The 57,671-nt window shown below is 46.3% G+C and carries 48 protein-coding genes and 1 riboswitch (2 of these 49 cut by a window edge); of the genes, 6 read left to right on the top strand and 42 right to left on the bottom strand.

What is annotated here, in order from left to right:
* On the bottom strand, nt 1-524 hold the 5' portion of the coding sequence (locus BAZ21_RS08570; protein ID WP_068498972.1) for a serine/threonine protein kinase. It extends 157 nt beyond the left edge of the window; 524 of the gene's 681 nt are visible here — the first part of the coding sequence; it begins with the start codon at nt 522-524; its stop codon lies off the left edge, out of view.
* 93 nt (nt 525-617) lie between these two features.
* On the bottom strand, nt 618-1,367 hold the full coding sequence (locus BAZ21_RS08565) for an HAD family hydrolase (protein ID WP_068498970.1): 750 nt from the start codon (nt 1,365-1,367) through the stop codon (nt 618-620).
* Between the two features lie 277 nt (nt 1,368-1,644).
* Here BAZ21_RS08565 and BAZ21_RS08560 point away from each other — a divergent pair, with 277 nt between their 5' ends.
* From BAZ21_RS08560 to BAZ21_RS08550, 3 genes are all read left to right on the top strand, one after another.
* Nucleotides 1,645-2,502 (top strand): hypothetical protein, encoded by an 858-nt coding sequence (locus BAZ21_RS08560; protein WP_068498968.1) that lies wholly within the window; start codon nt 1,645-1,647, stop codon nt 2,500-2,502.
* A gap of 112 nt (nt 2,503-2,614) precedes the next feature.
* Nucleotides 2,615-3,370, top strand: coding sequence for a threonine/serine exporter family protein (locus BAZ21_RS08555; protein WP_068498966.1), 756 nt, complete (start codon nt 2,615-2,617; stop codon nt 3,368-3,370).
* Nucleotides 3,371-3,390: 20 nt separating this feature from the next.
* The gene (locus BAZ21_RS08550; protein ID WP_068498964.1) at nt 3,391-3,834 is read left to right on the top strand and encodes a threonine/serine exporter family protein; all 444 of its coding nucleotides are present in this window, start codon (nt 3,391-3,393) and stop codon (nt 3,832-3,834) included.
* A gap of 97 nt (nt 3,835-3,931) precedes the next feature.
* On the opposite strand, the gene BAZ21_RS08545 is transcribed toward BAZ21_RS08550, so the two are convergent.
* Nucleotides 3,932-4,453, bottom strand: a complete 522-nt coding sequence (locus tag BAZ21_RS08545; RefSeq protein WP_068498962.1) for a GNAT family N-acetyltransferase — start codon at nt 4,451-4,453, stop codon at nt 3,932-3,934.
* Nucleotides 4,454-4,655: 202 nt separating this feature from the next.
* Here BAZ21_RS08545 and BAZ21_RS08540 point away from each other — a divergent pair, with 202 nt between their 5' ends.
* Together BAZ21_RS08540 and BAZ21_RS08535 are read left to right on the top strand one after the other, a co-directional pair.
* A complete protein-coding gene (locus tag BAZ21_RS08540; RefSeq protein WP_068498960.1) occupies nt 4,656-5,384 on the top strand; it encodes an MBL fold metallo-hydrolase in 729 nt (242 codons plus the stop codon).
* Nucleotides 5,385-5,453: 69 nt separating this feature from the next.
* A complete protein-coding gene (locus tag BAZ21_RS08535; protein WP_068498957.1) occupies nt 5,454-6,542 on the top strand; it encodes a M24 family metallopeptidase in 1,089 nt (362 codons plus the stop codon).
* Between the two features lie 145 nt (nt 6,543-6,687).
* Here BAZ21_RS08535 and BAZ21_RS08530 read toward each other — a convergent pair whose 3' ends face one another.
* The 32 genes from BAZ21_RS08530 to BAZ21_RS08375 all read right to left on the bottom strand — a co-directional run bounded on the left by BAZ21_RS08530 (nt 6,688) and on the right by BAZ21_RS08375 (nt 47,838).
* Complete coding sequence (locus BAZ21_RS08530; RefSeq protein ID WP_256020146.1) at nt 6,688-7,647, bottom strand: sigma-70 family RNA polymerase sigma factor; 960 nt, start codon at nt 7,645-7,647, stop codon at nt 6,688-6,690.
* A 58-nt stretch (nt 7,648-7,705) separates the two neighbouring features.
* Nucleotides 7,706-8,053 carry a hypothetical protein gene (locus tag BAZ21_RS08525; RefSeq protein ID WP_068498953.1) on the bottom strand — a complete coding sequence of 116 codons (348 nt, stop codon included), beginning with the start codon at nt 8,051-8,053 and terminating at the stop codon, nt 7,706-7,708.
* A gap of 65 nt (nt 8,054-8,118) precedes the next feature.
* Nucleotides 8,119-8,454: a hypothetical protein gene (locus BAZ21_RS08520; protein ID WP_068498951.1), complete on the bottom strand. Its 336-nt coding sequence runs from the start codon at nt 8,452-8,454 to the stop codon at nt 8,119-8,121.
* A gap of 38 nt (nt 8,455-8,492) precedes the next feature.
* Complete coding sequence (locus tag BAZ21_RS08515) at nt 8,493-8,945, bottom strand: hypothetical protein (RefSeq protein ID WP_068498949.1); 453 nt, start codon at nt 8,943-8,945, stop codon at nt 8,493-8,495.
* Between the two features lie 168 nt (nt 8,946-9,113).
* The gene (locus BAZ21_RS08510; protein WP_068498947.1) at nt 9,114-9,650 is read right to left on the bottom strand and encodes a sigma-70 family RNA polymerase sigma factor; all 537 of its coding nucleotides are present in this window, start codon (nt 9,648-9,650) and stop codon (nt 9,114-9,116) included.
* 519 nt (nt 9,651-10,169) lie between these two features.
* Nucleotides 10,170-10,364: a hypothetical protein gene (locus BAZ21_RS08505; protein WP_068498945.1), complete on the bottom strand. Its 195-nt coding sequence runs from the start codon at nt 10,362-10,364 to the stop codon at nt 10,170-10,172.
* 93 nt (nt 10,365-10,457) lie between these two features.
* The gene (locus tag BAZ21_RS08500) at nt 10,458-14,462 is read right to left on the bottom strand and encodes a DNRLRE domain-containing protein (protein WP_068499047.1); all 4,005 of its coding nucleotides are present in this window, start codon (nt 14,460-14,462) and stop codon (nt 10,458-10,460) included.
* A gap of 36 nt (nt 14,463-14,498) precedes the next feature.
* A complete protein-coding gene (locus BAZ21_RS08495; protein ID WP_068498942.1) occupies nt 14,499-17,276 on the bottom strand; it encodes a filamentous hemagglutinin in 2,778 nt (925 codons plus the stop codon).
* Complete coding sequence (locus BAZ21_RS08490; RefSeq protein WP_068498941.1) at nt 17,261-17,878, bottom strand: hypothetical protein; 618 nt, start codon at nt 17,876-17,878, stop codon at nt 17,261-17,263. Before BAZ21_RS08490 ends, BAZ21_RS08495 begins: the two co-directional genes overlap by 16 nt.
* Before the next feature lie 36 nt (nt 17,879-17,914).
* Nucleotides 17,915-18,409 (bottom strand): hypothetical protein, encoded by a 495-nt coding sequence (locus BAZ21_RS08485; RefSeq protein ID WP_010349351.1) that lies wholly within the window; start codon nt 18,407-18,409, stop codon nt 17,915-17,917.
* A 253-nt stretch (nt 18,410-18,662) separates the two neighbouring features.
* Nucleotides 18,663-19,883 carry a hypothetical protein gene (locus BAZ21_RS08480; protein ID WP_068498939.1) on the bottom strand — a complete coding sequence of 407 codons (1,221 nt, stop codon included), beginning with the start codon at nt 19,881-19,883 and terminating at the stop codon, nt 18,663-18,665.
* A 107-nt stretch (nt 19,884-19,990) separates the two neighbouring features.
* Nucleotides 19,991-20,824: a hypothetical protein gene (locus BAZ21_RS08475; protein ID WP_068498937.1), complete on the bottom strand. Its 834-nt coding sequence runs from the start codon at nt 20,822-20,824 to the stop codon at nt 19,991-19,993.
* A gap of 14 nt (nt 20,825-20,838) precedes the next feature.
* Nucleotides 20,839-21,924: a cell adhesion protein gene (locus BAZ21_RS08470; protein WP_176718124.1), complete on the bottom strand. Its 1,086-nt coding sequence runs from the start codon at nt 21,922-21,924 to the stop codon at nt 20,839-20,841.
* 14 nt (nt 21,925-21,938) lie between these two features.
* Entirely contained in the window at nt 21,939-25,499 is a 3,561-nt protein-coding gene (locus BAZ21_RS08465) for a hypothetical protein (protein ID WP_068498934.1), read from the bottom strand.
* A gap of 30 nt (nt 25,500-25,529) precedes the next feature.
* A complete protein-coding gene (locus BAZ21_RS08460; RefSeq protein ID WP_068498932.1) occupies nt 25,530-27,365 on the bottom strand; it encodes a hypothetical protein in 1,836 nt (611 codons plus the stop codon).
* 87 nt (nt 27,366-27,452) lie between these two features.
* On the bottom strand, nt 27,453-29,186 hold the full coding sequence (locus BAZ21_RS08455) for a hypothetical protein (RefSeq protein ID WP_068498930.1): 1,734 nt from the start codon (nt 29,184-29,186) through the stop codon (nt 27,453-27,455).
* Between the two features lie 40 nt (nt 29,187-29,226).
* Nucleotides 29,227-31,545: a PKD domain-containing protein gene (locus BAZ21_RS08450; protein WP_068498928.1), complete on the bottom strand. Its 2,319-nt coding sequence runs from the start codon at nt 31,543-31,545 to the stop codon at nt 29,227-29,229.
* A 17-nt stretch (nt 31,546-31,562) separates the two neighbouring features.
* On the bottom strand, nt 31,563-31,949 hold the full coding sequence (locus tag BAZ21_RS08445; protein ID WP_068498927.1) for a Low copy number virion structural protein: 387 nt from the start codon (nt 31,947-31,949) through the stop codon (nt 31,563-31,565).
* A 3-nt stretch (nt 31,950-31,952) separates the two neighbouring features.
* Nucleotides 31,953-32,372, bottom strand: a complete 420-nt coding sequence (locus BAZ21_RS08440) for a hypothetical protein (protein ID WP_068498925.1) — start codon at nt 32,370-32,372, stop codon at nt 31,953-31,955.
* A 114-nt stretch (nt 32,373-32,486) separates the two neighbouring features.
* On the bottom strand, nt 32,487-35,972 hold the full coding sequence (locus BAZ21_RS08435) for a peptidoglycan DD-metalloendopeptidase family protein (RefSeq protein ID WP_068498923.1): 3,486 nt from the start codon (nt 35,970-35,972) through the stop codon (nt 32,487-32,489).
* Nucleotides 35,973-35,983: 11 nt separating this feature from the next.
* The gene (locus BAZ21_RS08430; protein ID WP_068498921.1) at nt 35,984-37,033 is read right to left on the bottom strand and encodes a hypothetical protein; all 1,050 of its coding nucleotides are present in this window, start codon (nt 37,031-37,033) and stop codon (nt 35,984-35,986) included.
* 1 nt (nt 37,034) lies between these two features.
* Nucleotides 37,035-37,652 carry an S-layer homology domain-containing protein gene (locus BAZ21_RS08425; protein WP_068498920.1) on the bottom strand — a complete coding sequence of 206 codons (618 nt, stop codon included), beginning with the start codon at nt 37,650-37,652 and terminating at the stop codon, nt 37,035-37,037.
* Between the two features lie 57 nt (nt 37,653-37,709).
* Nucleotides 37,710-38,504 carry a hypothetical protein gene (locus BAZ21_RS08420; protein WP_068498919.1) on the bottom strand — a complete coding sequence of 265 codons (795 nt, stop codon included), beginning with the start codon at nt 38,502-38,504 and terminating at the stop codon, nt 37,710-37,712.
* 65 nt (nt 38,505-38,569) lie between these two features.
* On the bottom strand, nt 38,570-38,788 hold the full coding sequence (locus BAZ21_RS08415) for a hypothetical protein (protein ID WP_007429417.1): 219 nt from the start codon (nt 38,786-38,788) through the stop codon (nt 38,570-38,572).
* 125 nt (nt 38,789-38,913) lie between these two features.
* Complete coding sequence (locus BAZ21_RS08410; RefSeq protein WP_068498917.1) at nt 38,914-39,348, bottom strand: DNA polymerase III subunit gamma/tau; 435 nt, start codon at nt 39,346-39,348, stop codon at nt 38,914-38,916.
* A 22-nt stretch (nt 39,349-39,370) separates the two neighbouring features.
* The gene (locus BAZ21_RS08405; RefSeq protein WP_068498915.1) at nt 39,371-40,423 is read right to left on the bottom strand and encodes a hypothetical protein; all 1,053 of its coding nucleotides are present in this window, start codon (nt 40,421-40,423) and stop codon (nt 39,371-39,373) included.
* Nucleotides 40,424-40,549: 126 nt separating this feature from the next.
* On the bottom strand, nt 40,550-40,807 hold the full coding sequence (locus BAZ21_RS08400; RefSeq protein ID WP_068498914.1) for a hypothetical protein: 258 nt from the start codon (nt 40,805-40,807) through the stop codon (nt 40,550-40,552).
* A gap of 139 nt (nt 40,808-40,946) precedes the next feature.
* A complete protein-coding gene (locus tag BAZ21_RS08395; protein ID WP_068498912.1) occupies nt 40,947-41,645 on the bottom strand; it encodes a queuosine precursor transporter in 699 nt (232 codons plus the stop codon).
* A gap of 197 nt (nt 41,646-41,842) precedes the next feature.
* Nucleotides 41,843-43,240: an L-cystine transporter gene (locus BAZ21_RS08390; RefSeq protein WP_068498910.1), complete on the bottom strand. Its 1,398-nt coding sequence runs from the start codon at nt 43,238-43,240 to the stop codon at nt 41,843-41,845.
* 236 nt (nt 43,241-43,476) lie between these two features.
* On the bottom strand, nt 43,477-45,381 hold the full coding sequence (locus tag BAZ21_RS08385; RefSeq protein WP_068498907.1) for a beta-glucoside-specific PTS transporter subunit IIABC: 1,905 nt from the start codon (nt 45,379-45,381) through the stop codon (nt 43,477-43,479).
* A 166-nt stretch (nt 45,382-45,547) separates the two neighbouring features.
* The gene (gene licT / locus BAZ21_RS08380; protein ID WP_068498905.1) at nt 45,548-46,381 is read right to left on the bottom strand and encodes a BglG family transcription antiterminator LicT; all 834 of its coding nucleotides are present in this window, start codon (nt 46,379-46,381) and stop codon (nt 45,548-45,550) included.
* Between the two features lie 221 nt (nt 46,382-46,602).
* The gene (locus BAZ21_RS08375; protein WP_068498903.1) at nt 46,603-47,838 is read right to left on the bottom strand and encodes a PTS transporter subunit EIIC; all 1,236 of its coding nucleotides are present in this window, start codon (nt 47,836-47,838) and stop codon (nt 46,603-46,605) included.
* Nucleotides 47,839-48,294: 456 nt separating this feature from the next.
* Between BAZ21_RS08375 and BAZ21_RS08370 the strand changes: the two genes are divergently transcribed.
* Nucleotides 48,295-49,995: a methyl-accepting chemotaxis protein gene (locus BAZ21_RS08370; RefSeq protein ID WP_068498900.1), complete on the top strand. Its 1,701-nt coding sequence runs from the start codon at nt 48,295-48,297 to the stop codon at nt 49,993-49,995.
* Nucleotides 49,996-50,093: 98 nt separating this feature from the next.
* On the opposite strand, the gene BAZ21_RS08365 is transcribed toward BAZ21_RS08370, so the two are convergent.
* The 7 genes from BAZ21_RS08365 to BAZ21_RS08335 are packed head-to-tail and all read right to left on the bottom strand — an operon-like array spanning nt 50,094 to nt 57,263.
* The gene (locus tag BAZ21_RS08365) at nt 50,094-51,713 is read right to left on the bottom strand and encodes a cobyric acid synthase (RefSeq protein ID WP_068498898.1); all 1,620 of its coding nucleotides are present in this window, start codon (nt 51,711-51,713) and stop codon (nt 50,094-50,096) included.
* Between the two features lie 39 nt (nt 51,714-51,752).
* Nucleotides 51,753-52,634 (bottom strand): adenosylcobinamide-GDP ribazoletransferase, encoded by an 882-nt coding sequence (gene cobS, locus BAZ21_RS08360; RefSeq protein ID WP_068498896.1) that lies wholly within the window; start codon nt 52,632-52,634, stop codon nt 51,753-51,755.
* Nucleotides 52,631-53,269, bottom strand: a complete 639-nt coding sequence (locus BAZ21_RS08355) for a bifunctional adenosylcobinamide kinase/adenosylcobinamide-phosphate guanylyltransferase (RefSeq protein ID WP_068498894.1) — start codon at nt 53,267-53,269, stop codon at nt 52,631-52,633. Before BAZ21_RS08355 ends, cobS begins: the two co-directional genes overlap by 4 nt.
* Nucleotides 53,266-54,336, bottom strand: coding sequence for a nicotinate-nucleotide--dimethylbenzimidazole phosphoribosyltransferase (cobT, locus tag BAZ21_RS08350; protein ID WP_068498892.1), 1,071 nt, complete (start codon nt 54,334-54,336; stop codon nt 53,266-53,268). The genes BAZ21_RS08355 and cobT overlap by 4 nt, the downstream gene beginning before the upstream one ends.
* Before the next feature lie 46 nt (nt 54,337-54,382).
* Entirely contained in the window at nt 54,383-55,216 is an 834-nt protein-coding gene (locus tag BAZ21_RS08345; RefSeq protein WP_068498890.1) for an ABC transporter ATP-binding protein, read from the bottom strand.
* The gene (locus BAZ21_RS08340; protein ID WP_068498888.1) at nt 55,213-56,259 is read right to left on the bottom strand and encodes a FecCD family ABC transporter permease; all 1,047 of its coding nucleotides are present in this window, start codon (nt 56,257-56,259) and stop codon (nt 55,213-55,215) included. Before BAZ21_RS08340 ends, BAZ21_RS08345 begins: the two co-directional genes overlap by 4 nt.
* The gene (locus BAZ21_RS08335; RefSeq protein ID WP_068498887.1) at nt 56,256-57,263 is read right to left on the bottom strand and encodes an ABC transporter substrate-binding protein; all 1,008 of its coding nucleotides are present in this window, start codon (nt 57,261-57,263) and stop codon (nt 56,256-56,258) included. The genes BAZ21_RS08340 and BAZ21_RS08335 overlap by 4 nt, the downstream gene beginning before the upstream one ends.
* Before the next feature lie 203 nt (nt 57,264-57,466).
* A riboswitch (cobalamin riboswitch) is annotated at nt 57,467-57,671 on the bottom strand; it runs 6 nt beyond the window's last position.

The raw sequence follows: 57,671 nt of genomic DNA, 5'->3' as shown, positions 1-57,671 counted from the left end.
GCCCATACCAGATGCTCCCATCGTTTGTCATCGCCTTCCTTGACGTATTCGGATACATCCAATACCTTGGCACGTCCATCTTGCATCAGCACATTCTTGAGGTGAATATCACGCGGGTTTAATCCCTTGGATCGGACAAATTCCCTCGCCTCTTCCACATCCAGAATGACCTGTTCGGGCACCGGAATCCCTTGCAGCAGACAATCCAGCAGCGTAATGCCGGATTCATAGCTGATAACAATGTATTTATCGCCCTTCCCGTAATAACGAGGAAAAAAATCGGACCCCTGCAAAAGCTCATATACATGGGCCTCCGCATCTTTTTTCTCGATCGCCATGTCTGAGTACACCTTGAACGCGTAGCCGGGTAATGAATCAAGTGTAAATACGGCCGCATCTGTCCCGATGCCAATACAGCGGACGTCCTGAGTGACTGTTTTAATGGTAACCGGGTCATTATCCTCCGTACTGTAAACGGTCACTTGACGTATGATATCGTCTGCTTGTCTCCATTGTTCAACCATGTGCGACCCCTTCCTTCTCTGTTCTATACCACTTCAAATGAAGTTAGACATATGCCGGATAAGTTGTATTACGGGTCATCTTCAGAAACGGATTCACAATGATGCAGGATTGGTTTTGGAACATGGCAGCAGTAATTTCTTCAACTCCGCATAGCTGGACGCTGTTTCATAGGCTCCCAGCACGTCAGATTCCGGGGAAGCGTTCCTGTGATTGAACCAGATCGTCCGCCAATTCGCGGCTGTAGCTCCCGCCACGTCATTCCGCCAGGAATCCCCAATATAGCAGCAATGCTCTGCCAAAGTTCCTGTCCGCTCGTTCACCACTTCAAAAATGCGTGGATCGGGCTTGGCATAGCCAACAGTTCCAGAGACAAAGATATGCTCTGGTGCAACATGATTTTCCAGCGCCATCGCTTTGATTTTGCTCATCTGGTGCTCTTCAAGACCGTTCGTAATCAAGCCGACCAAATATCCAGCCGAGCTCAATGCATCCATTAAGGAAGTTGCTCCTTCAAAAGGCTCTATCCGATACTGACGATCCAGGTATACTTTTTGAACATGTACTGCTTGCTCACGAGTGATATTTACCCCGAATTCCTGTAAAGCCAAGACGAAACGCCCCTCCCTCATATCGTCCAATTCATCCGGTCCTGCCTTCCCCTCCAATAGTCCTCCTTGGGCCGACAATAGATCACTATAATAGCGAATACGATGATAGGCTTCCTCATAAGGAAAACGCTCACTTAATCCTAATACTGCACGCAGCGCGTCGCGTGTAGGGTGCAAATGATCATACATGGTATCATCTACATCAAAAAAGACTGCCTTCTTTTGCAAATCCATATGCCCACTTCTTTCTGTAAAATCTTTGGATGACGCTCATCTTCACCTTGTCCTGATATTATACCCGCCCACCTGTTGCGTTGCACCCTGCCCTTTCACACCCCGTCTATCGCATTCACGCTTCACAGCTGCCAACATACACTGAAAAGACCACACACAGGTAAAAGGTCACATTTTTGTTAAAGTTCCATTATACAGGTTTACATTCCGTGTAAAATCACGTACCTTTTAGGGATGAACGCTTTACGGATGTACTTGGAAAAGGGAGGCATACATGATGAATTCCGGTTCTAACTTAGCCTATGGATCAGCTACACCTTTGATTGAGGCACTTATCGAATTTGAACAGGAGCTTGAAGCGAACCGGCATTCTCTGGGTTATGATTTGGGACTGATTATGGAGCAGGGCCCGGCACCCCGATATATGGCTACACCGCCAGATGTCATTCCTTTTGCCCATGCAGGTGTAGACGGAATACATTATGGCTTTTTAACCGATTTTGGACTTGAAAAGGATCTTTTACAGGCTCCCATTGTGTGCGTATCCCCCGTTGATTGGACAGGTGTATGGGTGGTTGCCCGTCATTTGCAGGATTTTTTAAACGTGGTTTACACAGAAAATAGTTCATTAAAACGGTACTACGCCAATGGTGAGGACTATTCTGGATATATGAGTCAGCGAGTGCCTCAAGCTACAGATGAACGTACCCTGTTTGTACGCGAGTGCTTTCGAGAACGCTTCGGTATTCAGCCCATTCAGGATATGGCTGTCTACATCGACCGTTTGCGAACGGAACGGAAGCAAAATGAGGCGGCTCCTACGTTGAACGGCTTGGGCATTCGGAGATTTTCTACTGCAAAGCATCACTCTTTTAATGCAGAAGATGCCCTTTTGAGCGTGGCAGAGCCCTTCCATTGGGAGCAGCAAGGTGAAGCTGTGCGTGAGTTGTTTCGCAACGGATCATGCGAAGCCAGGCTGGCTTTTATTCGGAATGCCCAGACACGGCATCTGTTCACCCACTCCGCCCTTCGTGCTTTTGTAGCAGGACAGCTTAAATCTATGGGCCTGTCTGATGCCGCAGCATATTTGGAAGAGTCCTATTATACAGTTATTCCGGATACGGTGGAATCTTAAACGAATTCTTGAATTTCCCCAGCATCACCGCCTCTGAAAAGGCGGCTTTTTGTGCTACAATAAATGAAAATAATAGGGTCAAACGACCCGGTACGCATGAAAGAGAGCGAGCATGAATAATCATTCCTATCCTACTCCTGAGATCGTCGAGGTTTGTCTGTTGGCCGGCAAACTCATGATGCAAAATGGAGCTGAAACCTATCGCGTCGAAGACACAATGTCCCGCATTGCCTTGGCCTACGGTATACCCGAGTCCCATAGCTATGTAACACCGACCGGGATTTTTTTTGCCATTAACAACTCGGAGCCTGCCAAGCTCATCCGCATCGTAGAGCGGACCACCGATTTGCACAAGGTGACCGAGGTGAATTCCATTTCACGTAAAATCAGCACAGGTAACTTGTCTCCCCGCGATGCCGTAAAGGAGCTTTCGGAGATTGAAGGTGGTCCTCTCCGCTATTCCAATCGTGTACAGCTGGTAGCCGCGGCTCTGGCTAGCGGTTGTTTTATGATTATGTTTGGTGGAGTCTGGCGAGACTTCCCCGCAGCCGTGCTGTGCGGTGGTATTGGCTTCGCATCCGTGCAATATTTTCACAGACTCGTTAGGGTTAAATTTTTCTCAGAGTTTTCCGCATCTTTTTTGATCGGCTTGCTGGCGGCTTTGCTCACGATAGCAGGCTGGGGACAGATGATGGACAAAATCATTATTGGCTCTGTCATGCCACTGGTGCCAGGCTTGTTAATTACCAATGCCATCCGTGATTTAATGGCCGGACATCTCGTTTCGGGACTTTCCAAGGGTGCTGATGCATGCCTGACGTCTTTTGGCATCGGGGCTGGCGTTGCAGTTATCATTACGTATATGTGATTCGGAGGAGATCCAGGCTTATGCTTGCACAATTATTCACAAGCTTTATTGCCACCGCTGCTTTCGGCATTCTTTTCCACGCTCCCCGGCGCTCGCTGCTGCAATGCGGTTTTGTCGGTATGCTGGGCTGGCTCGTCTATTATTGGACCACGGGTAGTATGGGACCTGTGAGCGCAAGCCTGCTGGCAACGGTCCTTATCGGCATTGTCAGTCAAGGCTTTGCGAGACTGTACAAAATGCCCGTGATTATTTTCAGCGTGGCAGGCATGATTCCACTCGTTCCAGGGGGCATGGCCTATAATGCCATGCGTCAGTTTGTACAGCATAATTATCCCCAGGCACTGGAGCTGGCCATAAGCACACTGATGATCGCAGGGGCCATTGCTGTCGGATTGGTGTTATCTGAAGTAATCAATCAAATTTTTCGCAGCATACGTTTTAGACCTCACATTAAAAAGCAATGAAAACAGGCTGCTTCCAAAATCACGCACCTTTCAGTGTATGAGCCTTGGAGACAGCCTTCTACGTTAACTATCTTTGCACGTTCGTTTGTTGTTCCGTTTATCCCTCAACATCATCCACTCGTCTACCCAATATGGCCAAATCCCGCTCAACGTTATCCAGTATGGCAACACGCGGATAATAACCCCATTGTTCAAATCCAAACTTCCGCAGCAACGCAATACTCGGCTCATTGTGACCAAATACAAATCCCAACAGCGTTGTAACACCAAGTTTAGGACATTCATGCAGCATATGCTGGACCAGACGACTTCCTGTTCCGGTTCCACGGGAAGCTTCGTGAACATAGATGCTGATTTCTGCCGTACCGTTATAAGCTGGACGCCCGTAAAAGGATTGAAGACTGGCCCATCCGGCAATGCCCCCTTTTTGCCTCAAAACCCACAACGGACGATGGTTTTCCTGATGAGCTTCAAACCACGGAATACGGCTTTCCACCGTCACCGGCTCCAGATCTGCCGTAACCATTCGACCCGCAATCGTAGAATTATAAATGTCCACAATATCGGGAAGGTCCTCCCTGCGCGCAAATTCAATGGAAAAAGATTGTGCCTGATTCATCGTTCATATCCGCCTCCTGTAGTAGTGATTTATTCATTGTACAAGACAAGCGCCGGAACAGCCATATCGAGTTGTTTTTGCGGATTAGACACAAAGGGCTCTATAATAGAATTTAAGACATACAACAACATAGTCAACCCATTTAACAACATGAGACAAGGGGGTATGCTTCAGAGTTCAAAGGATTCTGGGGCAGCTTAATATGAATATTGGAACTCAAATCTTGATTCTGGAAGTACCTATGGAATCCTTTTTTGGAAAAACAACCATTTATCCTGTGCTGCTCAAGGATGAGGACGGACTTACGCTGATTGACACAGGGATGCTCGGCCAATTGGAACCATTGCGCAAAGCCATTGTTGATGCGGGGGAAGATATCAACCGCCTGAAGAGAATTATTTTAACACACCAGGACATTGACCATATCGGGAATGTTCACGCATTGCTGGACTTGCTGCCGAATACGGCTCTGCTGGCTCATAAAGATGACGTTCCTTACATGACAGGGGAAAGGCCGTTTGTGAAGCTGACGCCGGAACGGATAAATCTGATGGATACTGCGCTCAAGCAGCAAGCCGAGGATATGATTCGACGCCTGCCAGATTTGCGCTTTGCTCATATTCTTGAGGACGGCGAGCATCTGCCTTATGGTGGAGGAGTACAGATTATTCATACACCAGGCCACACACCAGGGCATATCAGCTTGTATGTACCCGCACAAAAGCTGCTTTTGGCAGCGGATGAGCTGCGTGTAGTCGAGGGTGAACTGGTTGGCCCCGCTGAATCGGCTACGCCGGATATGCCACTGGCCTTGAAGAGCCTAGATAAACTGACTGTATTGGATGCTGAGAAGGTACTCTGCTACCATGGTGGTTTTTATGATCAGAATGTACAGGCTCGCCTCCAAGCATTAAGTCAGGAACGGGGATAAGTGATTCAAAGCTACAAATCATTATGCATGAAGAGCTATAATGAATAATATAGAAAGGGATGAATCTGAATGAATGATAAAATAACCCGGCTGTATGATGAACTGAAGTCACAAGCCTGGGACGGCCTACTCGTGACTGATCCCAAGCACATTTACTACCTGACGGGCTTTGCCAGTGAGCCGCATGAGCGCTTTCTCGGCCTGGTACTGCTTCGCGATCAAGAGCCTGAATTGATCGTACCTGCCCTGGATGCAGAGGCCGCCCAAGCCGCTTCTTCCGTAACCCGCATATCGACCCACACCGACACGGACAATCCGTATGATCTGCTGCGCCAACGCACAGGTAGCGGAGTGAAAGCATTCGCACTGGAAAAGGAACACGTTTCCGTTCTCCGTTACGAACAACTACATACTGCGATTGGCGCTGCTCAATATGTGGATTTGGGTCCTGTGCTTCAAGAAATGCGTGTGCGAAAAACTCCCGAGGAAGTACAACGTCTCAAACATGCTGCCCGGTTGGTGGAAGATGCTCTTCGTCACGGCTTAACTCATGTACGTGAAGGCGTGACGGAAGTCGAGCTGGTGGCCGAAATCGAATACCAAATGAAAAAAATCGGAGCAGACGGTCCGTCCTTTGACACCACGGTGCTGTCTGGACCCAAAACAGCTCTCCCCCATGGTGTTCCAGGCACCCGCAAGCTGCAGTACGGCGATCTGCTCATGTTTGATATGGGTGTATATTCCGATGGATATGCTTCGGATATTACGCGTACTTTTGCTTTTGGAAAGCTGTCGGCTGAGCTGGAAACGATATATAATACGGTTCTCCGCTCGAACGAAGCCGGAATTGCCGCCATTCGCCCGGGAGTAACCTGCGCTTCTGTAGACCTGGCCGCACGCGCTGTTGTTGAAGCCGCCGGATACGGTCCTGCCTTTAACCACAGGGTTGGACACGGCCTTGGCATGAGTGTTCATGAATACCCATCTGTCCACGGAGGCAATAATGACCTGCTTCATGAAGGCTTTGTGTTCACGATAGAACCGGGCATCTACGTGCCAGGTCTCGGCGGTGTGCGGATTGAAGATGACGTCCTGGTTACCTCTGATGGTGTAGAAGTATTGACTTCTTTTCCAAAAGAGCTGACGGTGCTGGGATAAGTTTGATTTCTTTTTTCATATTAAAGCTCATGCTTAAAATGCATGGGCTTTTTCCCTTTTGATCCTAGTACTCAATAAAAATACGCTTTATTTTCCTTATTTTATCCTGAGAGCAGTTGTGATTTGTGTGTAACTTTGCTATAATTCAGATAGCTAGTTTTACTTTTTTGCGGATATAGTAAAGAACTCGCTTTGAATACTTTGAAATATCGTAGCCGGATATTTCAAGTGCATCTTGAATGTCTGTAACATTCAACACCTGTTTTTGCTCTTTACTTTTCTCTACAATTAAGTCAATTTCATTTCTGTATTTGGATTGAGTTTCGATTTGGGTATTCTCTGCATCCTGTTTTTGTTTGTCTATTTTCTTTCTGATGCGTGTTAATGTCCTGCTAATTGTCATGGGGTATACGTGGAGTATTTCCGATATCCGGGAGTTATTAGCTCCTTGCATTATTAAGCGCATTACCGTTTTTTCGTGTTCTGTAAACAGAGAACTACATAACAGTTGTTGGACATATACCCTATTAACCACATGCTCATCGATGTTACTTTGTGAGTTGTCTGTAGCTTCAAAGTTATCTATGGATTCAATATGTTCCATTGCATCACTGAATTGAGCAACTTCTCTGTAACGCTCTATAGGAACTTGAAGAAACTTCGCCATTTTTTGCTCACACGGCCTGTAGCCTAGGGTGTCTTCAATTTCTACCATCCTTCGGATCATATCAATAGCCCCCCGACTAAGTCTTACCTCTTGTGAGTTGCTATATAATAATTGATTAACCTCCCATAGAATAGGCCTTACTACATACGTAGTAAATTTAATTCCTCGATGAATATCAAAATCCTTGAGTGCCGTTAGTAATCCTATACATGCATGCTGATATAAGTCGTCTTCTGTAACCTTAAATTTCATTTTTAGCTCTTCTATACTTCCCTTATATCGCATAATAATTGAAAACATAAACTTCCGATTCTCTTGCAGAAATTCTCCAAGAAGGTCTTTGTTCTCTTTACAGGCACAGATCAGCTTTATATTATGCATATCCTTCACAGCAGGTTTTCTTAATTGTACATACGTATCACTGAGCAATTCGTTCACCCCGTTTTCTGGCGATATCAGTATAATGAATTCACTAGTCGGTCTACCTTTTTAGAATTTATTCATCTGAATAGTTAATGAGATACGTATGGCCGGAATCATCCAAGTATAAAAAATTCTTTGAACGCGCTTGATTAGTTTCCATAGAATCCAATACATACTCACGCTGGGTAAGAAGCTGCTGCTCCATATCCTGAGCCAGAGACATATATTCATTCATTTGTAGTTCAAGCAATTGATGACGGGCTGCAAGCTGTCTATTTTGGGAAATTAGGTGATGATTTTTCCTTTTAAGCTCCTTATTCTCTTTAACAACTCTCTGAATTTTGCTAAAAATTTGTATAAAATCTACTGAATCAGAATCTTCCCCATCTTGCTGATACATGTTGTTGTTCATATAGTTCATATCATTTCCTCCACAATTGATTTAGCTGCATTTAAAAATTCATATAGTGATACAATTAACTCTGTCTACTGTGTTTCTTCAACATCAGTGTAGTGGTAATTCGTAAAATCCTTGAGATGTATTTCCACCCGATTCAGGTTACAGCCAGGTTCATTTGCTAACTCTTGTTCCAGCTTTTCAAACTTCAGCAAGGTATTCTTGCTCACCGGCGGCTTATATGCATCTTCGCCTGCGTCGTATCTTGCCCACCACCTTCTCAGAGATTCCAGCGTTATGGTCTGATTAATATAATCCCCACAGTGCTTACACCAAAGAACAAGGGATTGATCACATTCCATCTCTTCAGGAACAAAAGAAGATTCCGCCCCACAGTGGGGGCATTTATTCATATAGCCGATCACGTTCTATAACCTCCCTAGACCACTTTTTTTAGACCCGGTCAGATAGAGAATAGATCATAGTTTTGGTCCGTTAGACCATTCAGATGAAGGACAACCTCCGGGTCTGTCAAAAAATAGTAGGATATTTCTATTCTTTTGCGTTCAGCACTCTCCGTGTAAAATTCAAAACGAAATTCTCGCCCTCCCTTTACAGGATGAGCTACTTGAAAATAGAGGCCTTCACTATAATCTTTACAATATACGTGGTTAACAATTAACTTTTCATCAACCACTAAGGACCAGTAATCGGCAGGGGTAATCGTATCTGCCTTTATTGAAATAGCGAAAAATTCCAGATCATTGGATATCTTAAAGGTGTCTGTTACCATCCTTTTACTTTCTAAAGCCCTTAAACCATCTATATCAACTCTTCGGCTTGCTATGCAGGGCTTTGTTTTGGTAGGATAGAAAGGTGGATCTAATCTTCCACCAACTATATAGCGACTCAGCATGTAAATTACCCTCCTCTTTAACAATTTTCATTAAATTTTCAGAATCATTCACTTGCAATGCCTCAGTCAGATATGTATACTTAGAATGTATAGTAAGGGGCAGTGCGTAGTGCCTTTCTATTCTCTTTTGGATTGGATTTTTTTTCTGATAGTCGTATATCAGATTATTTATTTTTCAAGCTCAGTTTTATAGAGTTCCCTTAGTTTTTTCATAGCTCGACAAGCATGCGATTTATGAATATCAAGATAATGGGCGATTTCTGTAGGCTTCATATCCATTCCCTCTTCAGTGAATAACATAAAATTTAGGACTCGTTGCTCCTGTTTTGTGAATCTGTCACGATTGCTTAAATAGTCTACTTTTACGTCTGTTAATTTAAACCCGTAATCATTCACTTGAACCGAGTAATAATTGGCCATTGAGTCTTCTTCATCTACGCCATCGCAAAAGTTAACGATTGTACTGTATTGTGTGATTTTACGTTTTTTTTTACGATAATAGTCAACTACAGAACGTTTAATGACTGTATGTGAAAAAGTAGATATATCCTTTTTTATGTTGCCTTTGTGGATTGCTGTCAGAATTTGAACGATAGAATCCTGTTTTACATCTTCTCGATCCTCCTCGTTAACACCACGCAGTATAAAGTTAAAAATATGATTTAAGGTATCTGGGTTAAATGAGCTAACATTTGTCGTTATCATTGCGGCTCTCCTATTTTAGTTTATTTTAATTAAATAGGTTCAATTCACTCTGTTCCCTCCCCAAGAATGTGTATCACGTCTCCTTTCTGAATTTCAACATTCGGCAATTAGTTTCCACTTTTTTCTTTATTATACCCTACTCTTTTTTAATACGTAATACATTTGTATCAGTTCCAATTACCTAATTAAATTTATAATTTTTAGGATTCTACTCTAATAGTCGTCATATCTATCAGAAGAGTTGCAATATATCTATTACTTTTTTTAAAAATGCGAACCTTTGTTCTCATTCTAATAGGTATATATAACCTTGTCAATTCCTAGAATTGGTTGATGTTATTTCAATTGGTTATATTGTTCTACTTTTTTTGTGTATACAACCTTTTGAAATAAGTCTTTTGAATCAATCCAAAGAAACGTTTCATGTTTCACAAGATCTGTTTCAACATTTTATTAGATACTAAGGAGATATCTGGATATAAACTTCTATTTCCAGCTACCTACCTAAAAATCTGTTCCCTATCCACCTTCAAGTCTGGCTACCAATGCCTCTACCTTTGCATTCAAGGATCTATTTTCTGCGAGCAAGCTTAAATTTTCAGCCTGAAGCACAGCCACCTCTTCTCTTAAGCGATGGATTTCCTCCCTATGACTCCTGAAATGGCTGTACCGATGACTCCAATAACTGCGGTTATTATATTTATGTCCAGCCACATCACCTACCTGTGTCTATTTTCTTCCCGTCAGGATCAATATAAGTAAAAATCAGTAAAAATTAACCCCTACTACGGATAGCAGGGGTTAATTTTACATGATATAGCAGTAACCGTATTCGGTAGCCACTTCTATACTGGATGTTACATCGTCATAAATCTGAACCTGTATAGCTCCAGATAGCAATGATTTTTGCCATACGGAAATATGACCTTTCATTATAGATCTCTTCCAAATGTCCATAGAGCTGTGAAGATCATTTTGTCGATACTGTCTGACCACCACTGATCCAGTGACAACGGATTTCTCCCACACATTCATACCACTTTGCAAGCTTTTCTGTGCTGTCCTTCTCACAGTAAGATAGCCTGTGATATGACTATGCTCCCGAATCCCTAAATCTGCTGGAAGTTCTGTTTGCTCTGAATGCCGAATGGTAACGTGACTATATTGATCATACGCTACATCCCGTCTAATCCCTACTTCAGAATTCAGATCATGGTGTTCCATAACACGAACCGATAGCTCGCTATCCCAATCCTGCTGATCGGAAAGACGTACCGAGATTCGAAACCATCTATCAGATTCACGACTTTTCCGTGCACTGATCTTGCCTTTAAGTTCAGATTTCTCCCAAGTTTTTACGTAAAGCTCACTTAAGATACTGTCCAAAAGACTACGTCTGATTCGTAGATGAGAAGACTGATCCGTACGGCTATCCACTTGAACCTTTATGTTAGAGCCTAGATTGCCAGATCTTACTCCTACTGCAATTTCCAAATCTGAAATGAGCTTAGCTCGCACTGTAATTCGTGACTGCATATCCATTCTTTTATGGTACGGAATGGATATAGAGGCCCACAAATTTCCTGAAAGTACAGTAAGACTTGAAGGCACATCTTTTTTCGGCCAAATCGCTATACTTGATCTCAAAGAGGTATGATGCGGTATAGTGACCGTTGAAGGCAGCCCGGAATGCGCTCTTGTTCTTACAGACAAATCAGATATGAGCTGATTGCTAAACACAATTTGAAGCCTGCCGTAAAAATCAGGATTGTGGATATTCATATCTGCCAGCATATCTTGTCTATCAAGTATATGCCCCTCCACCATCAGATCCGCCTCACGAGATCTACGGACTGAGATAGAGCTTTTCTTTACTGCTCCCTGAAAGATGGTTAAGCTCCCTAATATATTAGGGATACTCAGCTCCATACCAGAAGTGATATCCTGATGCGCTATCCTTCTTACATGGATCGACCCAAGCGTTTCCTTACGGTTGACAAGAATCTTTGCCGGAAGTTCGGGAAACGGAGCTGCCCAGCGGGCAACACTCAGCCTGGAAGCGATGTTCTCCCTGTAAAAGACATACATATTAGAAGGTATTATTTTCCTATTTACCCATATAGCGCTGTCTATTGAATGCTCACGTGCAACAGCAACAACAAGCTGAGCCTCTAAAGAATGATTATCCTTACGCCTTACGGACACTTTACCGTTTACGTTAGGTACCGTCACTGTAATATCGGCCAGGATCTCCCTTTGATTATGGACAAACAGGCTTCCCTTCCAAACTGTTGCTCCATAGGATTGTTTAATGCGTAACGAGCCTTTAAGCTGCGACCCCTTGCTTACACGAGTGGTAAGGCCACCCTCTATACTGTTCCTTCCCAAACTATAGATACGAGTATCATAGTAGTTAATCACTAATATAGGGCGATACGATTTTTGCTCCTTGGTAAAAAAACGAATACTTCCATTTTCAAACTCATCCAGAGCTTTAAAGATATATCCAAAATTCGGCCTTTTTCCTTCATACCATGGACGAATGGAATCCGTCACATCGAAAGAAATGTACCCTGAATCTCCACCTACATCCTGAACAATGTTTATACCGTTATAGGTTGAATCCGGGCTGTTAAAGCCAAATGGAAACGGTTGATTTTGCCATGTAACTCCATATTCTGACCATTCTTTGGATGCTTCAATGAGCTGTATCCCCTTCAAAGGTACATTGCGGCCATCGAAATACACTTTGAGCTCGGCAGATTTAATCGTCGTATTTTTCTCTGGAATTGAAGCAGTATCCAGATCAAAACCAACATAAGATCTGTATCTCTCCTGAGCCGAGGCAGAATATCCGACATACATTTGTTCCTCAACCCCATAGTTTAGTCTGGGCTGAGACTCACGAACAAAAGCGTCTTTATTAGCATAAATAATCGTCGTGTACGTAGGAGGCTCAATAACATCATATCTGCCTTTCATCCAGGTATAGGGTGTAACTCCTATGGATGAAGTCATGTCTGAAACTTCTCGAACCGTCATTGCAGATGGAAGATCATCATAACTACGGGATGTTATCCGATATCTACCGGTAGACTGGGTACAGGATGAAATAGATAAGAGTGAGGGTAGATTCTCCGTCTTCTTAATTTTCAGACTAGAATATACATCTGTAACATGACTTTTATGAATATGATAGTGACCTATTATTCGGGTATGGCTGCCGATCTGAATGCTACTGTGTAGTTTGGATATATTGGATACCGTTAGGAGGGAAGTTAAATCTCCAGCTCCAAGTGGTTCTATTCCATATTTCACGCCCAGATGAGTATGTGTTCGTACAGATAGAGATGAATGTATTTGATAAATAGACTTAATTTGCAGGTTGGAGCTGAGATTAGCAGACTCAATTCTCCGTACCTGATATCTTCCGTTGCCGTTTGCTTGAGTGTTGATTTTCAAGCTACTGACCAGATCATTCGGCTGTTTGACCTCTATTACAGCTTTGAAATCTTGCTCCTGAGCAGCAAGAACCTTATATTGGGCAGCTAATTTAGTATTCACTTGCACCGACATACAGGAAGGTAATCCCTGCTGCACAACATCCAGGCTGGATAGCAAATCATCCGGTATGAGCTGCTTCACATCGTACCTGGCTACTGCTATAGATGATGAGCTAACACTCAGCACAGCAGCAAGATTATTGGACACCTTAACTGCCATCCTACCTTGGACATCACTGTGATCCGCAGGCAGGATACCGTAGCGAGCCTTTACTGCCGTTTTCCCTGATGCATTCACCCCCAGGACGGCTGCAAGGTTATCTGCCACCTTTACTTCAATAGCACTCTGTACATCATCCTGATCCTTGGGATGGATCACATAGTGTGATGTTACGGAAACATGAGTATTGATATGCATATTGCTGACTACATCAATAGGCCTTCTAACTGCTATATATGAAGACATGTCAGCCGTGTCGGCAGGAATAATGGTCTGCTTCCCTTGAGCCTCCGTGCTAATTCCCACTTGCAAAGATGCTGTGAGATTCTGCCTTTCTGGTACGATCGCATGAATGCGCATGTCAGAATGATTTATCCCCAAAAGGTAACCAGCCATATAGTTTTCAACGATTTCATCCATAGTTAGCGCAACATTGTACATTCGTACAACGGGAATATATCCACGAAAACCTTGGCTATTCTCTGTATTCTGCTTGCCTATAAAAAGTCCATTGGGCCCTTCGCTATGTTCAGCGAATTCAGCTTGCACGTTTCCCTGAGGAGCGCCATTCAGAAAAGTAGCTAGATTGCCTGTAATTTCATCATATGCGCCAACAATATGATACCATTGATTTCTGGGTAATCTGCCTAAGTTGGCATATGCTTTTCTCGTGCTGGTCGCAATCTGAAGCTCCAACTCCCCTGTAGGACTAAACTTGACCAAGATGCCCTGGGTATCGTTCCCCTCAGTATTGTCCAGTTGTCCCCCGGAGGACAAAACAACGTTGCCCCCGATATAATATATCCACACTTCAAAGGTAATACTGGTGATCGGCTTAGAGGTATCCGCGCCTGTACATTGGATATATTGACTCGTCCCGTTAAAAAATAGTGCATAGGGCTGGGCGAGGGTGTTTTTTCCTACCCAGCCATCATTTTTTGTAAATTGGAAGCCGTTCAGTATGCCGTGATTTCCTTTACCACTCAAATCATACCATTGCGAAGTGGGTTTTGAGTTGGAGCCAACCTCCAAACCTTGATCTGCAAGGGAAGCGTGAAGGGAAAGGATTAATCCTCTCTTACTAAACATCAACATCACGCCCTATTCCATTGTATTGGAACATCATTACATGGGGCTTGCTTTCGCCCTTAGATCAAACGTTCCACCCGTCTTCACTACAATATCCGACTTGATTCGGACATAGAACTTTTCCGCGCTGCCCTTGGCCAAGGTGCCATTAAAGGCTAATTCCTGAGCAGGTAGAAACGGAGTATCCGACATACTTAAATCAATTTCCATCCCTTTGGCTACCGTCGCACTATCAACCCATGTTTTAAGTTGATTCACCGGGAAATCAGCATTATTTTGCAACCATACTGGTTTAGGGGAAGAGGTTTGGCTGGCGACTAATGTACCGAACTCCAGGTAACGCAGCCGCTCTCCCGCATTATCCGTATAGTATTTGCCAAATTCATTACGGAAGCCGAGCAATGGCAGATCAAGGGGTAGAAGCTTCCTTAATGCAGGATAGCCGTCATTGTATTTGGGGTCCATCATCCATATGTCGTCAAAATTCCAGGCCGCATTGGAATAGGTTCCCCTGTACTTCATTTCACGGGTGGTCAAGCCTGATCCCCCTGTACCGGAAGTAGTCTTATATAATTCCTTATCAAAGTAATTATATGAAAAGGCTCCACTCCCTGCATAAATAAATCCATTCAATCCTGTGGAAGCAAATGCCTTGCCTAACGCGAGACATCGTCTTATCGTAAGGGTACCCGTGTTTCCACCAAATCCGCCTACTGTCACTCCATTTAACTCCGCATCTGTCCAGCAATCCTCCAATATAGAAGAACTAATACCGTAGCCTAAAAATCCCCCCAGATAATCCCCTGAACTTTCGCCTTTACCAGAGGCATAGCATCTGCGTATTATTCCATTACCAGTTAGATAGCCTGCAAACACTCCAGTGTAGCTTACTCCTACAACAGTTGTATTTACACTACAATCCTCTACGATTCCATCCGTAGTTACTTGTCCTACCAATCCGGCTCCATGACTTCCTTTACTTGTAATTTTGCAATAAGAAAATGTATCGGTATGGCAATTGCTAACGGTAGCTTGGGAAAGCTGGCCTGCTAATGCTGTTGTATAATGAAGCCCTGTAACATTACAATCAATGATATCCAGATTTTTGATCCACCCGCCCATCATGTAGCCAAACAGACTTACAAATGAATCATTGGGACGATAGATGAATAAGTTGGCAACACAGCGACCTCCACCATCAACATATCCTTTGAAATACGATTCTTTCCCCGTCAGATTAAAGCCAATGGGGTAAAATCCGCTATTTGTTTGGGATTGAGTCATTTTGATATCATCTTCAAATTTGAAATAAAATCCATTGCGGAACCAGCGCATTTGAGATAGATCAAACTCGGTCAGAATAAGGAAAGGATCCTCCTTGGTGCCTGTCCCGCTTGGGTATCGAATAAATTGACGATGCTCAGGATATCCCCCATTGTAATCCTGACTCATATGCCAATAATAAGAAAAATCCCAATTTTCAAAAGTAGATGCCGTTTTTAATTCTAACGTGAATTTGCCAATACCCGCTGCACTGGTTGGAACTCCGGAGGCTTCTATATCCCAGTAGCAATTTGTGATTGCAGAAGAATTGTTAGCGCCTATAAAACCTCCAATATTGCTTCTTTCCCGAGCTATTGTGATATCCTCGACCTTACCTGTTGAGTAACAATATGCAATTGAGAAACCGCCACTGTAATAATTTACATTTCCAATGAACCCTCCTGCAACATTGCTTGCGGATCGAACGTTACACTTATAATTATACGAATAATTAATGACTGAAATGCTGGCTGTTGAAATGCGGTGGTCTTGATATAGATGACCAATTAACCCGCCAACATACCCACCCTGACCTTCGACTACACCTGAAATAATATTACAGTTATATATTGAAGTATTCTCCGCATAACCTATTAAAGCTCCTGTGTGTGCCTTTTTATTACTGATGCTAGGATCAATTAATCTTAAATTACGGATTGTCGCGTATCTGGTAAACCCAAATAAACCAACATAAGCCCTGTCCTGATTCATGTACAAGCTTTTTATAGAGTAACCATTACCATCATACACACCTGTAAATAAAGAAGTACCAGAACCTATCGGAGTGAACCCCTCTCCACTCTGAAAGCTGCCCATGACAATATCTCTATCCTGCATATACCAGGCTCCGGGCTTCTTCCGTACATCATCCAAATCCTGTTCGGTAGAAACAATATAAGGATCCGCCTGCGTTCCACCACCACCGGAGAAATGGTCTACATAAATATAGGTCTGACCCTCTACCTTTTCGTAATAGGGTCTTACGCCGCCCGTCTCTTCCTTCGTCTTCACGTAGGTCAGCTCGGCAGTACCATCTTCATCCGCATCGCTGACTACATATACATCTGAGTAATCATCATAGGGTAACATAATCGTTCCGCTCAGCTTGGAGGCTCCATGCACATAAGCAAATTCACGGCCAAACGGGATCTGCTCACGGGTTTCCGCATCCAATACATGCTGCACCCGGTCTCTGCCCACGATGTCAATTCCCGTCGGATCGACGGTATCCAAAATAATCGTGGATGCTATTTTATTTTCATAAAAGGAATCAGCCAATTGCTTATATTCCTGATACATCTGCTCTTCATCAGGTGTTAATGTATAATTATCGTCCAGATTTTTTTCCTGGAGCTCTTCAAATTCTTCTCTGATGTTCTCCCAGCCGTTTGGAGTAAGGACTTCTACAGGATATGAATATATACTGAATATTGACTTTTTATTGATTTTATCCACTTCAATCGTATAATTACGAATTACTGAACCAGCCAATTCAATTCACCTCCGATATCGGGTTTTAATGGAGCACTGAATTCCTGTGTAACCAAGCCGTTTACCTTGACCTGTAATTTGCCATTCAGTTCCGTATTGGACACTAGTCTCAATGCCATATGAACGGGTGCGTTGAATGGAATCTTACAGATCGCTTTGACATGAAATTCAACCTGGTCAAACACGAGTGCCGCCTTATATCCAAAATTAAATTGGGTAATCGTACTGCTCATTACACCTTTTTCTCCTGCTGCAGCAGGGCTGTAGTTGGGTAACCCGGATGCCTCCGCATCCTTATATGCAATAATGTCTCTGTAGGATTGAAACACATTACCTGTCAGGTGATAGTCTTTGTCCGGCGTTGAATATACCAACTCCACCATCCTGCCAGCCAGTTTGAAAATACCGTCACTTTCAAAGAAGAAGGCCTGACCATGCCCAATCATACCAAAGCGGATCAATTTTTCTCTTTGAATGGTATAAAAGCTGTTTTCTGCCTGAGTGACAAAATCATACTCAGAAAGGTGAGTACCGTCCGCGTACTCACCTAGCCAAATAAAATCCTGTGACACAGGAGAATATCCGTTACATTGTGCAAACATAGATATTCTTCCTCCCATTGTATTGGATATCGGTTGTTAGACGTATTGATAGGCCACGCGTGTCAGAAAGTTGACATTACCTGCTGTGGCCGTAGCCGGAACGCTTGCTTGTAGTGTCACTTGTGTGTAATTGCCTTTGGAATTCCCTACGGAGCCATCGTTGATAACACCCAAAATTTCCTTGTTTCCCGGCGAAAAGGTTCCCTTGGAATTGACCGTATTCCCGCCAGCCTGAATGACTTTCGTTGCTGTCCCGCCAATTGAAGTAAAGCTGGACTCCCCCATACTATCTACACGTACCTGAATCCATGTATTCAGGACCAACTCACCACTATCTCCACCTGAGCTATCCTTGGTTGTAATGGTACAATTGGTCATGGTAGAAAAATCGTTATTTGCGTTCCCACGGTTATTCCAAATAAGTACACCCAAAGATGGGGAAGAAGATCCCGCGTCTATCGTCCCGATCTCCCATTTGGATAGTGTTGTTACGTTGTCTGTTTTAAGCCATGATACTGCTGGTGCTGGCATGTTTTTTCCTCCTTCATTTTAGAAAAGATAAAATAAAACCCTTCGCCACTTTTTTCATGGCATACTCAATATAAGTAACTTGCAATGAAAACTAACATTGTGCGGACATAAAACCTACAAAATTCTTTAGAGGTGGACACAAGTACACCCCTTAAATGCTGCGAATGAGCATGTACTCTTTCAGCGCTTCCAAGGGGTGCTGCTATAACTGATATAAAGAGCTATTTTTTCGGGAAAATAGAATTAGAGTTGCTTATTCAGCCTTTTGATACTGAATAAACAGAACATCCGGTACATTTTCGACAACCTTCAACGTATCTGGCGTAAAGTTAAAACCTGTAATCAATCCGCCTTCATCCTTGATATAGGTAAAGTTAATACCTGGTGTTTGGAGCTGCCCGTTGATGGCCAGACGTACCGTTTTATCTTTGGCTTTTCCCTTCTTTAGCGTGTATTCCGTCTCGCCCCCAACGGCTTCAAATACCTCTTCTTCAGCTGCCGCTTCGATCGTGCCCACTTTCACACTCAATGCTTTGAATGCAGCATCCGCAGCCTTTTCCAAATCAAGAATACGACCTTCCGCATTACCAAAAGCCCCTGCTTTGAAATAGCCGCTTGCGGAATCCGCATCCCGATCACTGATCCCATTCATCAAATCCTCAGAAGATTTCAAGCGCTTCGCTAAATTGCTGAGAGCAGCTTGTAAAGTCACTCCGCTATAGTTGGAATCTGTTGCAACCCCGATTAGTTGTGCGCCTGCAGCAGAAGCCAACCGATCCTGGATGGCCTGATCCGCATCTTTGCGATCCTGTACCTCCTGGCTAAGCTGGTCTTGAATTGAAACTCCCAGATTCGAATTACCGTCATTGTCGAGCGTGCCCGTCGAGCCATACACATCCTTCATCAACTGAATCAGGTTCATATAGGCTTTGGCATCGGTGGCCCCTTCCACGAAACCGCTACCGCCTCGAATAATTGCATCAGGAGGAATGACAGACAAATTCGTGCGAATTACAAAACGATAATCAATCTCGCCCGCTTTTGCATCAAATGTGTATGGCTGCTCTTTGCCCCCTTCTATACTATAAAATTTCAGAAGGAAGCTGCCTTTACTTTCTTCAAGACGACCATATACCACGTCAGAATCGCTGTCTCCGATCGGGCTGTCTGTACCTGCGGCGCGAAGCTGCACCTTCTCTGTCAGCACGACACCTTCCACTTTGTCTCCGGTCGAGACGGTTCTTGTGCCGATATCGCCCGATACATCCAGTTGTGTGCTGCCGGCAACCGCTTTTTTATTCACCTGTACAAATACATCAATCTTGGTGTCTTCCAAAATTTCACGGTGATTATGAAACTGGAGGTCAATGTACTTCTCTGCAATCTTATTCGCTTCATCAAAATGTTGATCCCGCAACAGTTTGTTGTTCAACTGCTCACCACGGAATCTGGCAATACCTCTCGTTCCTGCCATAACTCATCTCTCCTTGTCGGGATTTTGCAAATCCTCTTTTATGTTTTGTTACGAATGCAATATAAGTTTGCTTTATGCCTTCTTATCCGATATTGCAGTAATATTTTTTATATAGTAACGACGATTTCCAGCGTCAAGCCTCTTAATCCTTCACCTACTGCATGAGTGTTAATACGAAAATGATCGTTCTTGTGAATCATAGGATCAGAAAGAATATAAGGTAAATGACTCGTATTGCTGGATTTTTCACCTGCCTGGATGGTCAGGTTGCGACTGAGAATATTAGTCCAGCTCGGTAACGTTTCATAGTCGAGCTGTGAGCATTTTTCAATGGAAAACTCACTTTTACTTGTCCCGTATACTCCGCAAGAAGCATATATCTCCTTGATCTTCCCTTCAAACGGGAATCTCATTTCATATTTGCAGGGCCCTAGCGGAACCCGTTCCAGTACAAATACCATCGTTTTGGCCTCTGCCCGCTCTTGGATATAATCCAGCCTGTCATCCAACTGGTGAAACTGAACATCACGCTCCGTATATTTACGGGCCGAGACGATCTCTTCCTCCAACCTTTTGAACCTGAGATCATCAATACCGCTTCCGCCCCCCTGACGATACTCAGGCTTCCAGGTACGGATGTATATTTCATCATCCATCACAAGCGGAATGTGCTGTCCTGCCAGTGGATGCTCCTGCGGATAAATGCCCAAATCAAGACGAATCGTGTTTTCGTCTACTTCCTCATATCCGCCCTGAGCCAGCAAATGCTGCCCATTCAAATATACATCCAGCATCCTTGTACCCAATATATAAGGATGTGTCAGACGGATGTACAAGTCTTTATGCTTGTCCAGGTAGGCCTGATCCACAATAATCTCCTGTTCGTCCCAATAGATGATTTCATTTCCATATCTGCGCAACATCATCTTCGTACCTGCCAAAATCCAACACCTCCTTATACATGAGTAATATCCAAAATAAAATGAAGAGGCTTAATGCCAAAGTGCTCATTTTTGCGTTCTACCTTCATCCAGAATTTCATCCTGCCTTCGGGTGGCAGAGTCCCCATAGGGAGTCGCTGCATATAGTCCCCTTGCGGATGATCCGTTCCATCATCAAGGCTCAAATCCGCCCATTCATAGCCGAATTCCTCCAGATATTTCAGAATCCCCATCGAGATTTGCTCAGCCTGCTTATTTTTGGAGGGATTATATAGCTCCAATTGCACCTGAATGATATTGTCATACATCGTGCCCAGGTAGGTTTCCCCGCTTAAACTAAGCTCTTTATCCTTCCAAAGAACACGAAGATCGGTACCATACAGATACAGATCACCTCCATACATGTCCATAGCGCCAAGGCTGGATAAAAGGACGCCATTTTCATCATAGACTCTCAGCATTCCGCTAAAGGGTACGGTCGGAAGCTCCATTTGTACCCCTGTCCACGTGGGCTCTACTTTGGAGGAAGCAATGGCATATCCATCAGGATCGCATAAAAATACGGAATAGCCTTCCGGCAAATTTCCCAGCGTTATTTTGTTGCTTTTGCATAGCACAAGCCTGTCTAAACCGAGGTTCTCGTATTCATCACGTTGTGGATTTTTTAAGAGGACACCTATTTTTTCAGCCACCAGATCAGCCGAGTCAAATAGCTCCCACCCCAATCCGCGATTAGCATAAAAGGTCCATCGGTTACCCTTCTTCTCTGCCCGCCACCGGCTATACTCCCGAGTTGTCGTGTCCCTACTCTCCAGGAATTCCAGCCGATGGTAGCCATCCTGCCAGATGACAATCCCACCTTCATCGCCGTATGCAATAGGAACATAGTCAGCAGTAACTTCTAACAGCAGGGTAGGCTCATCCTTTGGTGCATCAAACAAAAGCATGGTTTCCTGTTCTGTGTGGGACATGATTAACTGCTGCAAGCCTGTATCCAGGGTACAAGCCGTTGTCGGAGATAATTGGTAGCGGGAATGAATTTCTCCACTTTGGAACGTGTCATCAAAAATCAATCCACTCCATTTCTTGTAAATCCCCATGAGATTTCTATCACCTACCTTGTCTTCTTCCAGTTCCAGATGTTCCAAGAAGCGATCTTGCCCATAATCATCCATATTTTTCGTTTAGGCATGACCGGTATCGATTGATTCGTAGCTTCGGATGGGGCCTCAATCACGGTCTTCAAGATTTTATGACGCTTGGCCGACTCTGGAGCTTCGATACGAACAGCAGCTGTTTTTTTCAAACGAATACCTTCTTCTGCATCTGTAATCTGTGTCTTTATTACCTTTTTCTTTCTGGCAGCTTGTTGATGCTCATTCTCGATATTTGTAGACACGACCTTCTTCTTGCGAGTACCTTTAGATATAGCATGCAGCTCGGTTTCTTCTATTTTAAAAACAGGCTCTGCAGCTGTATGAGCAGGTATCACTGCTGGCAGCGTTTTTTCGTTGGCTTGGCCTTGTTCCAGCTCCGGCATATCCACCATTTTGCTGATATCTCCTAGTTGGGCAGCTTCAAGACCATCTCTGACACCGATGTATTCCTTCTCCTCACCACTGGCACGTTCCTGATGAATCCATATTGCTTCAAGCACATTTTCAACCTGGTTACCTGTTCCATTCGTCTGCTCAACCACAGTCTCATTCGTTCTCATGATGCTATTTGCCCGGTCGATCTCATCTATAATCGTCTCTTGAACAGATGCCACCATGACTGCTTTCTCTCCATCAAGGAAGATAGCATCGGACACCTGATGTTGCCCCTGATGGTCAGCGCAAATGCCGGTATGGATTACACCTGTTTGAATATCCTCATGGACAGACGCGCGCTCAGACGAAGTAACATCCGCTTGCTTCGTCTGCTCCAAAAGCTCGCTGGCTTTGATCTCATGCCGAACGGCTTCCAGGCTTACGATGCTTACACGTTCAGATGGAGCCAGCGCGACTTCCTCCGCCTCCAGGCTTTCTATACTTGTCCGCTCTGCTGGATGCAACGCCACATTTTTGGCTTCCAATTCGCCAATATACTGTGCGCTTTCCAGTGGCCCTGATTCCGCTGCATCAAAATTCCCAGTGCTCATGGCTGCCCTCTCCAAATGACGATATTCACCATCCAGAAGGGATTGAGGAAGAATCCCCTGCTCCATAGACTCCGTAACACCTGTAGTGCTGGAGAAGGTTCTGCCTGTTTCCATATCCTGTATCGTGACATTCGTACTCTCCGAGCTAGGATGTGCCTTATCCAACGCCTGGATTTCGGCTTCGGCAGACATATGTCTTTCTGCATCTCCCATCGCATGATATGCACCTTCGAAGGAAGAGAAGGAGTTACCAGATTCGGAGTTGATAAGCAGCCCCTCTTCAGCGGAAGACCTGCTTCCTTGCTCAGCGTTTGTTTGCAGCGTTCCTTCGGTATGCTCGATATGGGCTTGATCCGAACGAGTCTGGATAGCTTCCAGCGTGCCACTGGCCAATGATGTTTCCAACTGATGAATGACACTATCTGTAATTAGACTCATTGAAGTCTGGGTTGTTCCTTCCTTCACAGCCTCTGCCACAATATTTTCAATACCTGCTTCAATCAGTTCCATCGCCTGCTCACCATACATAATCCGGAGCATTCGAGCCATCTTGCTGATTTCAGGAGACTCTGCCATGATTTCTCTCAAAACATCGGCTGCAAGCAACTCTTCATACTGCCCCTCGAACTCCAATCCATTTAAACGTGCAGAACCAAGGTCGTCCAACTCTCCTTCTTGGCTCACGAATACCCGCTCTCCACGCTGAGATTCGTCTAACGTTGCGTGATGTTCAGGGACACCAGAACTTAAATGCTCATTGTCAGCATCTGTGGAGGAATGGATAAAGGCTGTAATGCTTCGCTCCTCTGGCACAATTTTAGAGTCATCATATGCTGAAGCTACTCTATATCGATCTGGACTGGCAGGACAGACTTGTTCATTATTGTAGCTGGCTACGCTCGTGAATTCGTTGGAACTGTACTGGCCTGAGGATGCGAGGCTACCTGTAACCGTTTCGGTCTGTACACCTATCTTCCTGTCAGAGAACTCCATACTTCCTGCTGCCGAATGGCCTTGAAGCCCTTCCAGTGAGCCGCCGTTCGAAGTCTCCTGCATTCGATGAATTGCACTTTCAATCGTGTTTGGTGCAGCTGGTACATCGACGTGCTGCAAGCCCTCTGGCAGGTTATTTTCCATTCCCGCTTCGACCTGTTCTATCGCGTGCTCGCCATATACAGAACGGATACCTTCAGATAACGTGCCCATCTCGGGTGGCCCGGTGACCGATCCCATCGTCGGGTCTGCTGTAATGGACGAAGTGTTCTCCGGTTGTATAGAAAATACGCCATGCTCCGCCTTCAGCATGCCTTGGGGCTCAGCAGCATCTGGAAGATATATACGATTACCTGTCGCGGACTCATGAATCATCATGAACTTGTCCTGTTTCAACTCCGTTGCGCGCATTCGTTCATGCCCAGCACCAGTGCCAGAACGCATCGATGCAGCAGTGCTATATTCGTTGGTGGAATCCATAAATTGGCGCTGTTTTACAAGCATCTGCCAATCTATGACAGTATCCTCGCTTTTGTCGGACTTCGCAGGACGTGCTTCCACGGGAGCGTTATCATGCTTGGCACTAGCCTCTGTCTCCAGCACATCATCAGGAGTAGTCCCGACTACCCGTTCAAGCTTTCCGGCTCTGGTTAAAGCGTTGATTTCATCCGAATCCAATATCTGTTCCTTCACACCAGACTCTGATGTCTCAATCAGGGCATCCCGAATATCGGTTCGATGGGGCAAGGCCTCACTTGCTGGTTGGAAAATAGATTCCATCGCAAAGCTTTCAGCCGCGACTGGCAGTTCTACCACCGCTTCTCGATCCTGAAATATCTGTTGAATAACCGTCTGTTGCCTAGCGGTATCTCCCTGCGTCACAGTTTCTCCGTGAATTGCAGACTCTGAAGAAGGCGATCCGTTACCCTGACGCTGCTCAGATTCAGAGCCTGCATCAAGAACCCCCTCATAGACGGGTAACGTCTTCGCGAATTCATAAGCATCATTTGAAGTCTCTACCTGTGGCCTCATCTGGGAGACTGTATCTTCTCCCTGCACCGCATTAACAATGAAATCAGCCTGAATGGACTTCTGCTGATCTCCCTGCTGTATAGAATCTGCATGTTCCATGGAATGGATCTTGCCGCCCATTTTCCAACGAGCCTCTGACGCTGTGAAACGTGAAGGCTGCTGCGCCTTCTGTCTGATTTCTCCTCTAAAATGCCTGTGAATATCGGATAAGTAAGATACAATGGTCGAGTGAACGGCTTCCACGGTTTGACCCTCGAATTCACCAGCAATCGCTGCCTCTCTCCAATCTCCCCCGAATAAACTTGTAGCGGAATAAGGAGCTTTGGATGCATTCTTTAACGTATCCTGCCTCAGCGTTCGGTACGTACTATTCACAGGAGCAGACAGATGGTAACGCGTATCCCGCTGTGTATCCAAGATCATGTCTGTACCAAATGCCAGTTCATAGCCCTTTTTAGAAAAAAGGGCGGTGATACTGATCAGGTAAGATTTTTTACCGTCCAGCATGTCACCGCCGACCTCCTTTAACCCTGTAGGTTAACTGTTCTTAACAAGCGTTTCCTTCAGAATACCCAAGCCGATCGGAGCGAATGGACTAATGGTAGCCAACGTGAACGGACTCACAGGTGTATCCGCCAAGGTGTAACGGTAAATCTGCTTGTACTCGTAGGTGGCCAAAACCTCTTCATCCGCTTTCGGTGCTTTGCCATCCAGGAATGTGATTCGCTTGGTTTCCAAATCCAATGTGTAATCCGTGCCGAATTTGACCTCAACACAATTCACTTTGATTACCAGATTGAATGGTGTACCATCATCTTTTAAGGAAGGCTGATGAGATAAATGGAACACCTTGTTTTTTCCATCACCTGTGCCCAGAATTTCATGATCTGTCGTCTCTACAACCTCCAGCTCATCGAGCTGAGAGATATTTTTCGGATGAACAGCATAGCACTCATCCAGCTTACCGACAAAGCCGTCATTTGGATGAACCACATACATAGGAGAAATATGGTATTTCCCGCTGTACACCGAAGGATTGAACCGGGACTCACCCGCGTCCACCTGTTTGTCATGTGTAATGAAGGCGAGATAATGCTGCTGGTAATACGTTCCGCCAATGGACTGTTGGAGCTGTACCGAGCTGTTACCGTTCGAGGTATTCAGTCCATAGTCTACGTATGTGGCACCGAGCTTCATATCCTTTCTCCATTTCACTTCGTCCTTTTCCCGGCATCCGGAGATCAGAACGTGATTTTTTCTAGGCGATTTGCCAAGCGTGGTCATTTTGCCAATATAAAGTGGTGCAAAGTATGTGTTCTCAGGACCCGAGGTAGGATCGGGACGCAGAAACATGACAATACGGTCTTTGTTGAAGTTTCCCCAATAATATATGCTGGAGTCTCGCTGCCAGCCCCGGGTATAATTATCCAGTGAAGTAAAGGACAAGGCTGTTGGCAATGAAGGATAAATATAGTAAATACAGGAGTATACAGCGTCCATTAAGCTCGCTCCGGAATCCGGGTCAAAGTTCCGGGCAGTCACATCCCCGAAATTAATCATTTCTGATCCTGTACCCGCCAGTACTCTGATATAAGAAGCGTGAAGCTCACTGCCAGCGTCCGGTGCTTTAACTGTGGTTGGGATTTTAATCGTATTGGTTGCGTAGTCAACCGTAAAATCGGTAGGAGAAACCTCCACCTGATTAATATATAGCCGGACGCTTCCTGCCTTGATGGTCGTGTCAGCAGGGATTTTAAATTCTCGACGAGTTCCATCTCCATCAGGAAGAATGGATTCTGGATCACCTACCCTGATTCCGTTATTGACAGCTTCTACAATTTTTTCCGAGCGTACATCATCGAAGGTAAAGAAAAATAATCGCTTGGGCAGACTCGGAGCATTCGCAGCAGGCGCATAGGATACGGTAAATTGATCGCTTGCCAGTGCTGCCTTATTGAGCTTAAATACGCCACTGTAAGGTTCAAAGGTATATTCCGTCTTTTGAACGAATACACCATTTTTATATAACATCTCAGAATCCGGCTCTACAGGACGTACAACGACCTGCAATTGCGTGTCACTGCCTTCTACCCGCTTAGCCTCCCCAAGCACGGAGTTTTGCGAGATGAAGTCCATCTCCCCCGGCTGCTTGACCGTCCCACCGTAACCAAAAGCCATACCGAAGTTACGTGTCTGACCGTCACTGCCCGTGGATCTGAACAATCGAACGTCAGCGAATTTGGTCGCCGTATTTCTAGGGTTCCCGGTTACTGCCCGGTATTTAATAAACGTGTTCCAGCCATGAGCATTGAATTGTTTCTCCAATTCCTGCGGAAACAGTTGAAAAGTAGCATCTCCATCAAACCACGACACAATCAATCACCTCTAATATTAGATTAGCCAAGCTACACTACAGGGTAGTTGGTTTTATTTTTTTCTATTTCCGCTTCTAATCGATTACTACACCGGACATTTAACCAAATATTTCCATGATGTAGATTCGGTATTTGAGCTTACGACTACCTTGATGGTCGTCACTCCATTAACTGGCTTATAGTCGAACTCCAGTTTGCCCGTATTAGAAACGAGACCACCTGTAGTAGCGACTACTTCATTCTGATAATACACATCCATTCGGTCAGCCTGAGTGTACATATCGTATTCAATGACCACTTTGCCTGGTTCAGAGCCCATTTCATGATTCTTCTCTGTAAGCTTTCCTCCCCCGGATTCATTCACCTCACCACATTGTATAGTGTCCGGTGGTAAGGGAGTCGGGGCTGGTTTTATTTCATTTCCTTCATCATCTACTGTGTTCACATACAAGCCAATGCCCGCAGGCCTGAACTGAGTACCTGGTTTTTTGGTCAATGGGGAAATTCCCTCTACCAGGAAGTAACGGTATACATCAAATTCATCAGGACAGTGGGTCCGCTTGACTCTTAATTTGTTGGCATTAAAGGAAAAGGCCGCCAGGGAGATCGTATCTTTTAACGTACCACGCACACCCTCTTCGGGGTGAATAACGTATACTTTGGAAGTATGCACCTTCCCGCTGTAACGAGAAGGATTGAAAGTGTACTTGTACAAAGGATTTTCAGCATTATTCCAGGCTCGCGGATAATCCTTCTTGCCGTCAACCGAAGTTCTGGCCGGCGGCATGAGATTAGGTGGCGAATTCCAGGAAAGATAATGGGCTTGATATCTCGCACCCTGCTTGGCGCGATTTACCATAATATTATCCAGACCGTTAGCCGGGAAGTTAGGATATGATTTTAATAATGGCATAATATGGGGCTGTCTGGATGTAGTATCGTCAAAGTCAAACGTAGCGACTCCATTCACCGTATCCCTGATCGGAACGGTTCCTGCAAATAACGCATATACGTTATCGCCTTCCTCGACCGGGTCCAGCTTGCCAAAGTAGAGCGGAATGATCGGAACCAGATTGTTTTCCGGAGCCGGTACATTATCACACTGAATGGTAAAAAAGAAATTCGTGTCTGAAAGAGTCCCTTTCACAGCAATTTCAGAATCACTCCACCAGTTTGTATTTTGGACAGGGTAGTTAAAAGAGTTGTTGTAGTAAGACTCCATCAGCTTGTAGCGCAGACCTGCTTGCATGATTGGAGACTGCATTCGTGCGCCTTCTGCTTTGGTCACTGTAAACATTGGACTGCTGGTCGTTGTCTTCCAGGCAGATTCCTCTACTTCAATATCCAGCGCTGCTCGAAGCTGTCCGGCTTCAGAATTATCGTTCCAGGCCAGTACAAGATCCGCACCGTCTGGCTTTAATCCTTTCAAATCCTCCAGCATGTACACATATAAAGTATGGGAAAGACGGTATTTGCGGAATTCATTCGTTGCCCATTCCCCAAACTGCTTGTAGGAATCTTTATCCGGGCGCTTCACATAATCAGCCAATCGAGGGTACCATGTTCCGGCGATGGCGATACCGAAGCTTTGATTTTCCTTATTGGAATATATAAAATGTTCGGCAACCGTAATCCGGAAATTTGTATAGTTCCTCACTAAATCCGAGGGATGGGTAATATTGGCATCAAAAATGACCCTTTTGTAATTGGCCGCGACTTTCCAGCCTGCGGTAGCCAGCAGCTCTCCCATACGGGGCTGTAAGTCCGCTTCTGTTACTTTTGGAGTAAATGCTGCTGCTGTCGTATCAATGAATGACATTTGTTTCTCCCCTTTCTTTGAATTACGATTGTGTTCTTTGCTACTTAACTACGTCGATGTCCGCTGACGCCGTCCCTGTCTGCCCCAATTCATTCGTTAAGGTGAAGGTTACGGTATACTTCCCCTCTTTATGAAAAGTAAAGCGGGCATTATTCACCGTACGACCTTCTGGATTCGCGCCATCTGAAGCAAACCAGTTGGAGATAAGTATCGGTGAATGCTTGTTATAGGAAGATATCAATTCCACTCCCTCCCCGACATGGACAGAGATATGGGACGGAGTTAGGGATACAACGAACGGAGGCGGCGAAATAGGCAGCCGTTTTTCCGGTCTTCGAAGATTTCCAGCCTTCAAAATACCGATGCCCGCTGGTCGATAAGGTGTCGCTGCCCGTTTGGTCAACGGTGATATGCCCTCCGTCAGATAATAAGAATACGTCTGATGCTTAGGGCCCTCTCCATCGTTGCAGTGCTCATCAACGGCCTCCAGCTCATCCCCGTTCATTATAGTTAAGGGCGACAGTAAAATAACATTTCGTAGTGTTCCATGCATACCATCTTCCGGATGTATTAATAAGGCTCTCGAAGAATGTACCTGTTCAGTGTAGCGGGATGGATTAAACTCATATTGATAGGCATTGCTCATATCGCTGTTGTTCCAGGCTCGGACATGCTTGGCTCCCGTCGTGTCCTCCCGCAAGGGAGGCATCCTGTTCGATGGAACATTCCAGGCAAAATAGTACGATTGATAACGCGCACCATACTTTGTTCTCTTCACCATGACAGAATCAATACCGTTACTCGGGTGAGCAGAATATTCTTTTAAGATCGGCATAAGCACATCCTGATGCCGTTTGGGATCTGTATCATCATAGTCAAACCGGGCCGATTGACTGAGCGCATTCTCTAAACTCAAGCCGTCTTTTGCAAATGCAGTCCCTGCGAATAGAGCAGCTGTAGCACCCGCGTTTTCTGTATAGATTTGAAAATCCACCCAGACCCTTGCGGAAACAGGACTAAAACCATTAACTCCGGAAGAAGAAACCACTTCCAAGTCGAATGAATTTTTACCATCCACCCCGTATACAGAGAACTCTCCTAGGTACTCTGCCTGATCTCTGGAATTGACAGGGGTGTGGGCTTCTGTGGTTCGCAGCTTTACAAGCTCCTGACCTGCAATACGCAGAGATATATAGTCTGACTCCGCAGCCACATCTCCCGATAACCACACCTTCATCGTCGATCCCGTATTAACCATAGGACTATCCGAGAAAAAGGTTGCTTTGCGAGATTCGTCCCCACTATTCAGTTCAAACATGCGACTCTCGTTCATTATTGAATTGGTATTGCTCATGATATCAAAATCCCCCATGTAGATCGGGATCGAAGGTACTGCATTACGCTCCCAGGCAGGTGCTGTATCTGCCAGCAAAACCAGCATGACAGACTTTCCATCCACGTAGCCTCTAAGCTGGACCTTGCTGTCCTGCCACCAGTTGGTGAATTTCACATTCATGGAGGCTACCTGTTCATAACGATCCAGTTGCGGAATCCGCGTCCGCGAAGCAACGTAAGGAGATTGATAAAATTGAGGAAATTGATGCGTGATCCTGAACTGAAGCGCTTGGGTTTCCTCATGCAGCCCCCACATAGAGGATTGAATCTCTACGTCCAAAGCGAGCCGCTTAAAATCAGCGGGTTGTTCCCAGCCCACAATCATTCTGCTCGTATTCACGAACTTTTCCAATTGATAAAAATACATCGTATGACGCTCAAACAGGTTGTCCTCTTCGACCTTCTGGACAGCCCAAGAGAATATACCATCAGATTGCGGCTCCAACTGCGTTCCCCAACCGGCATGGTTCCTGTGAATAGCGAAAGGGATTTTTGAGCCTGTATTGTGCAGCTTTTCCTTCACACTGCCCAGCATGGCCAGACCAAAAAGATGCCCCGATACATTTCGCAAAATATAGTGCTTGGCTACAACAAATTCAAATTCCTCCGAGCCGTTCAGATCACTATAATAAACAGCGGCCTCTCCTGAAACTCCCGACGCGAAGGTAATGCGTTGTCCGCCATCCTTTTTCTCTTCTGCTGAATAATAGGAAGATGGCATAAGCTCGCCATCCAAATACAGATAATAGTCATCCTTATGCGCAAGCTTGGGAATATCTACATAGGAGCTCGCGAGTGGAAGAGAGAAGTGCTGAATCGCAGGTTTGGTCAATCTGCTTGAATACACGACCTTATGAAATTCATCCACAATGTCCCATCCATTTTTAGAACAAAGGGTCACGATCTGGCCCAACAGCTGGTCTTCGTTCACGAGCATTTCCAACCAGGGACTATCCTCTCGCATGATGCTTCACCTCCTTTCTATTGGAGCATTTGATAGTTCACCCATATATCCTTGTTCCTGCCACCTTCATTAAAGAACTCAAAACGAAATTCAGTTCCCGTCGGACAAGGAATAACAGCGGTAAAATACATTCCTTCAGGCAGGTCCTTCGTGAAGATCCGTTGGCATACCAGCTTATCTCCCACATATAAATTCCAATAATCGCTGGACTCATAAAAGGACGCTCCCACAGCTACCGCAAGCAGCTCGCAATTATGACTGACTTGCATTGTGCTTTCTACCTTGCCAATTCCTCTCGATTCAATCCGATTGCCCACAATGTACGGCTGGGTCTTCGTTGGCATAAAAGGCGGGTCCAAACGCCCGCCTACCATATAGCTAGCAAAATTAGCACCACTGGACAACGATTACACCGCCCTTACATAATCAAGAGTCAGATTTTTGAACAAGCCATTTTCCCGGATAATGCTTCCCCGTATAGCGTTTAACGTCAGAATATCAGCCTCTTCTTCCATTTCTGCGTTCAGGGTTGTGGAGGCTTTAAGTTCAATAAAAAATCCGGTCACCTGCAACAGATCGTCTCGATACAGCGTTAGCCGTTCCGACAAACCGTTATCATAGGTGTACAAAACTGACGTTACCAATACAGGATATTGAGGCATTTCACGGGCCACATCGATGGTAATGACATTTGGCTCCTCCTGAGCCTTTTTATCCAACAAGTCGTCCGTCTGACCTGCATGTACCCTTTCCTTGCGTACTTCGCGTCGAATCAGATCAATAATCGGAAATACCTCGTTGGAATTCGTAAAATTCTGGTTTTCCAAAGTTCACACCTCCCCTTCTCCTTCAATATAAGAAAAAGGAAATGACAATTAACGCAGGCTGCGTAATGCCATTTCCTTTGCTTGTGCTATGGATTATGGATTATACCGTCAAAATCAGGATGTTGCAGGAAGAGCGGTCCAGGTCAGCTCCAGATAGTTGACCATGCCGCATTCATTACCGACCAGTCTGTTGCCTTTAATCAGATAATATCCTCCATTACAGGTATGGTTGTCATACACATAACAACCGTCCAAAAGCTCTATGTGCGGGTTGCCCTGAATGGCAATATTTTTGGTGCGGGCTTGTCTTTTCATATCAAAAAATACTTTATTCGCTATCTGCTGCTTGAGATCGCGCATGGATGCCTCATCCTGCTCTTCAATCCATGGCAGCTGCAATCCCACGGTTCTCATGTTCCCTTTGGTGGCGAGAATCAGGCTTTTATCGAGAAAATGCTCTGTTAACCCCGTAGAACCAGTAATCATCAGATGATTACGAACACGCGAATAGTCGGTAGAAGACGTCATTTCAAGCAAATGATTATCTGTAAATTTCCACTTGGAACGCGCTACCTGATCCCAATCCGGAGTATCCAGAAAATCCATCCGTTTCAAAACAAACGTTCCGTAGCGATCGCATCTGACATCATAGGGCAAATCCTGTATGAGCGTTTGTATCGCATCTGATGCCCTTGTCCCCGCCTTGAAGGATACCTTTGCTACGACAGGACTTTTCCAGCCTTCTGCTGTTTTCACACGTTCTTGATCTTGGATCGTCTGAAGTTCTCCTGTCTTGGGGTCAAATTTCATATAGGAATGCTCGCCCTTCTTCACATCAACATACACCGTTTCGTCTATATCCAAATCAGGGTATCGGCAATCTTCACTGTGCACACGCCATGAATCAAGACCGGCTGCAACCACAATATCCTTGACAATGCTGGACTTCATCCAGGCAAAGGCGCCGCCGTCCCCGGCATACGCTTCCTCTGAAGGGTAGACCATATCCTTATAAAAAACAAATTCCTCCAGCATGTCATAACGGTCTACACAGTGAAACGTAAGCGTTCTTCTCTTGGCATCCTCCTCAATTTCACCCTTGATCATGCCTGTAAATACACGTACCAGCTCATCGCCATAACCTGCATAAATACGGATGGGAGTCCCTTCACTAATCAGATGCCGTCGTTCTCCCTCCTCCCAATAGGTAAATTCATTAGACGGCTGCTTCTTTCCATCCGAAAGTGAAGCGTACCGTTCCAAGAATGGGGAATAGATCCCTTTGCCATTATTTAAAGTTACGGTGGCTGAGGTAGAGGACATGTCCATGTGAGAATGAACCTCCCAGTTCATCACATCCCGTTCCAGTGAAACGGTATCCTCATACTTAAACCCGCCGACATCATACCATTTCTCCTTATACGTATCTGCGATATGGGTGGCAAACTGCTCAATGGAGTAATCATGAAAAGCATATTTCACTTCTGCAATATATAGGCCACCACTGGATACGGAAAACCGCAGCCTGTTCGTCGTATCATCGCCGGATACGCCGCGTACCCGGGTATTTTCCCATTGTTCGATACCGCCTGGCAGTATGTTTTTTATATATACATCCATATCCGTTTCGTTATGACAGGTTACAACATAATCAGTGTACTCACTCAAATGGTTATGGCTATAGGAGCCAACATTCGTAGAAATCCCCTGATCTGTAACCTTGATCACAAAGGCTTTGGAGCCATTGGATATCATTATTTTCCCTTGTGTTCCCTGATCGGCCTTGATTCGGAACTGCATCGTAAATGGAAATTTGTTGATCTTCCCAGCCCGTTCAATACCAGCTTCTTCCCTTACGGTGGATATTTTCTGCTGATTTCCCAGATCCGTCACCACTACCTGCTGATCGGGAGTCCAATTATTTATTGTGCACATCGGGTCTTCAAACGTCCAGACGGTTTTGGCCGAGATGGATTCCACATCAAATTCTCTGGCTTTCAGTAAAGTGATCCCGAAATTGCCCCTTGACGCCTTGGAAGGATTCGACATGGAAAATTCAATTTTGTGGTGTCCACCAGTCACTGGAATAGAGGGAGGATAAGCCAGTCCATTTTTGGCGTTTACCCCTTCAATGGTCGCAACTATATGGTCGTCCACCTTCACCTCTACTCTGTCCTCGATATCCATATCCGAAACATAGGCCCAGCTCAAACAGCCTGCCTTGAACCAGTCATGAACAAACGTGAATTTCTTCACCTGGCCTGCCCCTTCTGTTCGGTCAAAACCTAAAACATTACGGACCTGATTAGGCGTTTCATTCGTGAAAAATTGTGTGGCACCTGCGATATCCACAAATTTCGAAGGGTCCAGACTCGTTTTTTGAGCCGTAAAATCCTTGAAGTACGATACCTTCTCCGTGGCCCGATTGATCTGGTAGGATACGATGGCTTGATCTACTTCTGAATTTGCGCCGCGAGTTCTTCCGTCTCCCCACTGCTTGATTTTTGCAATGACAGGTTTTCGCCCAAATTGAAGGCTTTTCTCCGCATTTTCCATTAAAATCTCAATGCGTTTGCCCTTCGTGGAGCCAGCCGTATCATCGGCCACATATTCACCCCAATTTTCCCCCTCTATCCATAGCTCAACCTTGCTTCCCAAAGGAATGACAGAAGGATCGACAGCGATAATTTTGTAGTCCTTCCACTGCCGTACATCCGTTCCGCCTCTTGTAATCCCTTCAGAGTTGGCAGGATTCACATAATAAGCCCACGCTTCCATGCTATATTCGGTGTAGGATTCGGCAGCGCTGGCTTCCAACGATGAAGCGGCCACGCTTTTATTCTGAACAGCCGTATCCAGCGTTCGAATGGGCAATTGTATGGCTTTTTCCCCACGCAGGAAAGCTTCGGGGTTCAGATCCTTGCCATCCTTGCGAACCTCAAAATGAAGATGTGCTCCATCTCCGTCCCCACTACTATTCTTGTGGCCCGAGTTCCATGCTACAGCAATCGGGTCTCCAGCCTTCACATGATCTCCAGCCTTGACCATCATGGCACCCGGTTTCAAATGAGCATAACGGGTCGTCCAGCCATTGCCGTGATCAATATATACAGCGTGACCGTAACCCTTTACGGCACCTGCGGCAGTAATTCTTCCGTCCCATACAGCATGGATGGTGTCACCCTTGTTACAATCCAGGTCCAATCCTTTGTGGAGAGGACGCTTGGGATTCACTGACCAGTGGCGACTGGTGACCAGCATGCCCTGAATGTGATTTGAATCGGTAACATGTTCACGCATTTTTGCACTTGAAAGGATAGGCATGGACATAGGCAAATTGGAGAGACGTGCTACCTCGCTAATCTTTATTGCTTCCTTTTCACTTGTTAGTTGGGTCACACCATCAATGGATAAAAAGTCTTTAACGGCCGTATCTTTTACATATTGAACGACGGCTTGGTTTGGCCGCGATCCGCGGACATAGGACATTTTGTCCAGTTCTACAATTACGCGTGGCTGACGACCCAGTGCCTGTACACGCTTCATCACGGATTCAAGCAATTGGTTAGAGGGATTACGTACATCGGATACAAAAGTCATTTTTTCATCTCCTATCTAAATTTTTCCAGAGCCCATTCTATGAACCGGTTTAAAAATACGACGGCTTCCGCACGTGTAATACATTTTTCAGGCTCCAGCATATTGTTTTCATAAAGTGGAAATACGTAGCTTCCATCCAGAAACTGCTCACTCATCAAGTCCATAACATCCTGCTCATACCATTGGCCTGAGAAGGAGCTTCGATCCTGCAAGGTTCTCAGTGGATACGTATTGCTCTCCAATCCACGGTCGGTATATCTGTTATAGATATCCACCCGCATCTGTTGAAGAAGCACAAGAAACTGTGCTCGTTTCATACGAACATTCGGAAAGAAACGATCATGATAGCGGGCGTGGGCAGTGCTTACAACAACGGTCTCCTGTTTGAATTGCACCCTTCCGGCATCACGATAGTTATAACCGACAATTGCGGTAAATCCGTTATAGTTGAAGGGGAGATATACAATTCCTTGATGAATCGCAAATACATCCTGTCTGAAGCCGAATGCCTTCTTTATAACTTCACTTGGATCTTCTTCCGATAAAATCTTCACAGACAGCCGCTTGAGCTTGGTTCCCAGAACCGTGACCGTCTCCGGCTGATATTTCGTTTGGTCCTGATAATCAGCCGCCATGGACAAGGTCGCTGAAGGGAGGGAAATCGCACTTTCGTCCGTCTCAACATAAGGCCCTTGAACACAGCCATCCTTCCGATAAGCGGGTCTGCCATATGCGATGCATACCACCTCAAGTCCGCCAGATAGAGGATTGGGCATCGTTATCTTTTCATTCTCCACTTTTTCAGGCTGTACCTGAACTCCATCGATGAGCACAAAAACCGGATTTTCAATATGCGCCTGATAGCCGGGAATGGCAAACTCCTGTTGACCATCGAACGTGACATAGCGCTTGATCATGCGTTCATGTCCTTGTTCAAAAGTGTCGTAGGCCATTCCCTCTATAAAGCTGTGCTCGTTTGGAGCATCCAGACCTGATCGTGCCATATCTAACATATCTCTATAAAACCAGTCCAGTGGATCTACATCAATCCAGCGTTTCATCTCAATACCCCCTTAGAATCCGGTCCACATACCTGTAGGACCTCATCAAAAAGGTGATTCCCTCTGCCCGGGTACAGCTCTCGTCTGGTCTGAAATAAGGGCTAACTTCCCCTTCATCCGCAGGGATGGTAACCATACCACGCTGTTCCATTTCCTCGATATAGCTGGATGCCCAATGGCCTTTGAGGTCCATGAATTGGCTTTTGCAGCGGGAATCATCGCTTTGCTTGCGAATAAGCGACATTTGGACTGTGATGATATATTTCGTCTCCATCTCCGCTGTTTGAATATCTGGTTTACCTGTCACAATCCCCAGGTAAATCGTGCCTTTTTCATCAAAGTACTTGTGCTCTGAGCCTATAAAAGATAGCCAGTCCGCGTATTCCTTTTTAGAGTAAAATAAAAGTGTCAGGGTAGCTGTATAATGTGAGGTTCCACGATTGACCAGACCTGCCGAGTAGGAAAACGTCTCATGAACATATGATTTCAGATTCGGAGCCGGTGGCTTGTACTCGTTGACTAGCTTAGCCTTAACCTCGACAAAACGAATTCCGTTATCGTAAAATAGTCGCTTTTTGTAGATCATGTCTTCTGATTTATTGGGACTTTGCTGAGTCAAATATATACCTCCTGTCATTAAAAAATGATGATTTGCTCCACTACGACGGATGATGGATTAATATGATGTACTGCTACGATAAGCAGTGGTCGGATTCATAAGAAGCTGATCGCGCAAGCTTCCCACCCTACCATTTTTAAGACCTCTTCCCAGCCTCTTGCCTATGGTCTCCAGTTGGGTCGGACTTACGTTATTCGTAACATTAGGCAATGTCACATGGACAACAACATCACCGGAGTTGATCGTATAAGATGGCTGCACGTTTGTACGTGTCAGATATTCATTTTGGGTCAGCTCCGTAACGCCCCCTGGCATATGAAACGTTCCCGTTAATGACTCCATCCCAGCCCAAATCCCCAATTGGGCTTGCAGGGACTGCCCTCTCCATTCGCTGATCTGCTCCTGGAAGTTCCATGAAGCTTCCGCCGGCTTCATATGAAATGTGCGCTGATGACTGAGTACACTTTGCAAGCCCTGAGCTTGATGCTTTCGTATACGGATGTACTCCATAGAGCCTGTTCGTACAGCTGCTATTTCAGCGTTTAGCATTTCCCTGCTTTGAGCCCTCTGCATCTTGCTCACATATTCATTCATGGGGAGGGTCGGCGACTCCGTTGTACCATTCATCTCATATTGCATACTCTGACTTGGATCTGCTGGTGCCTGATCTGATTTCTGTAGCTTTGCTTCCGGCCTTGTCCTAAAATTTAAAAAGGTACTTAACGTGCGCTTGTGTTCCTCCAAACGCTCAAAGCGTAATTCCAATCCCTGCCTCTCCTCACTAGAAGAATGCTTTAGTGTCTGAATAAATGCCTGTAGCTCCACAAGCACATCAGTCTCTATATCACCCATGCATTCACCACCTTTTATAAAATGAAACTCCCGCCCCTCCATATGGAGCAGAGCAGGAGTGTCCTTCAACCAAGCATATTGGCCAAAAATGCCATATCTTCTTCGTCCGCTATCTTATAGCTGCCCATATATGAGCCGTCTTCCCTGACTTCTTCACGGCCTGTATGGCGGGTATCCGAACGATCCATTTGATCAGCCCCGCTCCATAGCCCAAAGGCAGACATAGAGGATACTTTAATTGTAAATTCGATATGGTCATGACACTGCTCCAGATAGTAGCCCAACTGAGGGAGGGTAAGGTCCCAAACCTGATGCTTGTCCAGGTGACAATAATGGGCCAGCTTAAAAAAAAGATTCGCCCAGTCAATGGGAGCTTGCCGATCATACTCCAGTTCCTCATCCTCAGTGGCTACATGGACTTTTTTATTCCATTCAGTCCGATCATGGCATCAATAATTCGCTTGGCCGTTTCGAGGTCAACATACTCTTCCAAATGCTCAGGAGTCATCCAGCTGTAATAAGGCTTGAAGCCCATCATCAGCACATCTATCAGCTCATGATAACGATCCGTACCTTCGGGATCATCCGGGATCAGATTTGCAATAATAATGCCGGAATCAATAGCATTCAGCTTTTTAATCAGCTTACGCGCATCCTTTAACCCAAGCGGGGGCAAATAATACGTTTTACCGTCACGTAGACGCACCTGTTCATCTTCTTCAAAGAATGCTTTTTCTTTGATCTGAGCTTCCTCTTCTGTCAAAATCTTCTTTGCATCTTCCGCAACTTCAGCTGACTTGGGAAGCTCATTTTTGGATGGAATGGTGAGCTCTCTTTCGTTCATTCTGAAAACACATCCTTACGTATCAGTTGTTAACAGATGCCGCTGCGACCTCATAACGCTTGATCGTACCTAGCTTGTTATCAAAGCGTTCCGGATCAATGACCGTCAGGGTCACACTATGCGTAGACGCCTGCTGGCGCTGAGCATCAATCGTGAAATTGGATTTCACGCGACATTGATACAATTCCGTTTGGTATCCCTGTACAGAACCGTCCTTTTGCTCAAAACGGCCATCATGAACCAGATGAACCGTCAACGGTAAATCCCTGCTCGAAATATCCAGAACATCCACCACTTCATTGCGTTTATAGTTTACATAGATGGCTACATCCTTCAAAGCCGTATTGAAAATCAGCTTGCCCCCTTCAACAAGGTATTGCTCCTCGGTAGGGGTCCCGGTGGGCAACTGTTTGAGAAGCTTGTTTCCTGTTAACGTACGCACTGAAATTTCAGGTGTGGAATACAGCGAAGTACCAAAGACAAGCTCTGCTTCACACTTCCCGTTCACTTCCTGAATCACGTGCTTCTCTTCCAGTTCCCACACAAATCCATCGTCGTCCTGCTGAACTCCACTCAAAGCAACAGGATAAACAATCACTACTTTTTTCCCGGCCAAGGCTACCTCGAACACTGCCTTATTACCTGTCACGGTAACTCCTGTGGTTACATCTGTGCCAGTAATCACATCTTCGTAGGCCTTAATAGCAGGACTTGTCGCTGCGGCTTCTGTGAGCAGCACCTGGTATGGAGATTCCCCCGGAACCGTCACCGTTTCCGTTACCAGTCGGTAAGACGCTCCGCTAACACCTTCACGCAGCTTGGAACCGAGGACGAGACGGACCAGATTTAAGTCAAATTTGGCATCTTGAGCCGTAATATCAATCGTCTTTTTACGAAGCAAAGCATCCAGGGGCACACTGGAATCTCCACCCTCGATATCCTGCATATCAAGCTGGATGTCCAGAAGCATATTGTTCAGTGTTCCGATCGTGATGAGTTCATCTCGATTCGGAATTTTAGCCATGAACTTGCCCGCGCCTTTAATCAACATTTTTTTGTTCTTCGTTATCCCCATCTTTAAAACCTCCAGTTTATTATTCCATTCCAATGGCATCCCGATTTTGAGCAAACCACCTTCCTGACGATATCAATATAAGTGAAGCATTCGAGGTTTTAACTGTATCGGCGTACTTGATCCCTTTCATTGCCCTCGTTTCTTCATACAGGGTCTACAACCCTCAATAGACGACCTCGGAATATGCTGCTGCCGATTAGACTGTTCAACCTCATGTGGATAAACAAGACTCCCCGACTGATCTATTACTTTACCTGTGAGTTCGCCAATACAATGCAGGCACAGCAAGGCATCTCCTGCCATTTTCTCCTGTGTAAAACTTTCTCTGGCCCTCTGTGTCACATAACGAAATTTACATCGGGTGCATAGGGTAAACTGCTTCATTCCATAGCCTCCTTCATAGCAAAAGGTTTGATTAGACGATCCCTATACTTCAATATAAGCAACTGTAAGCTTCATTGAACGATTCTCTATATTCAGCAGTGAGAACATGCGAAAAAAAGGAGGGGCGCCCCCAAGCCAATTATGGCTTGAGAGTCTGCCCCTCCTCTTCTATAAAGCGGAAGTTGCGCGCGATGTACAAAATCGGTGTACCCGCCGCGGTCAGTACGAATTTTAAAATATAGGTGGTAAACAACAGCTCCAGCCATATCCCCCACGCATAGCCGTAAAAGGCAATGCTACAAAAAATGAGCGTATCTATAAACGAGCTGATCATCGTACTGCCATTGCCACGAATCCAGAGCTGATGACGCTCCGGGAAAAATTTGCGAATCCAGGCGTACAGACGCACGTCCAGCAATTGACTGACCGCATAGGCTGTCAAGCTGGCAAGCGCAAGTCTAGGCAGCAATCCGAACAGCTGTTGCATCGGTGTCTGGGCAAAATCCGTTGCAGTCGGCTGGAACAGCAGAACCATCTGCATCGTGATCGTCGTCATAATCAGCGTGAAAAAGCCGAACCACACCGCTTTGCGTGCCTCTTTAGGTCCGTATTTTTCATTCAGCAAATCACTGGCCATATACATAGAAACATACATCGTATTTCCCAATGTTGTGGTAATGCCGAGCAGATCAATGGTTTTGGTGACCTGAATGTTGGCCAGTACCGTAGCGACACCAATCCAGGCGTACAATCCTTTTTTACCGAACAAACGATAACATAACAAAAAGAACATAAAATTGACGAGGACAAAAGCTGCCCCCCATAACAGATTAAACATGAAATCCTCCTAGTTTTGATAGCGCGGGATGGTTGCGAACCGCGGTTCATCCGAAGCAAGCCGGAAAAACATTATTTTAATGTATCATAGATCAGGATTGGTGAACAGCTATAATTACATTACGATGAAACCAAAACAAAGAGCCGCCTGATGGCCGACTCTGAACATTGAGGTGCACGATACGTTTTAACGTTTACTTAAGAGCGTGCCGTCGCATCTAAATCCAGGCCACGGTCATTGAACACGTCGTGATCATTCTCCTTGAGCACCTTGCCGGAAATGAGTCCTGCGGTAATCGAATCATTCACATTCAGCGCTGTACGCCCCATGTCAATCAACGGTTCGACCGATATGAGCAGGCCCGCCAAGGCCACTGGAAGATTCATGGTAGAAAGCACGATCAGGGAAGCAAAGGTGGCACCACCACCTACCCCGGCCACGCCGAACGAGCTAACCGTAACGACCAGAATGAGCGTGAGAATAAAGTCCCAGCTCGTCGGATCAATGCCCATGGTTGGAGCAATCATAACCGCCAGCATGGCCGGATAAATCCCCGCACAGCCGTTTTGCCCAATGGTCGCTCCCAAGGTCGCAGACAGATTCGCGATGCCATCGGACACACCAAGCTTTTTCGTCTGTGTTTCAACATTTAACGGAATGGTCGCCGCACTGGAACGAGAAGTAAAGGCAAATACCAGTGTAGGCAATACCTTTTTCACATAGGTCACCGGATTGTAGCCGAACAAGGCCAGCAAAATAAGATGAATGACGAACATAACCAATAAAGCTACATAAGAAGCAAGTACAAACTTGATCAGCTTCAAGATTTCATCCGGATTGGTTGTAGCTACGACTTTAGTGATCAATGCCAAAATGCCGTAAGGCGTCAGCCTTAGCACCAGCGTCACAATCCGCATCACCACAGCGTATACGGCGTCGATGACTTTGCGGAAGGTTTGCGCCTGCTCCGGTTTTTTGCGATCCAGTCCAAGCACAGCCACCCCGATAAAGGCCGAGAAAATAACCACTGCCAGCGTCGAAGTACGACGCGCGCCCGTCATATCTTCAAAAGGATTGGAAGGGATAAATTCCAGCACCTGCTGTGGAATGGTCATATCCTGAACCGTTCCAAGACGCTCTTCCATCTTCAAGCCCTGTGCCTGCTCCTTTTCCCCGCTTTGAATCTCAATCGCTTTTAGATCGAACGACAGGCTGGTTACTATACTAACGGAAGCAGCAATAGCCGTTGTAATCAGCAGTACAGCAATAATGGACACGCTTATTTTGCCAAGGTTTTGTCTTCCCTTCAAATTCATAATAGCCGAAATAATCGACACCATGATGAGCGGAATAACTACCATTTGCAGCAAACGGACATAACCATTACCTGCAATGTTGAACCAATCAACCGATTTCGTAATCACCTCGGAACCAGAGCCATAGGCGTACTGAAGAATAGCCCCGTAGATCAGACCGAAGCCCAGCCCGGCAAATACCCTTTTTGTAAAGGAGATGTGCTTCTTCTGCATCCAGACCAATACGCCGAGCAGTGCAAGCAGGACGAGCACGTTCAAAATAATAAAGAAGGTATCCATATATTTTTCCTCCAGACAGATGATGTTGTGTAAGATGACCCTCAAATCCGTTAATTACTATATCACAAAACCAACTATTTTTGTAGGATTTTATTCCAATAAATCAATCGAAGCCAGCTCAGCTTCTTCGGATTACATGGAAAACGCAAAAAGGCAAGCCTTCCTGTTTCGAAGACCTGCCTTTTCTTGAATCCAACGCTTGATGTTCAGCTTATACATAAAATCTGTAGCTGTCGTTAGACGATTACGGTATATAAAAGCTCCTGTTCCTTAACCACTTTATGCTGATTTCCAGCGGACTCCAGCTCGCTAAACTGAGCTACATTCGTAACAATAACAGGTGTAATCGTTTCGTAGCCAGCCTTGCGGATTTCCACCAGATCAAACTCCAGCATGAGATCGCCTACCTTCACTCGATCCCCTGCTTTCACATGAGGCGTAAAATGAAGGCCTTTCAGCTTAACCGTATCCATCCCAACGTGTATGAGCATTTCAAGCCCGGAATCACTCACCAAACCTACGGCATGTCCACTTTTGGCAATGGAGAATACGGTACCTTCAACTGGAGAAACAACGCGACCTTCAGATGGCTCAATAGCCCATCCTCTACCCATGATTTCCTGAGAAAAAGCAGGGTCATTGACTTCACTGAGCGGCTTAACCTCACCCATAATCGGGCTGTATACCGGGATTTTCTCACCTTTTGGCAGTGAGGCCACAGTAGATTCTGCTACTTCCTCAGTAGTGGCCTCTTCAGCAGCATCTGTTGTTGTTTGTGGTGCTTCTTCATTCTTTTCATCTGTAAAGCCGATCAAATAAGTAACCAACGTAGCAACCACAAATGCAATAATGAGACCAAGAATTGCGTACAAGAAAGTCGGTCCGATAAACATTGCCAGACCAGGCAAACCAACCAATCCACCCATAACATACGCTTTTGTGCCAAAGAAGCTCATGAAGCCCCCGCCGACAGCTCCGCCGATCAACGCTGCAGTAAACGGTTTTTTAAACCGCATGTTTACACCATACATCGCAGGCTCGGTAACACCCATAATAGCTGTCAAGCTCGTGGAGAAAGCCACTGTTTTGACTTTGGCATTTTTAGATTTCAAGAATACGCCCAGTGCAGCACCGGCCTGAGCCAAGTTAGCTGCGCCCATAATCGGAATCATGTAGTCAAAGCCCAACGTTGCAATCGAGCCAATCATAATCGGAACCAAAGCATAGTGCATACCTGTCATGATGATCAGGGAGAAGGTACCGCCAAGCAGCAGACCTGCAAGCGGACCTGTATTTTCAAACAGCCAAGAGATACCTCCCGACAGGCCATTACCAATAATGGAGCCCAGCGGCCCTACAGCAATCAACGTCAAAGGTACAATAATCAACAGCGTCAGTGTCGGAACAACAAGCAGCTTCAGTGATGCATGCGTATACTTATCAATAAATTTTTCAACATAGGACGCCAGCCAGATGGCGATGACGATGGGAATAACAGTCGATGCATAAGTAGCCGCCGTCACCGGAAGACCGATAAAGCTAACCTTCACATTGGATGCCAGCAAGGCCGTAATCGTCGGATGCAAAATAGAGGCACCTATCGCAGCCGCAATAAACATATTGCTTCCCAGTTTTCTAGCAGCACTCACAGCCAGAATAATCGGCAGGAAGTAGAATGCACCGTCACCTATGGCCGCCAAAATCGTATAGGTCTGGCTCTTGTCGGACATCCAGTGCATAGCCACCAAGAGGGCAATAATCCCTTTGATCATACCTGCACCGGTGATCGCCGGCAAAATAGGTGTAAACATACCAGCTATAAAGTCAAACAGACTGCTGATCGGGTTTTGTTTTTTCTTGGATGCATTGCTTGCGCCTGTCTCACTTTGCGGCGCCTTGGACATGTTGCTCACCAACGATTTGTACACGTTAGCTACATCATCACCGATAATAACCTGAAACTGGCCGCCACTCTCCATCACTCCCATGACGCCATCCGTTTTTTTCAACTGCTCTTTCTGAGCTTTCTTATTATCATAAAGATTGAAGCGCAAACGGGTCATGCAGTGAACTACCTGCTCAACATTCTCTTCACCACCAACCAGTGTAAGTATCTCTTTGGATAATTGATTTCGATCCATGAGGTATTCCTCTTTTCTTTTTAAGGTATATAACACGCGAATTGACAATAAAAAAAACCTGAATACAGAAAGCAGTCAGCTTTATAGAAAGCCAATCTTCTTTCAGCATTCAGGTTTTGCCTTCTTGTTTAGAAGTAGCAATCCTAAATCCCTGATCATTGATACATCATTGATTTTTAATGATACGTTCGATATGAATGGTGAGATATAACATCTCATCCTGGGACAAACTTCGACCATAGATTTTAGTTGTATAATCCCTTATTTTCTCCGCACAGGCATAAGCATCCTTATATTGGACCTTAACCATATCATGAAGGGAATTATCTGCATGTTGTACAGGGGTCCCGTTCATTACCCGTTGAGCAAAAAATTTGAGATGTGTAATAAAGCGGTAGTAGCTTAATGACTCTTCATCCAGCTCCATTACAAAAAAGCGGCTTACAATATTCATAATGTCCTTGACGATGTTCGTCAGGGCAATCGTTTCGCGCATTTCGCTATTGAGCTGTGCATTCACCAAATGCAAAGCGATAAACGCTCCTTCATCATCCGGAAGTGTAACTCCCAGCTTGTCCTGAATCATGTGTAATGCTTTGGTCCCGATTGAAAATTCCTTGCGGTACATACGTTTGATTTCCCAGTAAAGTGCATTTTTAATATCCATCCCCAAACGATAACGCTCTATGGCAAAATGGATATGATCCGTCAGCGAAATATAGATGCTGTCATGCAACTGTACACCAAGTATCGTTTTGGCATATTGGATGATTTCATCAGAAATTTCAACGTATTCAATAGGGATATCAGACATCAGGCTCATCAGCTTGCGGGAAACCTCGGTGCTTTCAAGCTTGAAAATTTTCTCGATTTGCGCTTCATCGATCTCATCGCCTGTGCTTTTCTTAAAAGCAATTCCTCTACCCATGATGACCAGTTCTTTCTGATGCTCATCAATCACCGTCACGACGTTATTATTCAGCACCTTTTCTATCTTCATTCCATCACCTTAAGCCGCTTGGAGTAGTAAAAAAAGGCAATACCAAAACTGACACTTAGTGCCTGCTTATGGTTTTGCCCGATATGCTCAGTAACAACCCACGATTGTGCAGTTTTGAAAAGCTGTCACCATAATATCACATAAAAACGGAGCCGACAATATTTTTTTGTAAACACTTTCATGTGATTTCTGGCATGTGGTTTCCGGACGATTGGTGCACTTTAGCTGTTCATGTTCTTTTCTACAGCCGAATCAGAGGAAGTACTGATGCCGGATGAGGATGCTACTGTTGACTGCTCCCCCTTCACATCCTTGAAGCCCATGAAATACGTAATTACGCCTGCACTCACAAACGAAATCAACATACCCAAAATGGCGTACACAAATGTGGGTCCGCCGAATAGTCCCAAGCTGGGCAGACCTGATATACCGCCAATAGCCATTGACTTGGTTTCAAATAGACTCATAAATGCGCCACCGAGCGCTCCTCCGATCAACACCGCAGCAAAAGGCTTTTTAAAACGCATGGTGACCCCATACATCGCTGGCTCAGTCACCCCCAGCAGGGCAAGCAAGCCTGTCCAAAAGGCCAGCGTTTTCACTTTGCCATTTTTGGATTTAAAAAGCACACCAAATGCTGCACCTGCCTGAGCAAGTGCCGCTGCCACTACCACAGGAAAAATATGGTCATAGCCCAAGGTTGCAAGCGAGCTAACCATAATTGGCATCATGATATATTGCATGCCTGCAATAATCAGCACAGACATTGTGCCCCCGAGCAACAGCCCTGCAAGCACTCCTGTATTGTCAAACAACCAGCCAAGTCCATCAGATATATGTTGGCCAAGATAAGTCCACAGTGGTCCAAAAACGAACATCATCAAAGATATAGTGATCACCAGTGTCAAAGTTGGGACAGCCATCAATTTAAGTGAAGAAGGGGTATACCTTTCTAACCATTTTTCCACATACGATGCCATCCAGACGACAACAAGTATTAGTATTATGGAAGAAGCAGCTTGCGGCTCAATAACTGACAGACCAGCAAAACGGACCTCCTCACCAGACTGAAGCAAAGCTGTTAGTTGGGGATGAAAAACGGATGCTCCGACGGCTGCCGCAACAAACACATTGCTGCCCAGCCTTCTTGCCGCACTTGCTGCCACAAAAATGGGCAGGAAGTAAAATATCCCATCGCTGACGGCCAATAAAATAGTATACACCTGCGGATCAGACAACAAAAAACCGAAGGTCATTAAAACATATATAACTGCCTTGATCATTCCTGCCCCAATCATGGCCGGCAAGATTGGAGTGAATGCACCTGAAATAAAATCAAACAGGCGACTTATCGGATTTCCTCCTGCGGCAGTTTTAAGACTACCGGAAGTCATCTTCTGCCTATCTTCCCCTTCTACCTGTGGAATTATTCTTTTGGAAAGTAGTTCCTGATTCATAGATGCCTTTTTCCCCTTTTATATGTATATTAAAGACCACACTCGAACTTACTAAAGCAAACTTAAAAGAAGCTCTATAAAAAGTTCTATTCCTTATACTACTTATATTACTTCTTTTTTACAATAGTTTTTAAGAAGGAGTGAAATTACCTAAGACCATAGTTATATATTTTTTGTTTGTTTTTGGGCAAATTTTACTATTCAACCGCCTGTTAATTATGTAAAATAGGTCTAACCTACTTTTTAGTAAATCATGGATTACTTCCCTTTCTCATTCTTGTCTCTTGAATACAGCTGAAATATACATAGAATCCGAACATTTTCAGTCTTTTCTTCAAGCAAGGAAAGGAACCAGTAGATCATGGCGTGTCTAGTATTGCAAATGGACAAGCGGCCTACATCAAGCAGGGGAATTCGTCTGTTATTTTATTACCATCATGTGAGAGGAGATTTTTCATGAAGCGTTTTAATCGTTCCATTGGCGCGAAATTGCGAGTTATGTTTTTATTGATTCAGCTCTTTGCGTCCCTTCTGTTCAGCATCAGTTTTTATGCAGTATCCATGAGTATCATTAATAACAGTGTCATACCTCAGGTCGATCAAATGCTGGAAACCGGAGCCAAAAATGTCTACCAGGATCTCAATATTTCTTTAGCTGTTCAGGCCGGGCAAGGAAACGGTTCTGATTCCGGCTCCGCCATACAGATGGAATCTTATCTTCAGGACAAGGTCGATACCCTCAAGCTAGAATCAGCATATATCGCGGTAGTGAAGGATGATAAGGCCGAAGTTGTCGCACGTAATGTAAAATCAGCCTATAAGCTCAAGGATGCTCTCGTTCCTGTAGAAGATATTAAAAAAGCCAAACAAGGCGAAATGAATGTCAGTGACATTTACAGCGACTCATACGGGATACACAAAACCGCCTTTTTTGCTATTTCGGGCAGTAATCTGATCCTTGGTGTGAACGAAGATGTCGGATTTGTACAGGAAAAATCCCAACAAATTTTATGGATATGCATAGGTATTACCATAGCAACGCTCCTACTGGGCGGAATTATTTCTACCCTCATCGTGCGTAAAGTTGTGGGGCCCATTGCCGAATTGGTTCGTCATAGTGAAAAAATCGCTCAAGGGGATCTGTCACAAGATGCAAAGGTTCATGGTGACAACGAAATTGCGCAGCTTGCCCGCAGCTTCCAGTCCATGACCCATAATCTGAAAGAAATGATCGGTCATGTGCTTTCTACATCCGGTGCGGTTGTAGAAGGCTCCAACGAGTTGCTTCGCCGGACTGAAGTCATGAGTGTAAAAGTGCAGGACTCTACAGTTGCTGCAGAAGAAGTGGCCAAAGGAAGCACCAGCATAGCTTCGGCTGCTGCAGAAAATGCCCAGGCCATGGAGGAAATCGCTCAAGGGGTGCAGCATATTGCATCCTCTGCCAATGATGTATCCGATCAAATCAGTGAAGCGACCCAGGAAACGGTTAACGGTAATACGCTCGCTCAAAATGCGGTAGCCCAAATGACACAGGTAGGACAAGCTGCCGATGAATCGCTGCGATACATTCATAGCATGAATGAGCGTTCTGAAGCCATTGGCAGCATCGTTTCGGCTATTTTCGATATTACGAAACAGATCCAAATGCTGTCACTGAATGCCTCGATTGAGGCTGCACGTGCGGGTGAACATGGCCGCGGCTTCGCCGTAGTAGCCGGGGAAGTCCGTAAGCTCGCCGAGCAATCCAAGGAAGCAACACAGGAGATTTCCGACTATTTGGTTACCATTCAGGAAGTATCGCAGCAGTCCGTGGATTCCGTGTCCCGGGTCAGTCGTGAAATTCATTCGGGCACGGAAATGGTTCAGCAAGCAAGTTCAGCCTTTAATCAGCTCAGTGAGCTTATGCAAAAAATCAATGCTACGATTCAAACAGTATCCGCAGCAACGGAGCAAGTATCCGCCAGTTCGGAAGAGGTATCGGCATCCGTAGAGGAGACGGCTCTTATCGCTGCAAATGCACAAAACATGATACGGGAAATCGGTTTAAATGCAGATGAGCAACTGAATGAAATGGAGAGTCACAGCGAGGTAGTACGTCAATTAAGCAAGCAAGCGACTGAACTGCAAGCAGCCGTGCAAAAATTTAAAATTGTGTAAGCAGGCAACCTAAAAAGAGGTGTCTCTTAGTCATGAATACAATGGCTATAGAGATACCTCTTTATTTTATAAGCATATTCTTGGACCACGTATAAAGCTTAAGAATTCATCCCCATAATGCGATAAATTTGATCCATATCCAAATGAGCCCGTACCACCTCTGCAACACGGTCAAACTCCTGTTCTTTGGCTTCACGAACGGTGAAGGTGCTATCAAGTGGTGTCAAGCCCTTGGCCTGTCTCAACCCATCCAGCCAGGAACGACGAAAACAGTCATTATCAAATACACCGTGCAAATAGGTTCCCCATACTTTACCGTCTGCCGTGCCCCAGCCTTCCTCAAATTCTGTTCCTTCGCCACGCCTGATATGGAATAGCGAACGCATTTTCTCCATACTTAAAGCTCCATCTGCAGGTAAATGCGGTTCTGTATCACATTCCGTAACACCCATATGTATTTCATAGCCTTCAATGCTCGGCTTGGGATTAGCATGTGAATCAGATGCAGTGCTTAGCAACAGCGGGCAATGAATAGACAAGGTTCCTTGTACGCGCACGGTTTGTTTTTCCTTCAAAAAGGTTGTGGATAAAGCCAGCCACCCCAAGCCTCTGGCCTGCTGTGGCAACCCGGATTCTACTGCTTCGGGATCAAACAAAGCCGTGCCAAGCATCTGATAGCCTCCACAAATGCCGACCAGCTGCGTGCGTCCTGTCTTCATGGCCTGCCTTATGTCTTCCTCCAGACCTCTTTCACGCAATTCAAGCAGATCGCCGATTGTGTCTTTGGTCCCGGGTAAAATAATGGCATCCGGCACGCCCAATTCCCCGGCTTCTGTGACATAACGTATGCTCACATCAGGCTCAGCAGCCAAAGCATCCGTGTCCGTAAAATTGGAAATACGCGGATAACGAATGACCGCAATGTCCAGTTCCTTATTCTTTGCAGACAGCCGGGGTTTCTTGTCCAGTACCACAGAATCCTCTGCCTCAATGCGAATGTCCGGCAGATAGGGCAGTACACCGAGTACCGGAATACCGGTCCGTTCCTCCAGCCAGTCCAGTCCCGGTTGAAGCAGAGACAGATCGCCTCTAAATTTGTTAATAATGAATCCTCGGATACGCTGTACTTCATGTGGCTCCAGCAGCTCGATAGTTCCTACCAGAGAAGCGAAGACGCCCCCCCGGTCAATATCAGAAATAAGTAATACGGGAGCGTCCGCCCAACCCGCAAGATTCATATTTACAATATCGCGATCCTTTAAATTAATCTCTGCCGGGCTGCCCGCCCCTTCCATAAGCACAATATCATAGGTATCGCGCAGCCGATTCAGAGCATTCATGACCGTCTGCTTGGCTTGTGGCAAAAAGTCCTTCCGATAATCGGAGGCGCTCATATAGGCATAAGGTACACCGTGTACAACAATTTGTGAGTGCATATCCTTGACTGGCTTAATCAAAATTGGATTCATGTCGGTGGTTGCTTCAATACCACAGGCCTCAGCCTGCACCCCCTGAGCGCGTCCAATTTCCTTGCCGTCCTCAGTAACATAAGAATTGAGCGCCATATTCTGTGACTTAAATGGTGCGGGACGATAGCCGTCCTGTACAAATATACGGCACAGAGCAGTCGTCACTACGCTTTTGCCCACATCTGATGCAGTTCCTTGAAGCATCAATACGGCAGCCGGATTCGTGCAGGACGGTTCGAAAGTTGACAATGGCCTCTTCCCCTTTTAACAAATTCATTTTAAAACGGATCACAGCCCGTACAAAATTACAATAAGCAGCAATAAAACAGTCTCCAGCAATTCGTTCAAGGCTCCATAAATATCGCCCGTCAGCCCCCCCAAACGGCGGTTAATACGATGAGCCACGAAGGTTCCAACACCGTAAGCCAACCAGGGCAGCAGCACAAAGCCTATCCAGATTGGAAGGTTCTCTGAATACAAAAGGAACTTCCGCAGATATGCTCCTGCCATTGACAAATTCCCTATGCCGCCTGTCCCTATGGGCAACGCTGCAAGAATATACTGTCCTATGGCCGCCACCAGAGTCACCAGAACGGCCCAAAATACAGCCAATCCGACACGTCCGCCGCTCATATCGGCAAAACGTGCTGCCAGTCCGTCATCGTTGCGCGCTTTGGGCCAGCGCTTCATCGCATGCACCATAAACCAGCGGCTCCAAACCATCGGAAGCAGCAGCAAGCCGGACAAATTCCGTTCATTCAGCGTGGTATCCAACACAATATACAGTAAGGAAGCCTTAAGCATGAGCAGCAGCACACAAGCAATGACACCCATCGCTCCTACACGACTATCCTTCATAATCTCCAGCATCCGCTCACGGGAGCGGTAGCTGAACAAAGCATCAGCCGCATCCATCCAGCCATCCAAATGCAGTCCACCCGTCAGCCAAACCCACACGACAAGAGTAAGAACCGCACAGGGCAACGGCGGCAGCACCCAAGAAACGAGCACTGCAAAGCACCAGACGATGAGGCCAATCACTGCTCCGACCAGTGGATAATAGCTTGCACTACGCTTAAGCAATTCCGGGGAAAAGTCCAGCTCCGCCTTGACCGGAAGACGGGACAAAAATTGAAAGGCCGCAGCGACAGCTTGACGTTCGCGGCTCATAGCTTATATTCCAACTGTTTAAGTTCTATGGGAATGCCCGCCGTCACCAAAAATACTTCATCGCACAGACGGGCGATTCGCTGATTCATGATTCCGCCCAAATCCCGATACAGTCGTCCAAGCGGATATTCGGGCACAATACCGTCACCGACCTCATTGGTCACGATGACGAGCGGGCCCGGGTACTTCTCCATAGCTGCCGCCAATTCGTCGATGGCGGCTCTGGACGCGGCCTCGCCGTCCTCGCCTGCGGCCAGCAGCACGTTCGACAGCCAGAGAGTCAGGCAGTCGACCAGCACCATAGGCGCGGGTGATGGCTGCGGTGCTTGGCTGGCGTGCAAGCTGGCAGGCTGGCTGTCTTGCGCAGCCAGCCTTGCCTCTACTTGTGCTATATCAGGGAGGCCGCCGCCAAGCCGCCGCAGCAGCTCCGGCAGCGCCTGCGTTTCCTCCAGCGTCTGCCAGTCATACCCGGCAGACTCGCGCTGGAGCCGATGAAGGGCAATGCGCTCCTTCATCTCCGTGTCGTAGGCTTGTGCCGTGGCAATATAGCAGGCGCGCGGCGCGCGCGACATGCATAACCGCTCGGCAAAGCCGCTTTTGCCGCTGCGTGCCCCGCCGGTCACGAGCGCCTTCATTGCTGCGCGGCTCCCTGACCGTCCGATACACCGGCATCGGCAAAGGTCGCCATCTCGCGCATAATGCGGCACGCCGCATCAATCAGGTGCAGGCTCAGCGCCCCACCTGTGCCCTCCCCGAGCCGCATGTCCAAATGCAGCATGGGCTCCAGCTTGAGCTGGCGGAGCACCGCTGCGTGCCCGCGCTCGTCCGAGGCGTGCGAGGCGAGCATGTACGCCGCGCTTGCGGGTGCCAGAGCGCGCGCAGCGAGGGCAGCTGCGCCGGAAATAAAGCCGTCCAGCACGACTGGACAGCGATGTGCGGCTGCGCCGAGGATGACGCCCGCCAAGGCGGCAATCTCCAGACCGCCGACCTTGGTCAGCACGTCGAGCGCGTCATTTCCATCCGGCTGGTTCACGTCCAATGCGCGGCAGACCACCGCTATCTTACGGGTAAGCCCAGCCGTATCTACCCCCGTGCCCCGGCCTACGATAACCTCCGGCTCCAGTCCGGTAAGGGCACATACGACCGCAGCACTGGCTGTCGTATTCCCGATGCCAAGCTCCCCGGTAACAAATAGCCGTGTGCCACCTTGGAATGCTTCCGCTACAGCCTCGGCTCCGGCCAAAATCGCCTGCTCCGCTTCCGTACGCAGCATAGCTGGCCCTTTGGCCATATTCGAAGTGCCCATGCGCACCTTGCGATTCACCAAATCCGGGTGTGCGACATCCGCATTAACGCCAACATCTACAACCTTGACGTCTGCGCCCGCATGACGTGCGAGTACATTAATGGCCGCACCACCTGACAGCATGTTATACAGCATTTGCTGCGTAACCTCAGCCGGGAAGGCGCTGACCCCTTCTTCACATACACCGTGATCCGCAGCCATTACCATAACGGTTTTATGATTAAATTCAGGCTTGTCCACCCCTGTAATTCCTGCCAGCTGGATGACCAGACTTTCCAGCTTCCCAAGACTTCCCGGCGGCTTCGTTAATTGGTCCAAATGCTCTGAGGCGGCCGAAGCAGCCACCTCATCCGGCGGGGTTATGCTACTAATAAGTTGACGCAGCTTTTCGCTCATACCTTCCACTCCCTGCTTCTTTTATATGTGTTATAAAATCTCCTACTCATCTACATGTATTACGAGCGCTTCTGCGCAGCAAAAGCTGCGGTACACCGCTGTCAGGATGCGGAAGCACCACAGGCTCAACACCGTATACACGGCGAATCCGCTCCTCGGTTAACAACTCCGCTGAGGCTCCCACCCCTTCAATCATTCCATCCTTGAGTACAAGCAAATCGTCGCAAAATTGGGCCGTCAAGTTAAGATCATGCAGGACCGCAATGATCGTCACACCCGTTTCCTGCCGCCATTCTGCCAGCAGCTCCATAAATTCAAGCTGATAGCGCAGGTCCAGATAGGTCGTAGGCTCGTCCAGCAGCAATATTTGCGGCTCCTGCACCATCACCTTTGCCAAAGCTACACGCTGCCGCTGTCCCCCGCTCAGGCGATCCAATGCTCTGTCCGCCAGCGAGGCAAGACCCAAGCGCTCCAGCACGCGATCCGTGATAAAGTCAACATCCACACCCTTTTCTCTGCCCAGCCAATCCTGATGAGGAAACCGTCCCATTTCTACGACCTCCCTGACGGTGTATCCCACGGGAGGAAGCCCCTCCTGTTGGAGTACGGCTACAAGTCGGGAAAGCTCTTTTCTGCTGTAGCTGCCAACCTTTTTACCATAGATATGAACGCTGCCCGAGGTTGGCTGATCTACACCGGAAAGCAAATGCAGCAAGGTCGATTTACCACTGCCGTTCGGACCGATAATGCCCCACCACGATCCCTCGTCTACACCCCAGTTAATATTCTTCAACGCATGGAACTCTCCAAAAGCACGAGTCAAGCCTGCTACCTCTATGGCCGGAATAGGCCTCTTCTGTGATTCACTTTGTTCTGTCACAGCAGTCCCCCCCTGCGCAGCTTTTTGTTGCGGTACAGGAGGTACGCGAAGAACGGGGCACCGACGAAGGCCGTCATCACGCCCAGAGGAATTTCCGTCGGAGCGAGCAACGTGCGAGCTGCAGTGTCTGCCCAAGCCATAAAAATAGCTCCACCCAGCGCGGACAACGGAACAATCATCCGATAATCGGGACCTGTGACCAGACGGATGATATGCGGTACGACGAGTCCTACAAAACCAATGACTCCACATACCGAGACGGCAGCAGCTGTCAGCAGCGTGGATACGATCAGCACAGATAGCTTCGTGGCATCTACATGAACGCCCATATGAGCCGCCTGACGCTCACCCAAAGCCAGAATATTCAGCACCCGTGCCCGGTTCCACAGAAACACCAAGCCTATGACCACGTAAGGCAAGAGGATTCCCGTATATGACCAACCACGCAGACTAAGACTTCCCATCGTCCAGTACAATATTTCATTGACCGTCTCCTTCGACATGGCTGTCAGGAAGGAAACAACCGCCCCCAGAAAAGATTGCATCACCACACCCGACAAAATGAGACTTTGTGTCGGAATCCTTCCACCTTCCCGTGCCAGCGTCAATACCATCCACAGCGTCAACATTCCGGTGAAAAACGCCACCAGCGGCAGCGTCCATACGCCAACAAAAGAAAACTGAAGCCCCCAATAAATCAGCACCGCCGCTCCTACCGAAGCACCTGAGGACACCCCAAGCGTGTACGGATCAGCCAACGGATTGCGCAGCACACCCTGAAATCCGGCTCCCGCCAGCGCAAGCGCAGCGCCTACCAGCATTCCGAGTAACACTCGTGGCAGTCTGACCTTCAAAATAATCTGTTCTGAGGACGTATTCCAATCCGGTGTAAACGTCTCACCTAACCCCGGTAGATGGTTAATCAGAATACCTGTGATTTGGCTGACCGGAAGCTTGGCTGAGCCAATGCCGAGACAGAGCAGCAGCGTCAGCAGCAGCAAGACCAGACCTGTCCCTCCAAAGCCGATCAGTCTACGGTTCATTTGAAAATTTCAGGATACACGCCCTTGGCCACTTCCTTGAGGCCTTCTGTCACGCGTGGACCCGGACGGCTGATCAAATTATCATCCACGGCAAAAACCCGGTTATTGCGAACAGCCGAGATTTGATCCCATCCACTGCGGGCTTTGATGATCTCACCGAGCGTTTGACCTGTTTTGTCATCCTTGACACTTTTGCTATATAAAATCACGTCTGGATTCGCAGCAATAATATTTTCCTCACTGATCTGGTACCAGCCCTTCTGCGTCGCACCTACATTTTCGCCGCCCGCCAGCGTAATCAGTTCGTCCATAAACTCACCCTTGCCAACCGTCCAGCCTGGTGAAAACTCAACGTACACTCGCAGCTTCTGCCCTTTGCCGATATTTTTAACACCGTCCTTCACTTCCGCTACATCTGCTCTCATCTTGTCGGTCACCGTTCTTGCTTCCTTCTGATGATCGGTGATTTTCCCATATAATTCGATGTTGGCTATGACATCTTCAACTGTTTTGGGTTCGGTTTTAAAAATCATAATTCCCATGTCACGCAGCTTGGTCGTAGCCTGCTCACTAAGGGATATCCCTGCAAAAACAACATCCGGATTCGCAGCAATGATCGCTTCTTCATTCGGCTTCATAATACCGCCCATTTTGGGCTTTTTCGCAGCCGCATCCGGGTAATCGGAGTAGTCGGATACGCCGACAATTTCTTTATCCAGCCCGATGGCGAACAACGCCTCGGTTTCTGCCGGGGAGACGGAAACGATTTTATCCGGCGCTTTTTTGAACGTGAATTCCTGTCCTGTTGCGTCCTTAATCGTTAACGGGTAAACCGTTTTACCCGGAGGCTCCTGTGCAGCTGCTGTCTGTCCTGCCTGCTGCGAAGAAGCCTGATTCCCTTTATTTTCGGCGTTTTTTCCATTCGCGCCACATGCACTCAATACAACTGACAAGACCAAAACCAATAGGCCTGTTGTCCAGACCTTTATTTTTTTCCCTGACATGATTTACACCCCTCCATAATAAATCGTAAGAGCGCTTGAACCTCATCCGATATCTTCTAAATCCAGCCTTCCTTTCCTTCAAAAAACCCCCGTATCCTTATATCAGGACACAGGGGTCACGTTAGCGCAGATCATTGCGCAGGCGGCAGCTTCCTCCGCATGGACAGTCACTGCGAACACGTCATCCTTTCCTCGAAGGATTATGGTGAGAGGCGGACGGGCAGGTATCCTGACTTATGGCAGATGCCGCAGCCTATGTTCCTTTATATGCTTGACGGCATATAAAGCAGGGCTTTAACAGGCATTTTCCATTTACAGTGGCGGGACCGCGCCGGATTCACACCGACTTCCCTTTTAACAGCGCGTGAAGGAAAATTCTATTACACTGCGCTGACCTCGTCTGCTGGA

Origin of the sequence: Paenibacillus kribbensis, assembly GCF_001705305.1 — a bacterium.
Taxonomy (GTDB): Bacteria; Bacillota; Bacilli; order Paenibacillales; family Paenibacillaceae; genus Paenibacillus; species Paenibacillus kribbensis_B.
This window is presented reverse-complemented; position numbering and strand designations above follow the sequence as displayed.

Coding starts and splice junctions, on each gene's coding strand:
- BAZ21_RS08565 (WP_068498970.1), bottom strand. CDS start 1,367: ATGGATTTGCAAAAGAAGGCAGTCTTTTTTGATGTAGATGATACCATG.
- BAZ21_RS08560 (WP_068498968.1), top strand. CDS start 1,645: ATGAATTCCGGTTCTAACTTAGCCTATGGATCAGCTACACCTTTGATT.
- BAZ21_RS08555 (WP_068498966.1), top strand. CDS start 2,615: ATGAATAATCATTCCTATCCTACTCCTGAGATCGTCGAGGTTTGTCTG.
- BAZ21_RS08550 (WP_068498964.1), top strand. CDS start 3,391: ATGCTTGCACAATTATTCACAAGCTTTATTGCCACCGCTGCTTTCGGC.
- BAZ21_RS08545 (WP_068498962.1), bottom strand. CDS start 4,453: ATGAATCAGGCACAATCTTTTTCCATTGAATTTGCGCGCAGGGAGGAC.
- BAZ21_RS08540 (WP_068498960.1), top strand. CDS start 4,656: ATGAATATTGGAACTCAAATCTTGATTCTGGAAGTACCTATGGAATCC.
- BAZ21_RS08535 (WP_068498957.1), top strand. CDS start 5,454: ATGAATGATAAAATAACCCGGCTGTATGATGAACTGAAGTCACAAGCC.
- BAZ21_RS08525 (WP_068498953.1), bottom strand. CDS start 8,053: ATGAACTATATGAACAACAACATGTATCAGCAAGATGGGGAAGATTCT.
- BAZ21_RS08515 (WP_068498949.1), bottom strand. CDS start 8,945: ATGCTGAGTCGCTATATAGTTGGTGGAAGATTAGATCCACCTTTCTAT.
- BAZ21_RS08510 (WP_068498947.1), bottom strand. CDS start 9,650: ATGATAACGACAAATGTTAGCTCATTTAACCCAGATACCTTAAATCAT.
- BAZ21_RS08500 (WP_068499047.1), bottom strand. CDS start 14,462: ATGTTTAGTAAGAGAGGATTAATCCTTTCCCTTCACGCTTCCCTTGCA.
- BAZ21_RS08490 (WP_068498941.1), bottom strand. CDS start 17,878: ATGTTTGCACAATGTAACGGATATTCTCCTGTGTCACAGGATTTTATT.
- BAZ21_RS08485 (WP_010349351.1), bottom strand. CDS start 18,409: ATGCCAGCACCAGCAGTATCATGGCTTAAAACAGACAACGTAACAACA.
- BAZ21_RS08480 (WP_068498939.1), bottom strand. CDS start 19,883: ATGGCAGGAACGAGAGGTATTGCCAGATTCCGTGGTGAGCAGTTGAAC.
- BAZ21_RS08470 (WP_176718124.1), bottom strand. CDS start 21,924: ATGGGGATTTACAAGAAATGGAGTGGATTGATTTTTGATGACACGTTC.
- BAZ21_RS08465 (WP_068498934.1), bottom strand. CDS start 25,499: ATGCTGGACGGTAAAAAATCTTACCTGATCAGTATCACCGCCCTTTTT.
- BAZ21_RS08455 (WP_068498930.1), bottom strand. CDS start 29,186: ATGTCATTCATTGATACGACAGCAGCAGCATTTACTCCAAAAGTAACA.
- BAZ21_RS08450 (WP_068498928.1), bottom strand. CDS start 31,545: ATGCGAGAGGATAGTCCCTGGTTGGAAATGCTCGTGAACGAAGACCAG.
- BAZ21_RS08435 (WP_068498923.1), bottom strand. CDS start 35,972: ATGACTTTTGTATCCGATGTACGTAATCCCTCTAACCAATTGCTTGAA.
- BAZ21_RS08430 (WP_068498921.1), bottom strand. CDS start 37,033: ATGAAACGCTGGATTGATGTAGATCCACTGGACTGGTTTTATAGAGAT.
- BAZ21_RS08420 (WP_068498919.1), bottom strand. CDS start 38,504: ATGGGTGATATAGAGACTGATGTGCTTGTGGAGCTACAGGCATTTATT.
- BAZ21_RS08410 (WP_068498917.1), bottom strand. CDS start 39,348: ATGAACGAAAGAGAGCTCACCATTCCATCCAAAAATGAGCTTCCCAAG.
- BAZ21_RS08405 (WP_068498915.1), bottom strand. CDS start 40,423: ATGGGGATAACGAAGAACAAAAAAATGTTGATTAAAGGCGCGGGCAAG.
- BAZ21_RS08400 (WP_068498914.1), bottom strand. CDS start 40,807: ATGAAGCAGTTTACCCTATGCACCCGATGTAAATTTCGTTATGTGACA.
- BAZ21_RS08395 (WP_068498912.1), bottom strand. CDS start 41,645: ATGTTTAATCTGTTATGGGGGGCAGCTTTTGTCCTCGTCAATTTTATG.
- BAZ21_RS08390 (WP_068498910.1), bottom strand. CDS start 43,240: ATGGATACCTTCTTTATTATTTTGAACGTGCTCGTCCTGCTTGCACTG.
- BAZ21_RS08385 (WP_068498907.1), bottom strand. CDS start 45,381: ATGGATCGAAATCAATTATCCAAAGAGATACTTACACTGGTTGGTGGT.
- licT (WP_068498905.1), bottom strand. CDS start 46,381: ATGAAGATAGAAAAGGTGCTGAATAATAACGTCGTGACGGTGATTGAT.
- BAZ21_RS08375 (WP_068498903.1), bottom strand. CDS start 47,838: ATGAATCAGGAACTACTTTCCAAAAGAATAATTCCACAGGTAGAAGGG.
- BAZ21_RS08370 (WP_068498900.1), top strand. CDS start 48,295: ATGAAGCGTTTTAATCGTTCCATTGGCGCGAAATTGCGAGTTATGTTT.
- cobS (WP_068498896.1), bottom strand. CDS start 52,634: ATGAGCCGCGAACGTCAAGCTGTCGCTGCGGCCTTTCAATTTTTGTCC.
- BAZ21_RS08355 (WP_068498894.1), bottom strand. CDS start 53,269: ATGAAGGCGCTCGTGACCGGCGGGGCACGCAGCGGCAAAAGCGGCTTT.
- cobT (WP_068498892.1), bottom strand. CDS start 54,336: ATGAGCGAAAAGCTGCGTCAACTTATTAGTAGCATAACCCCGCCGGAT.
- BAZ21_RS08340 (WP_068498888.1), bottom strand. CDS start 56,259: ATGAACCGTAGACTGATCGGCTTTGGAGGGACAGGTCTGGTCTTGCTG.
- BAZ21_RS08335 (WP_068498887.1), bottom strand. CDS start 57,263: ATGTCAGGGAAAAAAATAAAGGTCTGGACAACAGGCCTATTGGTTTTG.